Below are 53909 nucleotides of genomic sequence, written 5' to 3' on the forward strand. Positions count from 1 at the left end.
ATCCTTACCCCTGGCCGTGCCGGGGTGGCCGCGAAACAGTGGCGACGGGATTGCAAGAGCCTCGCGTGAGCGGGGCTTTTTCGTTTTTGCCCTCCCGGTCCGGCGGCTCCCGTCCTTGCGACTATAGGGCGCCCGACCGGCCGGCGAGCGCCCTCCCCCACAGTGCTTCTAACCGTCGGTAGCCGCGGGAGCGGGAGCAGCCGGGACGACCTGCGGGGCTGCCGGCGCGGGGACCGGGCTGGTGGCGAAGGGCGACGACGGGTCGACCGCCGATGGCGCGAGCTGGACCGGGGCTGCCGGATTGCCCTGCCCGTCAGGCTGCGCCTGCGGCCTGGCTGGCTCCGGCGCCGGGGCGGGCTTGGCCTCCTCCGCCGTCTTCGGCTTTTCCGCCGCCGGCTTGGCAGCCTCGGTCTTGGCGGGATCGGTCTTGGCGGGATCGGCCGCGGCCGGATCCACGGGGCTGGAATAGTCGGGGATGATGCGCGCCTGGGCGCCGCCGATCACCAGCACCTTCTGCCCGATGGGCAGCGGCTTCGGCTCGCGCTGAGTCACCGACACCATCTCGCCGTTCGGCTTGCGGACGATGTACTCCCAGCCGGTGGTGTCGCCGGTGATGTGCTCCAGCGTCGTGCCGACGATGCTGCCGAGCGCGGTGCCGCCGACCGTGCCGAGCGCGGAGTTCATCCCGCCCGTGCCGACCTGCGCGCCGAGGATGCCGCCGGCGGCCCCGCCGGAGACGGCGCCGACAGTGCCGCCGGCGCTGATGGAGACCTCGCGGAAACCGACGACCACGCCGGTCTCCACCTTGTTGGTCTGCTGGACCGCGCTGCCGGAATAGGTGTTCGGCGAGTAGTCCGATGTGCAACCTGCGAGGCCGACGATCACAGCGGCGCGCAGGCAGAGCGAAACTGTACGAAGCAAGAGGAGAACCATCCGCTTGGTGACCTGAAGGCTGTGATAGGCGATGGCGGGGGCAAAGTCACACGACATTTTATGGAGTCGGCCATGCCCGGGCGCAGGCGTGGCCGGACAGTTGGCCGGACGGACGAAAATTTTTGTGCAATAGGGCTTGGCAGAGGCCGAAGCTTTGTTTATAAGCCCGCCCACGCCAGCGACGACACAACGTCGACGGCGCCCGCCGCAAAGGCGGTCCTGATCCCGGTTAGCTCAGTCGGTAGAGCAGCGGACTGTTAATCCGCGTGTCGCTGGTTCGAGTCCAGCACCGGGAGCCAATCTGATGAAGGCCGGAAGCCAGCGCTTCCGGCCTTTTTCTTTTCCCGCCATTCCCTGCCGGCCGCCGGTCCGGTTCGCGCGCGGCCCCGCCTGCGGCGTCAATGCGCCGGCGGAGCCATTGTTCCGCGATCCGGTGCGGCTAAGCCGGCACGGCCGGCCCTGCGGCCAAAAGACACCTCACCCCTCTCCGAATCGGACGGTTATCCCGGCCGATAGCAGGCGTATACTGGCGGAAGGTTGGTGTCACACCGGTTTTCCCCCTCTCGTCACGGATGGAGGGTTGCCATGTTCCGGCCTTATGGATTGCGCTCTTTCGGGGCCGCCCATCCCGGCGGCCAGTTGAACGGCGGCCATCTCAACCGCGGGTTCGGCGGCGGTGCCGGCGATCATCGCGGCGACGGCTGGCTCGGGGCGGCGGTGCTGTTCCTGGTCGCCGTGGTCGCGGCGCTCGCCATCCTCAGCGTCGACTGGCGCGCCGCGTCGCACGATGACGGGCCGGTCTTCCGGGAAGGGTCCCGGCCGATGCTGATGACGCCGATGCCGCGCTGAGGCTGTCGGCCCAGGCTGTCGGCCCACGGCCCGTTCGGTGCGGGCTACTCGATGTATGCGTCGCCGGTGTCGGCTTCCCCCAGCTCGTCCGGCGAAGGGAGGATCACGCGCTTCCACTCGCCGCACCAGTCGGTCGACAGGGTGATGGGGAAGCTGCCCTCCGGGCTGCGCGGGGTCACCACGGGAGGAAAGCGGCGGCAAGTGCCTTTCGGCCCCCGCTGGCGCAGCCCCTGCCCCTCCCAGTAACGACAGGTGTAGCAGGTCTCGGTTCGCTTCATCTGGCATCCGTCTGCGGCGGCCGCGCGGCAGGGCGTATCCCGGAGGATCGCAGCCTCAGTCCCGCGGCGGTTTCGCCGGCCTCATCTCATCGGAGCACTTGGCGTAATACGCTTTGATGTCCGCGTCCAGATCCCGGCGGCGGCGCCCCTCCTCCGAATCGTCCGGCGCCGAGGACAGGCGCTGGAATTCGGCGACGGCGCGTTCGAGTTCGGTCTCGCTGTTGATCGTCATGGCTGCTTCTTCCCTTCTTGCATGTCCGGTTGGGCATATCCGGCCGGGCATGTCCGGCCGGCGGTGTCCCCTGCACAACAGCTCCGGCCCCGGCCAAGTTTCCTGCGCGGAGCCGAATCCCGGCACGCCGTCCTTGCCATGGGCTGCGGGCGGAGCAATGTCATGGAGTGGCACCGGTCCAGGTGCGCGCAGGCGGGAGGGCGGCATGGCAGGCGTCGTCGGCAATCGTGTCACCCCTGCGCGGGCGCTGCTGCTTCTCCTGGCGATGCTCGCCCTGCCGGCCGCGCCGGCCCTCGCCCAGGCGCCGCGCGATCCCGCGGCGCAGAGCCTCGATCCGCAGCGGCTGGTCCAGGCGGTGGTGAGCATAACGGCCGCCATCCTGCCCGATGCGCAGAGCGCCCGGACGCTGGGGACGGAGCGCGAGGGCACCGGCGTGGTGATCGACGGCTCCGGCCTGATCGTCACCGTCGGCTACACGGTCATGGAGGCCTTCCAGATCCAGGTGACGACCGCCGAGGGCAAATCCTACCCGGCGGAGTTCGTCGCCTACGACATCGTCAGCGGCCTCGGCCTCCTGCGGGCCGGACCGGGCTTCAGCGCGCCGGCGCTGCGGATCGGGGAGTCGCGGCCGGTCGGCGAGGGCGACTCCCTGCTGGTCATCAGCGGCGGCCAGCGCTGGACGGCGCGGCCGGTGCGGGTGGTGAGCCGCCGCGAGTTCGCCGGCTATTGGGAGTATCTGCTGGCCGACGCCATCTTCACCGTTCCGCCGCTGCCGGCCTTCAACGGGGCGGCGCTGATCGACGGCAAGGGGAGGCTGGTCGGCATCGGCTCGCTGATCGTGTCGAGCGCCGTCGAGGGGCGCGGGATGCCCGGCAACATGTTCATCCCGACATCCGCCCTGATGCCCGTGCTGTCCGATCTGCTGGCCTACGGCAAGCGGCAGGAGCCGCCGCGCCCCTGGCTGGGCGTCACGCTGCGGGAGGAGCGCGGGCTGCTGCTGGTCGAGCGGGTGACGCCGGACAGCCCGGCCGAGACCGCGGGCCTGCGCCCCGGCGATTTCATCGTCGGGGTCGGCGGCCAGCGTTTCAGCGGGCTGGCGGACTTCTACCGCAAGCTCTGGAGCCTCGGTCCGGCCGGCGTCGCGGTGCCGCTGGAGCTGATGCGCGGAGCGCGGCTGCAGCCCGTCACCGTGCCCTCGGCCGACCGGATGCGCTTCCTGAAGCTGAACCCGACCTTCTGACCCTGAGCCCCCCTGCCCCGGCCGTCCGGCCCCTCGCCCGTCCGGCCCCTCGCCCGTCCGGCCATGCCGGAAGGAGGATCGCGCCGAGCCCGTCCTTGCGCTAAACCCGCGGGGTCGATCATCGCGCGAGGAGCAGGACCATGGATCATTCCGACATCGAGATTCTGGAGAAGAAGACCGCCTACAAGGGCTTCCTCCGGATCGACGTCTACCGCCTGCGCCACAGGAAGTTCGACGGTACCTGGACCGACGTGCTGCCGCCGCGCGAGGTGTGCGACCGCGGCCCGGCGGTGGCCGTGCTGCTCTACGATCCCGATCGCGATGCGCTGGCGATGATCGAACAGTTCCGCATCGGCGCCGCCGCCGCCGGCGGACCGGCCTGGATGACCGAGATCGTCGCCGGCATGGTGGACGAGGGCGAGACGCCCGAGGCGGTGGCACGGCGCGAATCGCAGGAGGAAGCCGGCTGCACCGTCCGCGAGATCGAGAAGATCTGCGACTATTACGTCAGCCCCGGCGCCTTCACCGAACTGGTGACCGTCTTCTGCGGCCGGATCGATTCGACGCAGGTCGGCACCTCCGGCGGCCTTGCCGACGAGCATGAGGACATCCGCATCATGGTCATCCCGGCCGAGGAGGGAATCCGCATGCTGGACGAGAACCGGCTGGTCAACTCCGTCAGCATCATCGCCATGGGCTGGTTCGCCCGGCACCGCGACGCGCTGCGCCGGCGCTGGGCGGGGATTTAACCACCCAGCACTTTCGTGAAATACAGAGTTCCACAGCGATACCTTGAAAGGTGAAGCCCCGCCCCCGATAGTGGAGGGCGCAAATCGTGCCTATCCTACAGGAGAGATCGTCGTGGACATTCGCAACGGCTTTATCGGCGCCATCGGCAACACGCCGCTGATCCGGCTGGAGGGGCCGTCGAAAGCGACGGGCTGCGACATCCTGGGCAAGGCGGAGTTCCTCAATCCCGGCGGATCGGTGAAGGACCGCGCGGCGTTCGCCATCGTCCGCGACGCCGAGGCGCGCGGGCTGCTGCGCCCCGGCGGGACCATCGTCGAGGGCACCGCGGGCAACACCGGCATCGGGCTGGCGCTGGTCGGCAATGCGCTCGGCTACCGCACCGTGATCGTGATGCCGGAGACGCAGAGCCAGGAGAAGAAGGACATGCTGCGGCTGGTCGGCGCCGACCTGCGGCTGGTGCCGGCGGTTCCCTATTCCAACCCGGACAACTATGTCCGCTATTCCGGCCGCCTCGCCGAGGAGCTGGCGAAGACCGAGCCGAACGGGGCCGTCTGGGCCAACCAGTTCGACAACGTCGCCAACCGCGAGGGCCACCGCCTGACCACCGGCCCGGAAATCTGGGAGCAGACCGGCGGCCGGGTCGACGCCTTCACCTGTGCCGTCGGCAGCGGCGGCACGCTGGCCGGCGTCGGGCTGGCGCTGAAGGAGCGCAACCCGGACATCCGCATCGCGCTGGCCGACCCGATGGGCGCCGCCCTCTACAGCTACTACACGACGGGCGAGCTGAAGTCGGAGGGAAGCTCCATCACCGAGGGAATCGGGCAGGGCCGGATCACCGCGAATCTGGAGGGGGCGCCGGTCGACCTCGCCTACCGGATTGCGGACGAGGAGGCGCTGCCGATCATCTTCGACCTGATCAAGACCCAGGGGCTGGTGCTCGGCGGCTCCTCCGGAATCAACGTCGCGGCGGCGATCCGGCTGGCGCGCGAACTCGGCCCCGGCCACACCATCGTGACCATCCTGTGCGACGGGGGGCAGCGTTACCAATCGAAGCTCTTCAATCCGGCCTTCCTCCGTGAGAAGACTCTACCGGTGCCCGACTGGCTCTGAGTCCCACAACCTCACGAGGCAACATGACGCCGATCTTTCGCGAGGACGCTTACGCGACACGCTGTAGCGCCACCGTCACCGCCGTGGACGACCGCGGCATCCGGCTCGACCGCACGGTCTTCTATCCGGCCGGCGGCGGCCAGCCCGGCGATACCGGCGTCCTGCGCCTCGCCGGGGGCGAGATCCGCATCGTCGATACGGTCAAGGGCGATGGCGGCCCGGACGACGTCATCCATGTCCCGGAGGCCGGCGCCGCCCTGCCCGCCCCCGGCGATCCGGTCGAAGGGGAGATCGACTGGGAGCGCCGGCACCGCCACATGCGCATGCACACGGCGATGCACCTGCTTTGCGCCGTGGTGCCGGGCTCGGTCACCGGCGGCCAGATCGGCGCCGACAAGAGCCGCCTGGACTTCAACGTCCCGGCGGAAAGCCTGGACAAGGACGCCATCGCGGAGAAGCTGAACGCGCTGATCGCCGCCGACACGCCGGTCTCCACGCAGTGGATCACCGACGAGGAGATGGCGGCCAAGCCGGACCTCGTCCGCACCATGTCGGTGAAGCCGCCGACCGGCAGCGGCCGGGTGCGGCTGCTGAACGTCGAGGGGGTGGACCTGCAGCCCTGCGGCGGCACCCACGTCCGGCGCACCGGCGAGATCGGCCGGGTCGAGGTCGTGAAGATCGAGAACAAGGGTAAACAGAACCGGCGCGTCGTGATCGCGCTGGCCGAGTGAGGAGCCGACACGCCATGACCGCCGAACAGGCCGTGACAGACCCGCTGGTCACCACCGACTGGCTCGCCGCCAACCTGGGGCGGAGCGACCTGCGGGTGCTCGACGCCTCCTGGTATTTCGCCTCGCAGAACCGCGACACCCGGGCGGAGTTCGCCGACAGGCACATCTCCGGCGCCGCCTTCATCGACGTCGACGAGGTATCGCAGCCCGACACCGCCCCCCTGCCCCACATGGTCCCGTCCGAGGCCCTGTTCGCGGATAGGATCGGCGGGCTCGGCATCGGCAACGACGACACGGTGGTGGTCTACGACACCGCCGGCCTCGCCACCGCCGCCGCGCGGGTCTGGTGGATGTTCCGCCTGTTCGGCCACGACAAGGTCTTCGTCCTGGACGGCGGCCTGCCCAAATGGCTGGCCGAGGGGCGCCCGACCGAATCGGGCCCGGCGAGCCCGGCGGCCAAGCCCTTCGCCGCCCGCCTGCGGCCGGAACTGCTGCGCAAGGTGGAGGACGTCGTCGCCAACCTGGACCGCAAGGCGGAGCAGGTGGCCGACGCCCGTGCGCCGCAGCGGTTCGAGGGAGCCGCGGCGGAGCCCTGGCCGGGCCGGCGCAGCGGCCGCATTCCCGGCAGCGTCAACCTGCCCCACACCGAGCTGATGGCCACGGACGGCAGGACGATGCTGCCGCCGGACGCCATCGCGGACAAGGCGAAGGCGGCGGGGCTGGATCTCGGCAGGCCGGTCGTCGCCTCCTGCGGCAGCGGCATCACCGCCTGCGTCATCGCGCTGGGCCTCTATCGCGCGGGCAAGCCGGACGTGGCGGTCTATGACGGGTCCTGGGCCGAGTGGGGCATCCAGCAGGACCTGCCGATCGAAACCGGACCGGCCGCAAAGTGAGCGGCGGCTCGGTCGAGGGAGGCTCGGTCGAGAGAGGCTTGGCGGTCCGCGCGTTCCGGCCCGAGGACCGGGACGCGCTCATCGCGCTGTGGACCGCCGGCGGCCTCACCGTCCCCTGGAACGATCCGGTGAGCGACATCGCGCTGGCGATGTCCCGGCCGAACTCCACGATCCTGGTGGGGACCGAGGATGGCCGGCCGGTCGCCAGCGTCATGGTGGGCTATGACGGGCATCGCGGCTGGTTCTATTACCTTGCCGTCGATGCCGCCTGCCGCCGGCGCGGCCATGGCCGCCGGATGGTCGAGGCGGCCGAAGCCTGGCTGACGGAGGCCGGGATGCCGAAGGCGATGTTGATGGTGCGCGACAGCAACCATGCCGTGCTGGCCTTCTATGAACGGTTGGGCTATGCCCGTTCCGACACCATCGTGATGCAGAAATGGCTCAAGACTTCCTGAACCAGCCGGCGGCGAGCCCGGTCCCGCCCGGTCACCTTCCGGTCATCGTCACCTATCTGGAGATGGCGAGCCCGCCCGACCGCCCGGCAGTGCCGAAGCCGCCGGGGGACCTCGCGCTGGTGCGGGCCAATCCGCCGACCTGGTCCTTCTACCGCTATCTCTACGACACGGTGGGCGAGCCCTGGCTGTGGCACGAGCGCCGCCGCATGCCGCGCAAGGAGCTGGAGCGCAGCATCCACGACCCGCGCGTCGAGGTCTGGGTGCTCTACGTCGACGGCACGCCCGCCGGCTATTTCGAGCTGGACGGCCGGGCGCCGGAGATGGACCTCGCCTATTTCGGCCTGATCCCGGACTTCATCGGCCGCAAGCTCGGGCCCTGGTTCCTCGACAGCGCCATCCGCATGGCGTGGGAGCGCAAGCCGAAGACGCTGCTGGTGAACACCTGCAGCTTCGACCATCCGAAGGCGCTGGGCCTCTACCAGAAGATGGGCTTCGTCCCGATCCGCCACGTCGCCCGGCGCATCCGCGATCCGCGGGTGGACGGCTTCCTGCCGCGCAGTGCCGGGGCGCACATTCCCATCGTGGAATAGGCCCATCGTGGAGCAGGCTGGCCGCCGGGTGAGGCCGCGAGAGCATTAATCAGGTTTATGCACCGGTGCGCGGCACGGCGGGGCGTCAGCCCTCCGCCGTGCCGCGCTGCCGTGTCCCGCTGCCGGGCGTATAGGATAATGCACCCAATCCATCCAATCCAATCCGGATTATCGGGCGACCTGTGTCGAGCGCGAGCATCCACGCCGGCTGAAGCGCAGCGACAGACGGGGAGATGGCCGGATCAAGCCCGGCGGCGATTTTCGAGAGGATTGCGGGCAGGCTCCCCTGCCCCGTCAGCCCAGCACTTCGGCCAGCGCGGCGATGAGGGCACGGTTTTCCTCTTCCTGGCCGACGGTGATGCGCAGGCAGTTGGCGAGGCCGTAGTCGGCGACCGGCTTCACCAGGATGCTGCGCGCCGCCAGATGGTCGAGGATCGTCTGGACACCCAGCGACGGGTCGGCCGGCACCTGGGCCAGCACGAAGTTGCAGACGCTGGGATAGACGCGCAGGCCGACATGCTCCAGCTCGCGCGACAGCCAGGGCAGCCACTCGGCATTGTGGGCGTAGCTCGCCTCCTCATGGTCGGTGTCGGCGATGGCGGCGGATGCCGCGGCCTGGGCGGCGACGCTGACGTTGAAGGCGCCGCGGATGGCGTTCAGCGCATCGATGACCGAAGCCGGGCCATAGCCCCACCCCACCCGCAGGCCGGCCAGCCCGTGCATCTTGGAGAAGGTGCGGACCATCAGGACGTTGTCCGCGTTCTCGACGATCTCCGTGCCGTCGGAGTAGTTCGAGCGCCGGCAATACTCGGCATAGGCCGAATCGAGCACCAGCAGCGTGTGCGGCGGCAGGCCGGCGCGCAGGCGCAGCACGGCCTCGGCCGGGATATAGGTGCCGGTGGGGTTGTTCGGGTTGGCGAGGAAGCAGATGCGCGTCCGGTCGTTGGCGCGGTCGATCATCGCCTCGACGTCGACCACCATGTCGCGCTCGGCCGCGACCACCGCGGTGGCGCCGGCGGCGCGGATGGCGCGCAGGAAGCCGCGATAGCCGTGTTCGTGGCACAGCACCTCGTCCCCTGGGCCGGCGAAGGCCTGGGTCACCAGATGGATCAGCTCCTCCGAGCCGGCCGAACAGATGACGTGGTTGGGGTCGATGCCGTGCCGCGCCGCGATGGCGTGGCGGAGCTGGTCCTGGCTCCAGTCGGGATAGCGGTGGATCTGCCCGGCGGCATGGCGGTAGGCATTGAGCGCCGCCGGGCTCGGCCCCAGCGGATTCTCGGTCAGGGAGAGGTCGATCCAGCTTCGCCCGTCGCGCGGCGGCCGTGCCGACCGGTAGGGCTTGATCTGCCGGATCCCGGGGCGAGGGCTGAGCAGCTCCATGGCGGCGACTCCGTTGTGCAATGCGAAGGCGGCAGCAACGGAGCGCATTGAACCCGAAACCGAAGCGCGCCGCCAGAGGTCATTGCGACGCGCATCGGTGCCGGACGCTTTCCTAATGGCTGAGGATCTGGCTGAGGAACAGCCGCGTCCGCTCGGACTTCGGGTTGGTGAAGAAGGCGTCGGGCGTGTCCTGCTCGACGATCTCGCCGCGGTCCATGAAGATCACGCGGTCGGCGACGCTCTTGGCGAAGCCCATCTCATGGGTCACGCACAGCATGGTCATGCCGTCCTCGGCGAGGCCGATCATGACGTCCAGCACCTCCTTCACCATCTCGGGGTCGAGGGCGGAGGTCGGCTCGTCGAACAGCATGATCTTCGGGTTCATGCAGAGCGAGCGGGCGATGGCCACGCGCTGCTGCTGGCCGCCGGAGAGCTGGCCGGGGAACTTGTGCGCCTGCTCGGCGATGCGCACGCGCTTCAGATAGCGCATGGCGATCTCCTCCGCCTCGGCCTTCGGCGTCTTGCGGACCCAGATGGGGGCGAGCGTGCAGTTCTCCAGCACCGTCAGGTGGGGGAACAGGTTGAAGTGCTGGAACACCATGCCGACCTCGCGCCGGACCAGCTCGATGTTCTTCAGGTTGCCGGTCAGCTCGATGCCGTCGACGACGATGCTGCCCTGCTGATGCTCCTCCAGCCGGTTCAGGCAGCGGATCAGCGTCGACTTGCCCGATCCGGAGGGGCCGCAGAGGACGATCCTCTCGCCCTTGCGGACGCTGAGGTCGATGTTCTTCAGGACGTGGAACTCGCCGTACCACTTGTTGAGGCCGGAGCAGCGGATGATCGGTTCGCCGTCCGGAAAGCTGCGCGCGGAAGTCGCGGGCTGGGCCATTGGTCTCGTCTCCCTGAATTTACCGGCGGCGGTGACGGTTGAGGTCGCGTTCCAGCTTCTGGCTGTATTTCGACATGCTGTAGCAGAACACCCAGTAGATCACCCCGATGAACAGGTAGGCTTCCTTGTAGAACCCGCGCCAGGCCGGGTCGGACAGCGCCGCCTTGGCGGTGCCGAGCAGGTCGTAGAGCCCGATGATGATGACCAGCGAGGTGTCCTTGAAGAAGCTGATGAAGGTGTTCACCAGCGGCGGGATGGCGATGGCGAGCGCCTGGGGCAGGATGATCTTGCGCATCTTCTGCCAATAGCCGAGGCCAAGGGCGTCCGCCGCCTCGTACTGGCCCTTGGGGATCGCCTGCAGGCCGCCGCGGATCGCCTCGGCCATGTAGGCGGAGGCGAACATGATGAAGGCGATCTGGGCGCGCAGCAGCTTGTCCACCGAGACGCCGTTCGGCAGGAACAGCGGGAACATCACCGACGCCATGAACAGCAGGCTGATCAGCGGGACGCCGCGGATCAGCTCGATGTAGGTCACCGACAGCACCCGCATCGCCGGCAGGTCGGAGCGGCGGCCGAGCGCCAGCAGGATGGCCAGGGGAAAGGCCACGGCGAGGCCGATGACCGACAGGATCAGCGTCAGCGGCAGGCCGCCCCAGCGGCTGTTCTCGACATAGCTGAGGCCGAACACCCCGCCCCACATCAGGATGGCGACGACCGCGATGCCCGCCGCCCAGACCAGCGCCAGCCAAGGCTTCCAGAAGCGCCGGTCGCAGCTCGCCAGCAGCAGCGCGATGACGACCGCGATGGTCAGCAGCGGCCGCCACTGCTCGTCATAGGGGAAGGTGCCGAACAGGATGAAGCGCAGCTTCTCGCCGATGAAGCCCCAGCAGGCCCCGTCGGTGGCCGCGCGGCAGGCCGGCGAGCTGGCGTCGAAGCCATGCGCCCTGACCAGCAGCCAGTCGACGAAGGGCGGGATGGCGCTGCCCAGCAGCACCAGCACCAGAACCGTCAGGATGGCGTTGTACCAGGTGTTGAACAGGCTCTGCCGCAGCCAGGCGACGGCGCCGACGGTGTTGGCCGGCGGCTTCATGTCCGGCGTGGCGCCGGCGGTTTGCACATTGTCCGTCATGGCCGGTCACCGCTCCACCAGCGCGATGCGCTTGTTGTACCAGTTCATGAAGAGCGAGATGCTGAGGCTGATGGTCAGGTAGGTGCCCATGATCATCGTCACGCCCTCGATCGCCTGGCCGGTCTGGTTCAGCGTCGTGTTCAGGATCGACACCACGTCCGGATAGCCGATGGCGAGCGCCAGCGAGCTGTTCTTCGTCAGGTTCAGGTATTGGCTGGTCAGCGGCGGAACGATGACGCGCAGGGCCTGCGGCAGAACCACCAGCCGCAGCGTCTGCCCGCCGGTCAGGCCGAGTGCCCGCGCCGCCTCGGTCTGGCCCCAGTTGACCGCCAGGATGCCGCTGCGCACCACCTCCGCGATGAAGGCGGCGGTGTAGACGGTCAGGCCGATGAGGATGGCGAAGAATTCCGGCGAGATCACGAGGCCGCCGCGGAAGTTGAAGCCGGCCAGAACCGGCATGTCGAGCGCGGTCGGCGCCCCGCCGGCGATCCAGGTGGCGAGCGGCAGGCCGAGCAGCAGCAGGAACGCGATCCGCCCGGTCGGGAAGGGCTGGCCGGTGCGGGCCTGCCGGGCGGCGGCCCAGCGGCGCAGGAAGATGACGGCGATCACCGCCACGGCGAACGCGATGCCCATCGCCTGCCAGATCGGGTCGTGGCTCGGCACCGGGAACCACAGGCCGCGCTGCGACAGGTAGACGCCAGGCAGGGGGTTCAGCGCCTGCCGCACCGCCGGCAGCCCGTCCGACGCCAGCGCGTACCAGAAGAAGAGCTGCAGCAGCGGCGGGACGTTGCGCACGATCTCGACATAGGCGGACGCCAGCTTGGCGACCAGCCAGTTGCTCGACAGCCGCGCCACGCCGATCAGCGTGCCCAGCAGGGTCGCCAGCACGATGCCGATCACCGACACCTTCAGCGTGTTCAGCACGCCGACCAGGAAGGCGCGCCCGTAGGTATCCCTCGGCGAATAGTCGATCAGCGATTCGCCGATGCCGAAGGAGGCCTCCCGCTCCAGGAAGCCGAATCCGGTGGCGATCGACCGCCGCTCCAGATTGTCCAGCGTGTTTGAAATCAGGAACCAGCCGACCAGGACGACCGCGCCGACCACCACGATCTGGTAGAAGGCGGCACGGAACATCGGGTCGCTGAGGGAAAAACTCGCACCTCGCGGCGCAGCGGCGCCGCGAGCGTTCCGGGTCTCTGTGGCCACGGATCACTCCCTCGTCGTCGCGCCCGGCGCGGTACCGGAAGGCCTCCCCAGGCTTCCCGTCCGCAAGGCACGACCCTCACGTCTCCCAAGGATGGCGACCGGCGCGGGCGATTGGTCTGTTGCCCTGCGCCGCCATCCTCCCGACCGAAGGGGGCCGTCCGTCCCTGTCCCGGCGGCGGACGGCCCCGCCGCTCTCCTTTACCGGATCGGCATCGCGTACTGCAGGCCGCCCTTCGTCCACAGGGCGTTCAGGCCGCGCTCCAGCTTCAGCGGGGTGCCCGGGCCGACGTTGCGGTCGAAGATCTCGCCGTAGTTGCCGATGGTCTTGACGACGTTGTAGGCCCACTTGTCGTCCAGGCCGAGCGCCTTGCCCATGCCGGCCGAGGTGCCCAGCAGGCGCTGGATCTCGGGGTTGGTGCTCTTGGCCTGCTCGTCGACGTTCTTGGAGGTGATGCCCGACTCCTCCGCCTGGATGGTGGCGTAGACCACCCACTTCACGATGTCGAACCACTGGTCGTCGCCGTGGCGCACCGCCGGGGCCAGCGGCTCCTTCGAGATGACCTCCGGCAGGATGACGTGGTCGTCCGGAACCGGGGCCACCGCGGCGCGGGTGCCGGCGAGGCCGGACACGTCGGTGGTCAGCACGTCGCAGCGGCCGGCGAAGTAGGCGGCGTTCACCTCGTCGTTGTTCTCGATCACGACGGGGGTATAGGACATGCCGTTGGTGCGGAAATAGTCGGCGAGGTTCAGCTCGGTCGTCGTGCCGGACTGGACGCAGACGGTGGCGCCGTTCAACTCCTTGGCGCTCTTCACGCCGAGCTTCTTGTTCACCATGAAGCCCTGGCCGTCATAGTAGGTCGGCGAGGCGAAGTTCAGGCCCACCGAGCTGTCGCGGGTGAGCGTGACGGTGGTGTTGCGCGACAGCAGGTCGACCTCGCCCGACTGGAGCGCCGGGAAGCGCTGCTGGGCGGACAGAGGGGTGAACTTGACCTTGTTGGGGTCGTTGAAGATCGCCACCGCGACGGCGCGGCAGTAATCCACGTCGAGGCCGCGCCAGTTGCCGGCGCTGTCGGGGCTGCCGAAGCCCGGAAGGCCGACGTTGACGCCGCACTGGACGAAGCCGCGCTGCTTGACGGTGTCGAGCGTGCCGGCCTCGGCGCCGGCGACGGCGGTGACGGCCAGAGCAGCGGCGGTCGCGGCCAGGATTCGCAGTTTCATTATTAGCCTCACCCTGTTCATGTTTTGTGTGGTCTTTGAGGATGCCCGGCATGTCCCCGCGGCCCCCGGAACCGGTCCGGTAGCGTCCGCGATCGGGGATGCCTTATGACGAGAATGTATCAATCGCGGCAGCCTTGTCGAATCCTTCCGTGCAGTGGTCACACCACTTGGACGAGAGACGAACCCCATCCTTGTCAGGGGGTTACCCCGCTCACTCCGCGGTAGCCACTCGTCGCGGCAGGTGCCAAGATGCCAGCGCGACGGGGTATCCGGACCGGCAGTTCCGGTCGTTGCCGGACCCGAGTTACAAAATGGATGGACGATGAAGGACACGAGCAAGGAAACCACTCTGATCCATGCCGGTCGTAACCCGCATGCCAACCACGGGATCGTCAATCCGCCGGTCTATCATTGCTCGACCGTCCTGTTCCCGACTCTGGACGCGCTGGAGGAGAGCGACCGCAACCCGCTGGAGGGCATCCATTACGGCCGGATGGGCACCCCGACCTCCTTTGCGTTCGAGGAGGCGGTGGCGGCTCTCGAAGGCGGTTACCGCGCGGTGAACACCGCGTCGGGGCTGGCCGCCATCGCCACCGGGCTGATGGCCTTCACCAAGGCGGGCGACCATATCCTGGTGACCGACAGCGCCTATGGCCCGACCCGGCGATTCTGCAAGGAGACGCTGGCCCCCTACGGCGTGGAGGTGGAGTTCTTCGATCCGGCCGTCGGAGCGGGGATCGAAGCCCTGCTGCGCCCGAACACCAGCGTCGTCTTCCTCGAATCGCCGGGCTCGCTGACCTTCGAGGTGCAGGACGTGCCGGCCATCACGGCGGCGGCCAAGCGGGTCGGCGCCACGGTGATGATCGACAACACCTGGGCGACGCCGCTGTTCTTCCGCCCGCTGGAGCATGGGGTGGACGTCTCCATCCATTCCGCGACCAAGTACATCGTCGGCCATGCCGACGCGATGCTGGGCGTGCTGGTCTGCCGCGACGAGGCGAGCTGGACGGCGGTGAAGAAGGCCGCAACCCGGTCCGGCACCACCGGCGGGCCCGACGACCTGTTCCTCGGCCTGCGCGGCCTGCGCACCCTGGCGGTCCGGCTGAAGCAGCACCAGGAGAGCGCGCTGGCGCTGGCCGGCTGGCTGGCGGCCAGGCCGGAGGTGAGGCGGGTGCTGCACCCCGCCCGCCCCGACTTCCCCGGCCACGCCCTGTGGAAGCGCGACTTCGGCGGCTCCTCCGGCCTGTTCTCCATCGTCATCGACCCGGTGCCGCGGGCGGCGCTGGCGGCGATGCTCGACCATCTGGAGCTGTTCGGCATGGGCTATTCCTGGGGCGGCTTCGAGAGCCTGATCCTGCCGACCCGTCCGGCCGCCATGCGCAGCGCCACGCGCTGGACCGATCCCGGGATCGTGCTGCGGCTGCATGCCGGCCTGGAATCGCCCGACGACCTGATCCGCGACCTGGAGCACGGCTTCCGGCGCATGCGGGCCGCCCTCTGACCTCCGGTCCATTCGAGAAAGGAAATGCCGATGACGGACGCCACCGCGTTCGACGCCGTCCTCGCCGCCATCAGCTTCAACGCCGACGGGCTGGTCCCTGCCATCGCCCAGGCCGAGGGAACCGGCGAGGTGCTGATGATGGCCTGGATGAACCGCGAGGCCGTGGTCGAGACGCTGACCACCGGCCGCGTCTGCTACTGGTCGCGGTCGCGCCGCGGCCTTTGGCGCAAGGGCGAATCCTCCGGTCAGGTGCAGATGCTGAAGGATTTCCGCGTGGACTGCGACGGCGACACGCTCCTGCTGATCGTCGAGCAGCAGGGCGTGGCCTGCCACACCGGGCGGCGAAGCTGCTTCTATCGCGCCTGGCGGGACGGCACGCTGGAGACCATCCAGGAGGTGGAGACGGACCCGAGCGTGCTTTACGGGACTCCGCACACGCATGGCGCGTAGGGACGCCGGTGCAATGCAACAGCATTTGATCTAAATCAAGGTTGCCGGGGGCGGAGGGGCTACAACGGGGCTGTCTCTAACCCTCCCTGTATTCGACTGCACCGGAGTTTTCCTGACTGGAAAGCTCCGGTTTCTTTTTTGCGTGGTAAGACCAGTTTGGGAGAGGAGATTTCAAAAACCGGGTTCGGATTGATATGGATCAACGAACGGCATAGCCGCTTCGGCTAGGCTCCGTTCGTCTCTAACCCTCCCTGTATCGACTTGAACCGGAGCCTCCCTGGAGCCTCCGGTTCATTTTTTTGCGCCTGCAAAAATCGGCATGGCGGCCGCGCCCACGCTGACCTGGATCAAGGCGGCGGCGCGACTGCCGGCGCATCGTTGTGCTTGTCTCCCATCCATTCCGCAACACCTCCGGGGGCGCCGCACGCGGCGTCCCCGTTTTCTTGCCGTTTCCATGGCCTCACGGCCGCGGGCGGGAGCGGGTCCAACGCAGGATGCCGGCGATCACCATGATCGGAACGACGATCACCGCGCCGATCAGGACGTAGGGAAGCGCCCAGCGTCCGAGCGACAGGGCGAGATCGGCGACCTCCCCCACGGTGGCCCAGGTGTCGCGGAAGATGCTCGCCGGATCGATCTGGAAGACCGAAAGCAGGACACCCACGAGGAAGCAGAGAATCAGCGTTTGGACGACCCAGCGGAGCACGGGAACAGGATCCTGGACAGTGGACGTGCCGGCGGGCGACGGCGGCCGGAGCCGCGCACCCGTCCCGCGTTCAACGCCGTCGATCGGTCGAGGTTCCGCTGGATCGCATGAGACGCTGCCGCCCGGCCGTCCACCCGGACGATTGGCGCGGCGAACTGGTCACCGCTGCTGTGGATAACTCTGTGGAGGGACGAGGGCATGTCCGCCCGGCAGGACAACCGCTTCGTCCAAGCCAGATCTCGCGGTTGCACTACGACGAAAAAACAGGTGCGAAATCAGCCCTTTGCGCTTCGCCCAAAGAGTTAGACGCACAAACTATTCTGACAATGAACTGATAACCGGTGCGGGGGATAAATTTCCGCACAAATGACCGTTGCCGGCCCGGATGGCGACCCAGCAGGATTCGAACCTGCGACCTGCCGCTTAGAAGGCGGCTGCTCTATCCAACTGAGCTATGGGGCCCCGGCCCGAGGCCGCTTGGCCGGCCGCCGAGGATCAGAAGCGCGGGCGGTCGGTGCGGAAATTGTCGGCGTAGTTGCGCGGGCGGAAGCGGCGGACGGCCGGCTCCTGGACGGAGTAGGTCCAGCCCTTGCGCTCGGCGAAGGCGATCGCCTCCTCCTTGGTCTCGAAGGTCAGCTTCACCTGGTTCAGCGTGTCGCCGGAGCTGATCCACCCCATCAGCGGCTCCGGCCGCCGCGGGGTCTCGATCTCGTACTCGAGAAGCCAGTTGTGAGTCTTCGCCCGCCCGGACTGCATGGCCGTCTTGCTCGGCTGGTAAATCCGGACATTCATCGCTCAGCCTCTCCTCACTGGAATCCACTGCGGTCGTTCGACCCTGACGGTTTGGTCGGGGAGCCCGGATTCGAACCGGGGGCCTCCAGTACCCAAAACTGGCGCGCTACCAGACTGCGCTACACCCCGACGCAGCGATGTGAGATACACGAACGCCGCACCAGGGGCAAGCAGTCGGCGCACGCCTCTGCCAGGAGCCTTCGCCCGATGCTGTAGCACGCCGGGCGGCCGCATGGCCCTGCGGCGTTGCGCCGCCGTTCCGGAAGGACCAGACCGCTGCCCCCGCCCCGTCCAGCATCCCCCCGTCCAGCATCCCCCCGGCCCGTATCGACCCGCCCCGCATCGCGGTGTTCGTGCCCGACCTCGCCGACCTGCCCGACCGGGCCTTGGCGGTATCCCTGGCAAACCGGCTGCTGGGCGAAGGGTTCCCGGTCGACCTCGTCGCGCCGCGGGGCGGCGGGCCGTTGCGCGGTCGGCTGGCGCCGGGGATCGGGCAGATCGATCTCGCCAAGCGCCATGCCGCCACTTCCGCCCTGGCGCTCGCCCGCATCCTGGCGGAGCGGCGGCCGGCGGTCCTGGCGGCCGGCCGCGGAGTGGAGCGGGTGGCGCGCCTCGCCCGCCTGCTCGCCCGCTCCCGCGCCATCCTGGTGAGGGTGGAGGAGGAAGAGGCCGCACTGGCGGCTATTCGTGCCGCAGCGCGTCGATCGGGTTGAGCCGCGCCGCCTGACGGGCGGGATAGAGGCCGAAGACGATCCCGACCAGACCGCTGACCAGGACCGCCAGCAGGACGGAGTCGATGCCGATCAGCGTCGGCCAGCCGGCGAGCCCGGCGACGATGGCGGCGGTGGCGATCCCAGCGCCACGCCGACCGCGGCGCCGATCACCGACAGCGTCGTCGATTCGATGAGGAACTGGACGAGGATGTCGCGCCGCCGCGCCCCGATGGCGAGGCGCAGGCCGATCTCGCGCGTCCGCTCGGTCACCGAGACCAGCATGATGTTCATGATGCCGATGCCGCCGGACCAGCAGCGACACCGGCCCACAAGCCGCCAGCAGCACCGAGAGCGCGCGGGGGAGGCGTCGCGGGTGGCGGCGACCTCCGACAGGTTGCGCATCCAGAAATCGTCCTCCTGCCCCGGCACCAGACGGTGGCGCTGGCGCAGCAGGTCGCGGATCTGGGCCTGCGCCTCCTCCATGTCGGCCCCCGGCCATCTTGATGGTCATGGAGTGGATGAAGCGGCGGTTCGACTTCGCCATGCCCGGGATGTTGCGCTTGGCGGTGGAGAGCGGACGAGGATCACGTCGTCCTGGTCCTGTCCCTGGGTGTTCTGCCCCTTCTCGCCCAGCACCCGATCACCGTCAGCGGCACGGTGAAGACGCGCACCTGCTCGCCCACCGGATCGCCGCCGCCGAACAGAGTTGCGCACGCGGACCGTCCGGCCCAGCAGGACGACCTTTGGTCGACTGGCGCGACATCCTCGTCGGAGAAGCCGCGGCCATGCTCGACGGACCAGTGCGCGCCTCCATGTAGTCGGGTGATGCGAAGAGGTGGTGCCCCAGTTCTGGTTGCCGCGACGATCTGCAGACCCCAGCGCACCCGAGGGGGCGGTGACCTGCACGCCCGGAATCTCGCGCAGGACGGCGGTGGCGTCGTCCTCGGTCAGGTCGCGGCGGTGCCGGCGCCGAGCCTGACGCCGCCGCGCGCCACGCTGCCCTGCCCGACCGGATCAGGTTGGTGCCAGGCTGGCGATCTGGCGCAGCACCTGGTCGCGCGCACCGGCGCCGACCGCCACCATGGCGATGACCGCCGCCACGCCGATCACGATGCCGCAGCATGGTCAGCGCGCTGCGCAGCGGTCGTCGACCAGCCGGCCGTCATGGAAGGTCAGGACCCGCCCGGCATGGAGCGCGATGTCCGGCTCGTGCGTCACCAGAACGACGGTCAGCCCGTCGCGGTTCAGCCGTTGGAACAGCGCCATGATCCCGCGGCTGGTGGCACTGTCGAGGGCGCCGGTCGGCTCGTCGGCCAGCAGCAGGATCGGCCGGTTGACCAGCGCGCGGGCGATGGCGACACGCTGCTGCTGGCCGCCGGAAAGCTGGGTCGGGCGATGGTGCATCCGCTCCTCCAGGCCGACCGCGGCCAGCGCCTCCCGCGCCCGGTCCGCCCTGTGTCCCCGCGGGATGCCGGCATAGACCATGGGAAGCTCGACGTTCGCCCGGGCGGTCTGCCGCGGCAGCAGGTGGAAGGACTGGAAGACGAAGCCGATCTTGCGGTTGCGCACCGCCGCCAGCGCGTCGGCCGGCAGGCCGCTGACCTCATCGCCGTCCAGCCGGTAGCGCCCGGCGTCCGGCCGGTCGAGGCAGCCGAGCAGGTTCATGAAGGTGGATTTGCCGGACCCCGACGGCCCCATCACCGCGACGAACTCCCCCCGCCCGATCTCGACCGACACGCGGTCCAGCGCCCGCACCCGCTGCGGCCCGACGAGGTAGGACCGCTCCAGCGCCTCCACGGCGATCAGGGCCGGCGGGTCAGAAGCCAAGGCGTGGCCCCCGTCGTCCGTCGCGGTCGGGCGGCAGGATGCCGGTGATCACCTCCTGCCCCGGCTGCAGCGCGCCGCCCAGAATCTCGGTGTAGCTGCCGTCGCTGATGCCGAGGCGGACCGTCACCCCGACCGGCGCGCCGCCGCCCTGCCCTCCGGCCACGCCCCGGCCGCCGGGCACCCAGACTGTCCGGGTAGCGTCGGCGCGGCGCGGGTCGGTGATGCGGTCGAAACTCTCCCGCTGGGCCGGCGACAGCAGCGCGCCGATGCGGTCGAGGGCTGCGGCCCGTACCGCGGCGGCCTCCGCCCGCTTGCGTTCCGGATCGCCGGCCTCGGCGTCGAGGGCAGCGAAGCGGGTCCCGGCTTCGGCGACGATGGCGGCGACCGCCCGGCGGGCCTGCTCGCCCAGCCGCAGTTCGTCGGCCAGCCGCCTGCCGAGCGCCTCCAGCGCGCGGGCGCCGCGCCCGCCGTCCGGACCGCCCAGCGTCGGAGCGGGACCGTCCTCGGCGGCGAGCGCCACGCCGGGCGGGCGGAAGCGCAGGGCGGCGTTGGGCAGCTTCACGACCGACGGCCGTTCGTCCACGATGATGCGCAGGTTGGCCGTCATGCCGGGAAGCAGCCGCATCTCCGGGTTCTCCACCGTGATGACCACGATGTAGGTCACGACGTTCAGGTCTTCCTTCGGCGCGAGGCGCACCTGCGAGACGCGGCCGGTGAAGCGGTCGCCGGGGAAGGCGTTGACGGTGAAGCTGACCGGCATGCCCTCGCGCACCCGGCCGATGTCGGCCTCGTCGATGTTGGCCAGCACCTCCATCTGCCGCAGGTCCTGGGCGATGGTGAAGAGGGTCGGCGCCTGCAGGCTGGCGGCCACCGTCTGGCCGGTGTTGATCGAGCGGTTGACCACCACCCCGTCGATCGGCGAGCGGATGACCGAGCGGTTGACGTCCACCTGGACGAGCTGGAGCGCCGCCTCGCGCTGGGCGACGGTGGCGCGGGCGACCTGCACCTGGGCGGCCCCGACCTCCAGCGTCGCCTCGGCCGAGGCGAGCGCCGCCTCCGCCTGACGCTTCTGGGCGAGGGCCGCGGTGACCGCGGCGCCGGCGCTGCGGGCGGCCGTCTCCGTCTTTTCCAGGTCGGCCGGCGCCACCACGCCGCGGCCGCGCAGGTCCTGCCGGCGGGCAAGGTCGCGGTCGGCGTCGCGCCGGGCCAGCTCGGCGCGCAGGAGCTGGGCGTCGGCATTGGCGACGCTGGCCCTGGCGTTGGCGGCGTCGGCCCTCGCCTTGTCGAGTTGGGCGATCTGCTGGTTGAGGCCGGCCCCGGCGGCCTCCAGGTCGGCGCGCGCCTGGGCGAGCCGGGCGTCGAGCTGGTCGCCGTTCAGCCGGGCGAGGAGCTGGCCCCTGGTGACCCGGCTGTTGAAGTCGGCGTAGAGCTCGGCGATCTGGCCGGAGAGCTGGGAGCTGACCTCGACGGTGACCAGCGCGCTCATGGTGCCGGTCGCGCTGATGGCGCTGACCAGCGGCCCCTGCTCCACCCTGGCGAGGCGGTAGGCGGGGCCGGGTTCGGCGCGCGCCAGGAACAGGACGCCCGATGCCGCCCCGATCCCGAGGAGAACCGCCGCCACACCCGTCGCCACGCGCCTGTTCATCCTGCGTTCCGTACGCGAAAGCCGCCGATCAGGGCCTTAATGTGGCGGAGCGCCGGCCGCTTGTCACCGGGCGCCGAGGAGCCGGCGGACGGGGGTGCCCGTCACTTCGCCGTGCCGAAGGCCTGATGCACCACGAGGTCGCCCGGCTTGATGCCCAGCCGCGCCGCCATGCCGCCGTTGATTTCCAGGATGCCCTTCACCGGGCCGGCCGAGTTGACGGCGTCGAGCGACTGCGGCGTCGCCCGGTCGTGGATGTTCACGATGCGGCCGTCGGCGCCGATGAACAGCATGTCCAGCGGGATCAGCGTATTCTTCATCCAGAAGCTGGCCGGCTGCGGCCGGTCGTAGAGGAACAGCATGCCGGCGTCGGCCGCCATGGACTGGCGGAACATCAAGCCCTGCGCCTGCTGCGCCGGCGTCAGGGCGAGCTCGACGTCGAAGCGGTACTTGCCGCCGGATGCGGTCTGCACCGTCAGGGAGGAACGGTCGAACCGCTCCTGCGCCTTTGCCGGAAGAACCGCCGTGAAGAGGAGGCTGAAGGTAACCATCGCGCTCAGCAGAAGCCTTCCGAACATCGCGCCCGACCATCTCAGTTATGTGGAGTAGCTGCGGGGCGGGACGATGCATCCGGCGGCATGGCTTGTCCAGCCTGCGGGGATGCCGGGCGGCGGATCACGCGGCCGGACGCCCGCCGGCGGCGGGGCCGTAGAGATCCTCCTTCACCGGGGCCACCGACTTGATCTGGTAGCCGGGCCGGGCGCTGAACCGGCGGGCCGTGCGTTCGGCGGCGTCCCGCTCGCTCTCCGCCCAGACCAGATAGTCGCGCCCGCGCGTCCAGTCGAGCGCCAGCGGGTGCGCGGCGTCGATCTCCCCGATCTGCGGGTTGATCACGGTGACCAGCCATTCCTTGTCGCTGGGATTGCGGCGGTCGCTGAGGATGAGGAGCTGCGGACGGCGCTTCGCCTGCGCCTCCCCCAGCCGCCGCTGGGCGTCGGCCTGCTTCTGGCGCAGCGCGACGATGTCCTGCATCAGCTCCTCGATCTCGCCGTTCAGCCTGTCCTCGTCGCGGTGAAGGCGGCGGATGGTGCCGTCCAGCTTGTCGATGGCGTCGCGGGCCGAGCGGACCCGGCCGCGGCTCTGGGAGACGCGGGCCTCGACCGCCAGCAGGACGTTGCCGAGCCAGGCACCGATGGCGATGATCCCCAGCAGGATCAGGAAGTTGATCATCATGCCGCGTCCACCTTCTGCCGCTGGGGCATGGCGGGCGACCGCGGCGCCTTCTGGAAGGTCTTGTTGAAGCCCAGCTTGAAGGGGAAGGCGATGTCGAGCATCTGCTTCGCCTCCTCCAGGCTGGCCGCCCAGACCTCCGCCACGTTGGTGTGGCGCCAGATGGGATTGACCTGTGAGCGGTCGCCGGAGGCGCGGGCGGTGGCGGACGCCTTCTCCTGCGTCACGACGGCGGTGAATCTGGTGAGCGAGGACTGCGGGTCGCCAACCTCGTGGACGAACAGCGGGGGCTGGTTGCCCAGATCCGCGATCAGCTTCTCGGTCTTGCGGATCTCGCCCTCCAGGCGCGACCTGTCGCCGGTCTGCTGGTTGCGCCGCTGGGTCAGGCCGTTGACGCGGGTCTGCAGTTCCTGCGCTTCGGCATGGAGGACGTAGATCTTGTTTTCGAGCTGATCAAGGCCCGAGCTGCGCTCCAGAATGCCGGGCAGCATGTCCTTCAGCATCATGGCGACCGGGACCGCGGCCGTCAGGATGACGGCAATGGCGATCAGGAACAGGGTCGTGTTCGACATGGTCCGGCTGGCGCCCCCCGGCGAGCGAGCACCGCAGCCCCGGCAGATCCGGTACTGACGATAGGATAGAAATTCCCGCATTTGTCGCAAAAGGTCAACAAATCGAAGCGGCGCCGGATGATGTTCGGGACGAACTGTCGCGCTCCGCAGCGAGATGCCTTACGCGAGGACCAGATCGGCGACGCGCTTCACCGGGTCGCGCAGCGGTCCCGGCCGCGGGTCGTCGGCCATGGTGGTGAACCAGTGCTCCGGCGGGTTGCGGCCGGCGGCGCGCGCCCAGGTCAGGCCGCGCAGCACCCGCTCCGCCTCCGCGGTCGGCGCGACGGCGGGGTCGAGCCCGGCCAGAACCGCCCAGATGCCGGCCCAGCAGCGCCCGACCGACCAGGGGTTATAGCCGCCGCCGCCCAGCACCATCGCCTGCGGCGCCAGCGGCAGCAACGCCGCCACCGCATCCCACAGCGCGCGGTTGGACAGCTCCAGCCTGCTGAGCGGATCGTCGGCCAGCGCGTCGGCCCCGGTCTGCAGGACGAGCACCTGCGGCCGGAAGGCGCGGCCGAGCGGGAGGATCGCCGCTTCCACCAGGAAGGCGAGTTCGCTGTCGTTGAAGCCCGGCGGGACCGGCAGGTTGCGCGCCATGCCGCCGGCGCGGTCCTCCGCCTTGCCGGTGAAGGGCCAGCGACCGTCCTCATGGACCGAGACGGTGAGCACCCGCTCGTCCTCGGCGAAGGCGTCCTGCACCCCGTCGCCGTGGTGGGCGTCGAGATCGACATAGAGCACCCGCTCCACCCCGTGGTCGAGCAGTTCCAGGATGCCGAGCACCGGCGCGTTGACGTAGCAGAAGCCGCTGGCCCGCGCCGGGCGGCCGTGATGGGTGCCGCCGGCGGGGGAATAGACGGTATCGGCCTGCCCGCGCAGCAGCAGCCTCGCCGCCAGCAGGGCGGAGCCGGCCCCGGTGGCCGGCCGCCGGTACATCTCCGGGAAGACGGGATTCTCGAGCCGGCCGAGGTTGTAGCGCTCCCCCGTCGCGGCATCGACGTGCTGTGCCGCCTCGGCCCGCCGCAGCGCCTCGACATAGTCGGGGGCATGGAAGCGGGCCAGTTCCCGCGGGGTCGCCATCGGGGTATCGAGATAAACGGCCTCCTCCAGCCAGCCCATCGCCCGGCTGAGGTCGATGGCGGTCGAGACGCGCGGGATCGACAGCGGGTGCTTCGTCCCGTAGGACGAGCCGCGATAGATCTCGCTGCCGATGAAGACGGGGCGGTCGAGGGGCGTCGGGCGGGTCATGCGGGGGTGAAATGGCGCGGTCCCCCATCTCCGTCAATGGGCGAAGCTGTCCGCCCGGACCCTCGACCTGCGGGGAGGGCGCGTCTGTCCATCGGGGTCCGTCCGATGCGTCCCTTGTGCGGATCCGTGCGCATACCGCCAAATGCATCTTTGCCCCGGACAGCTCCCTGCCAGAGTGGAGGGTGCCAGAGTGGAGGGCCGACGATGCTGGGTTCCCACCATGCCCGACCCGTCCTGCCGGCGGCCGTCCTCCTGGTCCTGGCGGTCGGCGCCTCCCCCCTCCCGGTGCTGGCGGAGGTTCCGGTCGACCTGGAGCTGGTGCTGGCGGTCGATGTCTCGGGCAGCGTCGACCCGGACGAGGCGAAGCTGCAGCGCGACGGCTACATCGCCGCACTGATGAACCCCAAGGTGCAGCAGGCGATCGCCGGCGGCCCCTTCGGCCGGATCGCCGCCACCTATGTCGAGTGGGCCGGCGAGAGCCACCAGCAGGTGATCGTCGGCTGGACGGAGCTGGGCGACCGCGCCAGCCTCTCCACCTTCGCCTCGGCGATCGGCGAGGCGCCCTTCACCACCGCCCATTGGACCTCGATCAGCAGCGCCATCGACTTCAGCGCCCGGCTGTTCGACGGGAACGGCTTCGAGGGGACGCGGCGGGTGATCGACGTGTCGGGCGACGGCGAGAACAACCGGGGGCGCCCGGCCGAATGGGCGCGGGACGAGGCGGTGGCGCGCGGCATCACCATCAACGGGCTGCCGATCCTGAACGACCGGCCCAACCCGCTGGGCGGCCTCGCGCCCATCGACCTGGAACGCTACTACCGCGCCAACGTGATCGGCGGCCCCGGCGCCTTCCTGGTCCCCGCCGGCGACTTCGGCGCCTTCGCCGAGGCGATCCTGAACAAGCTGCTGCTGGAGATTTCCAACGCCCCGCCGGGCACCGACGTGGCGCAGCGATAGGGCAGCCGCGCTCTTGCCCATCGGCGCGCGACGCGCCATAGTCGCTGCCTTCACTGGGGGGAGCCGATGGTCGGCTGAGAGGTCCCACGTCCGGGACGACCCCTGGAACCTGATCCGGTTCACACCGGCGTAGGGATCAGTGAGCGCATGACCATCCTGACGCCGCCCGCGGCGGTCCTTCCTCCCCTGTCCGTCACCGTGTCCGCGGCCCGCCTGACCTATGGCGGGACGCTGCTGTTCGGCGATGTCGCGCTCCATCTGGAAGGCGGCGCCACCACCTGCCTGCTGGGGCCGAGCGGGGTGGGCAAGACCACGCTGCTGCGCCTGATCGCCGGACTGGCCGAGCCGGAGCCGCCGACCCTCGTCGAGGCGGGCGACGGGGCGCCGCTGGCCGGGCGGGTCGCCTACATGGCGCAGCAGGATCTGCTGCTGCCCTGGCTGTCGGTGCTGGACAACGTGCTGCTGGGCAGCCGGCTGCGCCGGGAACGGCCGCGGCCCGAGCGGGTCGAGCGGGCGCGCGCGCTCCTGGAGCGTGTCGGCCTCGGCGGCCGGGAGGGCGACCGGCCGGCCACCCTGTCGGGCGGTCAGCGGCAGCGGGTGGCGCTCGCCCGCACGCTGGTCGAGGACCGGCCCGTGGTGCTGATGGACGAACCCTTCTCCTCGCTCGACGCGCTGACCCGGCTCAAGCTTCAGGAGACGGCGGCGGAGACGCTGGCCGGGCGCACGGTGCTGATGGTGACCCACGACCCGCTGGAGGCGCTGCGGCTCGGCCACCGGATCCATGTGATGACCGGCCGGCCGGCCGGCATCGGCCCGGCGCTGGAGCCGCCCGGACCGCCGCCGCGCCCGGTGGACGACACCGCGCTCCTCGCCCTGCAGGCGGAACTGCTGCGGAGGCTTGCCGGATGACGGCGCTGCTGCGCGGCGCCGTGACGGCCGCGGTTCTGCTCGGGCTGTGGCAGGCGGTGGTGACGCTGACCGGCCTGCCCCGCTTCATCCTGCCGGGTCCCCTGCTGGTGGCGGACGCCCTGCAGCGGCAGGCGCCGCTGCTGCTGGGCCATGCGCTGACCACGCTGGCGGAAATGCTGCTGGGGCTGCTGTTCGGCGTGGCGCTGGGGATGGCGAGCGCGCTGGCGCTGGCGAGTTTCCGCACGGCGCGGCGCTGGCTGATGCCCGTGCTGGTGGTCAGCCAGGCGATCCCGGTCTTCGCGCTCGCCCCGCTGCTGGTGCTGTGGCTCGGCTACGGCATGGCCTCCAAGGTCGCGATGGCGACGCTGATCATCTATTTCCCGGTGACGACGGCCCTGTTCGACGGGCTGCGGCGCACCGATCCCGGCTGGCTGGATCTTGCCCGTACGATGGGGGCGAGCCCGCGGGCCACGCTGCTGACCATCCGGCTGCCGGCCGCCCTTCCCGCCTTCTGGTCCGGGCTGCGGGTCGCCGCCGCCGTGGCGCCCATCGGGGCGGTGATCGGCGAGTGGGTCGGCTCCTCCTCCGGCCTCGGCTATCTGATGCTGCACGCCAACGCGCGGATGCAGATCGACCTGCTGTTCGCGGCGCTGCTGATCCTCGGCCTCTGCGCGGTGGCGCTCTATGCCGCCGTCGATGCGCTGGGCCGCCGCGTCCTTCCCTGGCTTCCCGATACGCAACCTGCTGAAGACAAAGGACCGACCCGATGAAACGGACGTTCGCAGCCGCGGCGTTTGCCACCGGACTTCTCGCCAGCCTGCCGGCCCTGGCCCAGGACAAGCTGAGCGTGATGCTCGACTGGTTCGTGAACCCCGACCATGCCCCGCTGGTGGTGGCGCAGGAGTTGGGCTTCTTCAAGGAGGCCGGACTGGAGGTGGAGCTGACCGCCCCGGCGGACCCGAACGACCCGCCGAAGCTGGTCGCCGCCGGCAGGAGCGACCTCGCCATCTCGTACCAGCCGCAGCTCATCGTGCAGGTGGACGAGGGGCTGCCGCTGGTGCGCGTCGGCACGCTGGTCTCGACGCCGCTGAACTCGGTCGTCGTGCTGCGTGACGGGCCGATCAAGACGATGAAGGACCTGAAGGGCCGCAAGGTCGGCTTCTCGGTCGGCGGGTTCGAGGATGCGCTCCTCGGCGCCATGCTGGAGAAGCACGGGCTGAGCCTGAAGGACGTGCAGCTCGTGAACGTGAACTTCTCGCTGTCGCCCTCCATCCTCTCGGGACAGGTCGACGCGGTGGTCGGCGCCTTCCGGAACTTCGAGCTGAACCAGATGGAGATCGAGAAGCATCCCGGCCGCGCCTTCTACCCGGAGGAGGAGGGCGTGCCGCCCTATGACGAGCTGATCGTCGTCGCGCACCAGGACAAGACCGCCGATCCGCGCATCAAGCGCTTCCTGGACGCGGTGGAGCGGGCGACGCTCTACATCCTGAACCACCCGGAGGAGGCGCAGGCGGCCTTCGTGAAGGGCCGTCCGGAGTTGAACGACGAGCTGAACCGCCGCGCCTGGGCCGATACGCTGCCGCGCTTCTCCCACAGCCCGGCCGCGCTGGACGCCGCCCGCTACACCCGCTTCGCCGAGTTCCTCAAGGCGCGCGGCCTGATCAAGGCGGTCCAGCCGGTGGAACGCTACGCGGTGGTGGTGAAGTAGGAAGCTCCGGCGGCGGCCGTTGCCAAGCGGCCCCGCCAGACGTTACCTATGCGCAAGCGGAATCCCCCAAGCGAGCGATACCATGTCGATCAAGACCATCCTGCTGCACATGGCGAATGACGACCGGCACGCGGCCCGCCTGGAGGCGGCCGTGGCGCTCGCCAAGCGGTTCGACGCCTTCGTCGAGGTGCTGTATGTCGCGACGCCGGTAAGCATGCCGGCGGCGGCGACCGGGCGCGCCGCCTCCTACGGCTACATCGCCGAGGCGACCGCCATCGCCCACGAGAGGGCCGAGCAGATCGAACGGGAGGTGCGGCAGGCGCTCGCCGGCTGCTCCTTCTCCTGGACGGTCGAGGAGGGCGACCATGTCGCCCTGCTGGCCGAGCGGGCGACCTATGCCGACCTCGCCATCGTGGCGCAGTCCGGCGCCGAGGAGGGCGGCGAGCGCATCGCCCTGCATGTGCCGGACCGGCTGCCGCTGGAGACCGCCTGTCCCACCCTGGTGCTGCCGCCGGCCTTCAAGGCGGGGATGACGATGGGCGAGCACGTCTTGGTCGCCTGGAAGAACACGCGGGAATCGACCCACGCCGTGCGCAACGCCATGCCCTTCCTGCAGGCGGCGACCAAGGTGACGGTCCTGACCATCGACCCGCCGAACCATCGCGGCGACAGCGGCCGTGACCTGATGGTCTGGCTGGAGCGGCACGGGGTGCGCAGCCACCACCAGGCCAACATCGCCCATGGCGGCGACGTCGGCGACCTGATCCTGACCTGTGCCGCCGACCTCGGTGCCGACCTGCTGGTCATGGGGGCCTACGGCCACTCCCGCCTGCGCGAGATGGTGCTGGGCGGTGCGACCCGCACGGTGCTGGCGAAGCTGCACCTGCCGGCCCTGATGTCCCACTGAGAAGAGGCCGCGCGGGCGCGCGGCCTCACCCTCCCGTCCGTTATCCCAGAAGCTGCCGGCGCAGGGCCTGCCAGCTCGCCTCGTCCGGGGCGAGCAGCAGCGTGCCGCCGGTCAGCGTCGGGCTGTAGGGCGATCCGTCGGCGAGCGCGGAATAGCCGCCGGCCTCGGCATGCAGCAGGACGCCGGCCGCATGGTCCCACGGCATCAGCCGGTGATAGAGCGAATAGTGCGAGCGCCCTTCCAGAAGCCGCAGATACTCCTGCGCGGCGCTCGACAGGCAGACCTTCTCGCCGAGCCCCTTCACCCCCTCGTCGACCCTGGCCGCCACCTCGGGCGCGCAGAAGCGGGTGGAGGCCGCCCCCACCATTCCGGACAGCGGGGCGGCCGGGGCGACATGGACGCGCCGGCCGTCGAGCATGGCGCCCTGCCCGGCCACCGCGGTCGCCATGCGTCCGTCGAGCGGGTCATGAATCCAGCCGGCCAGCGTGCGGCCGCCCTGGACGAGGGCGACGATCACCGCGAAAAGCGGGCGGCCCTGGGCGAAGTTCAGCGTGCCGTCGACCGGGTCGATGATCCAGACCGGCGCGTCGCCATGGACGCGGTCGAGCACGCGCTCGTCCTGCGAGGCGGCCTCTTCGCCCAGCACGGTGCTGCCGGGCAGCAGGCCGGCCAGCAGCGGCGTCAGGGCGCGCTCGCCCGCCTCGTCGGCCAGCGTCACGAGATCCATCGGCCCGGTCTTCTCCCGCACCCCGGCATTGGCGAGGTCGTGGAAATACGGGAGGATCTCGGTCTTCGCCACCTCGCGGATCAGGGCGGAGACCTTGTCGATGTCGGGAAGGGCAATGCTCATTTCGGTTTTTGTCCGGGTTTGGCTGATTTGCTGTCGAGACGCAGCGTCGCGCTGCCGTCGGAGGGCGGGTCGCCGAGCAGCACCTTGCCGTCCAGCCCGCTCTCCTTGAGCGCGCGGGCAAGGGCGTCGTAGGTGGCGCGGTCGGCTTCCGGCTGGGGAGCCGGCGGCGGGGCGGGCGGCGGACCACCCTTGGCGGGCTCGCGCGGGGCGGTGGGATCGGGAGGACCGGGCGGAGGAGGCGGCGGTGCCGTCTTCGCCTCCTTGGTCTCCGGAGGCGCCTCCGGCTCGGGGGGCGGGGGCGGCGGGCGCCAGGTGCGGAAGCAGTCGGTGAAGGTCGGCAGCTTGCAGTCCTTCAGGATCTCCACCGCGTCGGGCGCCAGGACCACCGGCTCGGCCGGGGCGGGCGGAACATCCTGCGGGGCCGGGGGAAGCGGATCCTCCGGCGGGTTCTCCAACTCCTCGACATAGCCGGGCGGAAGGGCCTGCGGCGACGAGGAGACCTGCGGCGCCTGCGCAGCGGGCGCCGGTTGGGCAGCAGCCGGCAGGGCGGCCGGTACAGCGGCGGTCAGCGCGAGAAGGAGAGGCAGGCAAAGACGCACGAGGACGACCGGAGGAATGGCAGACGCCCTACTATCGCCCCTGACCGCCTCCGCTGTCACGCATCAGGCCGCGCCGGGTGCCCGGAGCCGTGCGGATGACGCTCGGCGGCAACACTCCAGGCCGCCAGTTCGCGACGGACCGCCGCGATCTTGCTGGCTTCCTGCGGGTTGGTCTCCCGCTCGCCGGCATCGCCGATGATGCGCAGCAGACGGGCCCGCCCCTCGGCGTCCCTGGACAACTCCTGAATGCGAAGAAGGGCGGCACCGGGAGACAGCTTCTCCTGCCGGGCGACCAGCGTGACCTGGTCGGCGAGGAAGGCCGTGATCGAAAAATTCGACGGATCGGTATGCAGCCGCATTGGCGGTTCTCCCCCTCTTGGGAACGCCATCGCTCCCTGACTTGATAATCGGGAACGTTCGGGGGAAAGACTACGCCGCTTTGGTCTTAAGTCCACAGACGGATGCGGCGCGGCATAGCGCCGCGCCCCTCCTCCATCCAACGGCTCATGACGTCCTAGCCGGTTGGAAGCGCTTTTCGAAGCGGGCCAGATCGGCCGGATCGATCGCAACGTGGAGATGCGCCGCCTCCTCGTCGTCGCGGCGCTCCAGCACCTCGCCGCGGGCGTAGAGCCAGGCGAGCGCCGCGCCGTCGCCGAGGCCGACCGTCAGGTCGACCACCTGCCGGTGGGCGTTCATCCGCAGGTCGAGCAGCCGGTCGAGCGTATCGAGCCCCTCCCCCGTCCGGGCGGACAGGGCGACCGCCCGCGGATTGCGGGCGACCTGGGCAAGGACCGCGCCGCGGCTGCCCTCGTCGAGCACGTCGATCTTGTTCAGCACCTCGATCATGCGGTCGTCGGTGTCGGGATCGATGCCCATGTCGCGCATCACCTCGTGCACGTCGGCGCGCTGCGCCTCCGTGTCCGGATGGGCGATGTCGCGGACATGCAGGATGATGTCGGCGGCGTCCACCTCCTCCAGCGTGGCGCGGAAGGCGGCGACGAGGCCGTGCGGCAGGTCGGAGATGAAACCCACCGTGTCCGACAGGATCACCTTGCGTCCCGACGGCAGCGTGACCTGCCGCATCGTCGGATCCAGCGTGGCGAACAGCAGGTCCTTGGCGAAGACGTCGGCGTTGGCCAGCCGGTTGAACAGCGTGGATTTGCCGGCGTTGGTGTAGCCGACCAGCGCCACCACCGGATAAGGCACCTTGGCACGCGCCTTGCGGTGCAGGCCGCGGGTGCGGCGGACCTCGTCCAGTTCCTTCCTGATCTTGATGATCCGGTCGCCGATCAGGCGCCGGTCGATCTCGAGCTGCGATTCGCCGGGGCCGCCGAGGAAGCCGAAGCCGCCGCGCTGCCGTTCCAGGTGGGTCCAGGAGCGCACGAGGCGGGACTTCTGGTAGGTCAGCGAGGCCAGCTCGACCTGCAGCATGCCTTCGCGCGTGCGGGCGCGGGCGCCGAAGATCTCCAGGATCAGGCCCGTCCGGTCGATGACCTTCGCCTTCAGCGCCCGTTCCAGGTTGCGCTGCTGCACCGGCGACAGGGCATGGTCGAGGATGACGAGGGAGGCCTCCGTCTCCTCGACCAGGGCGGCCAGATGCTCGACCGTGCCGGAGCCCAGCAGGGTGGACGGCTGGGGGCGGTTGACCCGGGCGCATTCGGCATGCACGACCTGCAGGTCGATGGCGAGCGCAAGGCCGACCGCCTCCTCCAGGCGGGATTCGGGAGGGCGGATGACCCCGTCCGCCTCTTGGCGGAGGACGGGGTGGACCACGATGGCCCGGCCGGTGGCAAGCTCGCTCCGGCCGTCGCCATTGGTCTGGGGATCAGACGCTTTCACCTTCCTTGGGCGGCTCGAAAAGTTGAATCGGATGTGCCGGCATCACGGTGGAAATCGCATGCTTGTAGACGAGCTGCGAATGCGCGTCCCGCCGCAGCAGGACGGAGAAGTTGTCGAACCAGGTGATGATCCCCTGCAGTTTCACGCCGTTCACGAGAAAGACGGTTACGGGAGTCTTGTTCTTGCGGACGTGGTTGAGGAACACGTCCTGCACGTTCTGGCTTTTTTCAGACATTAAGTCGCCCCCTTCTTCAATGTTCTTGGGACCGCCGGGAAGACGGTCCACTGCCCGTAGCGGTCATGATCTGGACTGCATAGCCACCGTCTCGACAACCGACTGAACGGATATGGTAATACCACCACGTCCCACCAAGCCGCACAAGGATTCGCAATCGGCATGGCGGTGCGCGGGCGGGAAGCGGCCGAAGCCGCTGCCCTCGCCGGAGCCTATTAACACCGGAACAAGTCCTGCGCCATGGGCGCATTCCATGTCGATGTCGGCGTCGCCGAGGAACCAGACCTCCGGCCCCGGCGCGATGCCCGCGGGCTCCAGCGCCATCCGGACGGGTGCGGCGTGCGGCTTGTCGAATTCGGCGTCCTGGGCGCCGACCAGCCGGCCGAAGTAACCGGTCCAGCCCAGCCGGTCGGCCTCGGCCCGCAGGAAGCGGCCGGTCTTGTTGGACACCACCGCCTGGTAGACCCCGAGCCCGGCGAAGGTCCGCAGCAGCGACTCGGCGCCGGGCAGCGGGCGGAGATGCTCCAGGTGGTGGTCCGCGAAGTAGCCGTAGAACAGGTCGCGCGCGTCGGTCCAGCGCTCGCCGAAGATGCGCGGGAAGCTGTCGCGCAGGGACTGCTTGATGCGCTCGCGCGCCTCCTCCTCGCTCCAGGGCGCCTTCCCGAAGGAGACGAGGGCGTGGTTCAGCGCCGCGCGGACGGTGCCCCAGTTGTCCACCAGGGTGTTGTCCCAGTCGTAGAGGACCGCCCGGGGCAGCGGCATGGTCTCGGTCAAAATGCACTCCGCAAGGGTCTAGGCGGCTGGCGGTTGGCGGCGGCGGGCCGGGCTCACTCGACGAAGAGCTTGCCCTTCTCGCTTCCGTGCACGCCCAGCGACTTCAGCTTGCGGTGAAGGGCCGAACGCTCCATTCCGACAAACGCCGCGGTGCGCGAGATGTTTCCGCCGAACCGCGTGACCTGCGCCAGAAGATACTCCCGTTCGAACACCTCGCGGGCCTCGCGCAGCGGCAGGCCCATGATCTCGCCGCCCTTGTCCCACTTGAGGACGGTGGGGGTGATGGCGCCGATCTCCGGCGGCAGCATGTCGGCGCGGATCGGCTCCTTCGGGTCGCCCTGCGCCATGATGAGCAGCCAGTCGATGACGTTGCGGAGCTGGCGGACGTTGCCCGGCCAGTCGTAGGCCTGCAGCGCCGCCATCGCGTCCTCGCCGAACTCGCGCACCGGCAGGCCGGACCCTTCGCTCGACCGCTGCATGAAGTGGCGGGCCAGCATCGGGATGTCCTCGCGCCGCTCGGCCAGCGACGGCACGCGGATCGGCACGACGGCGAGGCGGTAGAACAGGTCCTGGCGGAAGCGGCCCTGCTCGATCTCCGCCTGGAGGTCGCGGTTGGAAGTGGCGATGACGCGCACGTCGACCTCGACGCGCTGACCGCCGCCGACGCGCTCGAACACCTGCTCCTGCAGGGCGCGGACGATCTTGCCCTGGGTCTCCAGCGGCATGTCGGCGACCTCGTCCAGCAGCAGCGTGCCGCCGTGGGCCTGCTCGAAGGTGCCGATCTTGCGCCCGGCGCCATCCACGCCGGCCTCGGTGCCGAACAGCTCCATCTCCAGCCGGTCGGGCCGCATGGTGGCGCAGTTCAGCCCGACGAACGGCCCGGAGGCCCGGCGCGACCGGGCATGGATCATGCGCGCCACCACCTCCTTGCCGGAGCCGGCGGGGCCGGTGATGAGGACGCGGCTGCCGGTGGGGGCGACCTTGTCGACGCTCTGGCGCAGATGGTTGACGGCCGAGGAGCGGCCGATCAGCTCGACCTCGCCGCCGGCGCGCAGCCGCAGCTCCTCGTTCTCGCGCTTCAGCCGGGCGGCCTCGATCGCCCGCTCGACCATCAGCAGGAGCCGGTCGGCCTTGAACGGCTTCTCGATGAAGTCGTAGGCGCCGATCTTGATGGCGGAGACCGCGGTTTCGATGTTGCCGTGGCCGGAGATCATGATCACCGGCAGGTTGGCGTGGTCGCGCATGAGCTGTTCCAGGATCTGCAGCCCGTCGAGGCGGCTGCCCTGGAGCCAGATGTCGAGGACCACCAGGCTGGGGCGGCGCGCCGCGACCTGGGCGAAGGCCTGGTCGGCGTCCGCGGCCTCGCGCGTCTTCATGCCCTCGTCGTTCAGGATGCCGGCGATCAGCATCCGGATGTCGGCTTCGTCGTCGACGATCAGAATATCATGCGCCATGGGCTGCGTGCCTCTTCTCTCCGCCGGTCTCCGCCGGCCTGCCTTCGGTCACGGCCGGGGCCGCGGGTGCGGCTGCGTCTCCGGCGGTCAGGACATTGTTGGGGATGGTCAGCGTCACCCGCGCCCCGCCGCCGTCGCGGTCTTCCAGGGTCACGGAACCGCCGTGGTCCTCCATGATCTTCTTGACGATCGCCAGCCCCAGGCCGGTGCCCTTGGCCCGCGTCGTCACGTAAGGCTCCGTCAGCCGGTCCCGCTGGTCGGCGGGCAGGCCCTTGCCGTTGTCCTCCACGATGAAGGACACCCGCTCCTCGTCCGCCGCGATGCGGACCGCGACCTCGCCCATCGGCAGCGCCGAGCCGTCGGCCGGAGGCGTGCGCCCCTCGATGGCGTCGGCGGCATTCTGCAGCAGGTTGGTTAAAGCCTGCGAAATCTGGCGGCTGTCGCACGGCACGGTCAGCGGCCCGGGCGGAAGCTGCGTGTCGAACCTGATGTTGCCGGTGTGGGCGCTCGACTGCAGGAAGACGGCCTGCCGGACGAGGTCGTTCACGTTGCACGGCTTCATGACCGCCTGCGGCATGCGGGCGAAGGCGGAGAATTCGTCGACCATGCGCCGGATGTCGTCGACCTGCCGCACGATGGTGTCCGTGCACATGGTGAAGACCTCGGTGTCGCCGGTGATCTCCTTCAGGTACTTGCGGCGCAGCCGCTCGGCCGAGAGCTGGATGGGGGTCAGGGGGTTCTTGATCTCGTGCGCGATGCGGCGGGCGACGTCGGCCCAGGCCGCCTTGCGCTGGGCGGAGACCAGTTCGGTGATGTCGTCGAAGGTGACGACGTAGCCGCGCACCTCCCCCGCCCGTCCCTCGGTCGCGATGCGGACCAGCAGGGTCAGCGGCGTGGTTCCCGGACGGCGGAGCTGGACCTGGTCCTGCACGACGCGGCCGGGCCGCTTCGGCGCCTTTTCCAGCAGTTCGCCCATCTCCGGCGACAGGTCGGCGAGCGAGCGGCCGATCAGCGTCTCCGGATCCTCGACACCCAGCAGGCGGGCGGCCGAGAGGTTCGGCAGGTTGATGAGGCCGTCCTCGTCGAGGCCGAGCACGCCGGCCGACACACCGGACAGCACGGTCTCGGTGAAGCGGCGCCGCTCGTCGAGCAGGCGGTTGGCCGACAGCAGCTCCCGCCGCTGCCCCTCGATCTCCGTCGTCATGCGGTTGAAGGCGCGGGACAGCAGGCCCAGCTCGTCCTCGCCCGGCGGCTCGGTCACGCGCACGGTGAGATCGCCGGCCCGCACCCGTTCGGCCGCGGCGATCAGCGCGCTGATCGGCCGGGCCAGCCGGGTCGCGAAGTTCAGCCCGGCCCAGACGGCGGCGAGCAGAAGCAGCATCGCCACGACGACGAAGATCAGCGTGAAGGTGATCTGCAGGCTGCCGCGCTGGCTTTCCAGGGCGGCATACTCCTTCACCGCCCCCTCCGCCGAGGCCATGTGGGAGAGGACGCGCGGCTCCACCATGCGGCCGACGTAGAGGTAGATGTCGGTGACCCGGTCGAGGCTGACGAGGGCGCGGACGCGGTCGTCGTTCTCGCTGGTGATCAGCGCGACCTCGCCGCGGCGCGCAAGCTGCAGCTTGTCCTCCGGGATCGGGTCGAACTCCAGCGTGAAGGTGTAGCCGGAGCGCGCCAGGATGGCGCCCGTCGTCCCGTTGAAGACGATGGCCTCCGACAGGGTGCGCAGCATGGCCTGGGTCGCCACCACCTGCTCGAACCGCTGGCGGTCGCCCGACAGCCGCAGTTCCTGGCTGAGGTCGTTCGCCATGGCCAGCGCGTCGGCGCGGATGTTCTGCTGGTGTTCGTGCAGATAGGCGCTGGCCACCGCCAGCGACTCGTTGACCGCCGTGCGCACCCGGTCGCTGAACCAGGACTGGACGCCGACATAGAAGAAGATCGCCGAGAAGACCGCCATGATGATGGCCGGGGCCACCGCAAGCAGGCTGAAGACCAGCACGAGGCGTGTGTGCAGGCGCGACCCGGCGAGACCGCGGCGCCGCCCGATCCACAGCATCACGATGCGCCGCGCGATCAGCACGCCGAGCGTCAGCAGCAGGGCGAGGTCGAGCGTCAGCAGCAGCGTGACGGTGCGCGGGTTCGACTGGCCGAACGGCGCGCTCTCGGTCATCGCCGCATAGGTGGCGAAGCCGGCGACGAGGGCCGCGACGGACAGGGCGAAGGCCAGCCGCTTGGTCAGGCCGACGCGGGCCGACCAGCGGAGAATCTGTTGCCAAAGCGGCGCTGGGGTTTCAGAGGTCTGCGACATCGGACCGGCGACAGAAGATGTTGCCGGAAAGATACACCGCTGTGTCTGGCATGCCAAGCACCAAGCCGCCTGACCTTAGGACAAGGCCCAGCTATTGCGTTCGGCGTTGTCCGGCCGCGCGGCCTGGTGTCACAAATAAAGCACGCCGCGGTGGCGGAAGGCTCCGCCGCCGCCACTGCCGCCGCTACTTGATCCCGCGCATCACCTGAATGTCCAGGTCGCGGATCTTCTTGCGCAGCGTGTTCCGGTTGAGACCCAGAAGCTGCGCCGCCTTGATCTGGTTGCCGCGGGTGGCCGACAGGCTGAGCGAAATCAGCGGGCGTTCGATCTCGCGCAACACCCGGTCGTAGAGGCCGTTCGACGGCATCCCGTCCTTGTGGGCGGCGAAGTAATCCTTGAGGTGCCGTTCGACGGCGGAGGACAGTCCCTCGTTCTGCGGCTCCTCGGCCACCTGGGGGGCCGGGGTCGCGTCGGCCAGTTCGGCCTCGATCACGTCGAGGCTGATGACCTCCTGCGAGTAGAGCGCGGCGAGACGGCGGACGAGGTTCTCCAGCTCGCGCACGTTGCCCGGCCAGCGGTAGCGCTTCAGCCGGTCCATCGCCGCCTGATCGATGCTCTTGGCCGGCAGCCCCTGGGAGATGCCGAGATTGAGGAAATGGCGGACCAGCAGCGGAATGTCCTCCGTCCGCTCGCGCAGCGGCGGCAGACGGATGGGCACGACGCAGAGCCGGTAGAACAGATCCTCGCGGAACAGCCCCTGGCGGATCAGCGTACGCAGGTCGCGGTGGGTCGCGGCGATGATGCGTACGTCCGTCTTGATCGGCGTACGTCCGCCGACGGTGGTGTACTCGCCCTCCTGCAGGACGCGCAGCAGGCGCGTCTGGGCATCGAGGGGCATGTCGCCGATCTCGTCGAGGAACAGGGTGCCGCCCTGCGCCTGCTCGAACCGGCCGGTCGAGCGGTTGGTGGCGCCGGTGAAGGCACCCTTCTCGTGGCCGAACAGCTCGGACTCGATCAGTTCGCGCGGGATCGCCGCCATGTTGATGGCGACGAAGGCGCCGTTGCGCCGCTTGCCGTAGTCGTGCAGCGCGCGGGCGACCAGCTCCTTGCCGGTGCCGGACTCGCCGGTGATCATCACCGTCAGGTCGGTGCCCATCAAACGGGCAAGGACGCGGTAGATCTCCTGCATGGCCGGCGACCGGCCGATCAGGGGAAGCTGCTCGTCCGCCTCCTCGGGGTCGGCCGCCGCCGCGGCCGGCGCCGGGGTGCTGCTCAGCGCCCGCTCGACCACCGAGACGAGCTCCTTCAGATCGAAGGGCTTCGGCAGATACTCGAAGGCGCCGCGCTCCGCCGCCTTCAGGGCGGTGATCAGCGTATTCTGCGCACTCATGACGATGACGCGCAGATCCGGCCGCAGCTTCTTGATGCGGGGGAGAAGGTCGAGGCCGTTCTCGTCCGGCATCACCACGTCGGTGATGACCAGATCGCCCTGCCCGTCCGCCACCCAGCGCCAGAGCGTGGAGGCGTTGCCGGTCGTGCGCACCTCGTGGCCGAGACGGGCCAAGGCCTGCGTAAGCACGGTGCGGATGGCGCGGTCGTCATCCGCCACAAGGATCGTCGCCGCCCCCATCACCAGGCCCCCCGGCCGCCCCGGGCCTGGCTTCCGCCGGAGTGGATTCCGGCCGGGTCGGAGTAACCGGGGGAGTCATCTGTAGGACTGAGGGCTTCATCGAACATGGGCAGCGACACCTTGAATACGGTCCGGCGGGGCTGGCTGTCGAACTCGATGGTTCCGCCATGGTCGCCGATGAGCTTCGCCACCAATGCAAGCCCAAGGCCAGTCCCGTTCACCTTCGTGGTCACGAAGGGATCGAAGAGATTGGAGCGCAGGTCTTCGGGTATGCCGTCGCCGTTGTCCTGAACCGAGACCAGCAGCGGCAGGTGCAGGCGGGTATCGCCGCCCGGAACCGCCATGCGCACGCCGTGCTGGTAGGAGGTGCTGAGCGTGATCTCGCCCCCGACCTCCGGCACCGCTTCTGCCGCATTTTTAATCAGATTCAGGAAGATCTGCACAAGTTGGTCGCGATTTCCGTGGACCGGCGGCAGCGACGGGTCATAGCGCTCGATGAAGCGGATATGGCGGGCAAAGCCGTTCTGCGCAATCTTGCGGACATGCTCCAGCACGGTGTGGATGTTGACCGGGGCCCGTTCCAGCGGGCGCTTGTCCGAGAAGACCTCCATCCGGTTGACCAGCGCGACGATGCGGTCGGCCTCGTCGCAGATCAGGCGGGTGAGTTCCCGGTCCTGCTCGCTGGCGTTCTCCTCCAGGAGCTGGGCGGCGCCGCGGATGCCGGAGAGCGGATTCTTGACCTCGTGCGCCAGCATGGCGGCCATGGCGGTGACCGAGCGGGCGGCATGGCGATGGGTCAGCGAGTTGTCGATCTTGCGGGCCAGGGACCGCTCGTGGATCGTGATCAGCACATGGTCCTGCGGCTCGCCCATCATCGCCACCTGCACCGTGACGTGGTGGGGGCCGATGCGCGGGGTGTCGATCACCACCCCTTCCTGCGAGACGCGGCGCGACCCGCGGCGAACCTGCTCGATCAGGCCGAGGACCGGGCTGTCGGGCGGCAGCAGGTCCGCCACCGGCATGCCGGTCATCACGCTGTCCGACAGGTCGAAGAACTCCTGCGCCATCAGGTTGACGAAGCGGATGTCGCCGGCCCCGTCCACCACCACCACCGGCTCCGGCAGGCTGGCCAGCACGATGGTCGGGTCGATCCTTCCCCGGCGGCCGGCGGGCTTGGCCCGCGGACTGCGCCGCGGATAGGCAGCGGCGGAAAACGGTTCCATCAGGCAGCCATCCTTTCGATCGCCGGGGCGTAGAAGTCCCGGATCAGCCGGCGCACGGCTTCGGGGTCGGCCAGGCGGTTCACTTCAGACCGGAAATCAGCGGAATCCCGCAAGCCGCTGGAATACCAGGATATATGCTTGCGGGCGACGCGGATGCCGCCTTCGATGCCATAGTAGGTGAGCATCGCATCGTAATGTTCGAGAAGGATTGAGAGTTGTTCGCTGAGCGGCGGGTCGGGACGCCGTTCCCCGGTGCGCAGATAGTGGATGACCTGCGCGGGAAACCAGGGACGCCCGTAGCTGCCGCGGCCGATCATCACGCCGTCGGCGCCGGACCGGGCCAGCGCCTGTTCGGCCGCCTCCAGGCTGGTGATGTCGCCGTTGACCACCACGGGGATCGACACGGCCTCCTTCACCTGCCGGACGAAGGCCCAGTCGGCCGTCCCGGTGTAGAACTGGTCCCGCGTGCGTCCGTGGATCGTCACCATGCGGATGCCGCACTCCTCCGCGATGCGGGCGAGGCGCGGGGCGTTCCGGTTCGTCATGTCCCATCCGGTCCGCATCTTCAGCGTGACCGGGATGGACACCGCCTTCGCCGTTGCCTCCAGGATGCGCGCGGCATGGGCCTCGTCCCGCATCAGGGCCGACCCGGCATGGCCGTTGACCACCTTCTTCACCGGACAGCCGAAGTTGATGTCGATGAGGGCGGCGCCGCGATCCTGGTTCAGCCTCGCCGCCTCGGCCATCACCTCGGGCTCGCAGCCGGCAAGCTGGACCGCCATCGGGAATTCTTCCGGCCGGGTCTCCACCATGCGCAGGGTCTGGCGGTTCTCGCGGATCATCGCCTGGCTGGCGACCATCTCCGACACCACCATGCCGCAGCCCGACCGCTTGACGAGGCGGCGGAACGGCAGGTCGCTCACCCCGACATCGGGGCGAGGATGACCGGATCCGCGAGTGTGATCGGGCCGATCTGAATACTCATGTCGCTCGCACCCTCGATGGCACCGGATCGCCGCCGGAATGTGCCCGAATGTTGGGCAAAATTCGAAGTTGTTCAGATTTTGTGCAAGCTAGCACAGCGTTTCGCCAGTCTGCAAGTGCGAAGCCGCGCAGTCACAGGCAAGGCACCGCCCGGTCAAGTCCCTGCGGCCTGCCACAGGGCCTGCCCCAAGAGGACATTGGTGACGAACTTGACGCCGAGATAAGCGAGGGTGAGAAGAAGATAGGCGATCAAAACCATCCGTGCCGCTGTCCTTCCCCGGACACCGCTGCGGACATGGGCGAACAACAGCCCGCCGACGACGAGGAACGTGGCGATCGACAGCAAAGTCTTGTGATCGAAGCGCAGCGGCATGCCCTGTTCGAAATAGAGCACGGCCATGCCGGTGGCGAGGCCGGCGCCCAGCACCGTCTCCGAGGCCATCAGCAGGCCGACCTGCAGCCGTTCGCTGACCGCCACCGGCGGCAGGAACCGGGTGAGCGGGGTCGGCCGCTTGGTCTTCAGCGCACGTTCCTGCAGGAACGCGGCAAGCGACGAGACGGCGGACAGGGTCAGCAGGGCATAGGTGACGACCGACACCGCGATGTGCAGGTCGATCCAGATTCCCGGCGCCCCGCCGCGCAACAGCGGTGCCGGAGCATCCTCCACCAGGGTCGCCAGCGCCCCGACGCCCAGCAGGTAGGGCAGCAGCAGCGGCGACAGCCTCCAGGCCGACCGGTTGGCGAGACAGAGGCCGAGGAACAGCAGCATGCAGGCCGCGATGGTCACCCACAGGGCGGTGGACAGCCCGGTGTGCCAGCGGCCGGCGATCTGGGTCAGCGCCCATATGGCGGGACCGACGGCTGCCAGGACCAACGCCCCCCAGAAGGCCGTGGTCCGCCCGTCCGCCCCCTGCCCGCCGGTGCGCCGGTACGGGTAGACCGATGCCGGGACGAGCGCCATCAGCGCCGTCAGGCTGTAGAGAAGGTTCTGCGACATGCCGCCGCCCATGCTCCCGTCATTTGACCTGCCCGAGACCGATCTGGCTAGACCCCATCCCCCGCCGGCGCCTGGGCGGCCGGGAGGATGCGGGCTTGGCGGATCTCCGGCGACAGGCTAGGCTCCGCCGCCGATCCGTCAAGTCTCCATATTTTTCAGGACGCCGCCATGACCGACCGCAAGCCCCAGCCCTCCTGCGCCGCCCTGATCGTCGCCGGCGGCAGCGGCCGGCGCTTCGGAGGGGAGCGGCCCAAGCAGTATTGCGACCTGCTGGGCAAGCCGGTGCTGCGCCGGACGGTGGAGGCCTTCCTGGCCCATGCCGGGATCACCGCCGTCCATGTGGTGATCGACCCGGCCTGCCGCGACCTCTATGACGCGGCGGTGGAGGGGCTGGACCTGCCGGAGCCGGTGGCCGGCGGCGGCGCCCGTCAGGATTCGGTCCGCCATGGGCTGGAGGCGCTGGCCGCCGCGCCGCCCGATCTCGTGCTGATCCACGATGCGGCCCGGCCGCTGGTGGACGCGCAGACCATCGGCGCGGTGATCGACGCCCTCGCCCGTCATCCCGGCGCCATCGCCGCGGTTCCGGTCGCCGACACGCTGCAGCGGGGCGAGAACGGCCTCGTTGCCGGGCTCGTGGAACGGGCCGGGCTGTGGCGGGCCCAGACGCCGCAGGGCTTCCGCTTCGCCGACATCCTGGCCGCCCATCGCGCCGCGGCCGGACAGGAGCTGACCGACGACGCCGCGGTGGCGGAGCGCGCCGGGCTGCCGGTGGCGCTGGTGCCGTCCAAGGAGGAGAATTTCAAGGTGACCACCCCCGACGACCTGACCCGCGCCGCCCGGCTGATCGCCACCACGCTGGGCGATATCCGCACCGGCACCGGGTTCGACGTCCACCGCTTCGCCGAGGGCGACTTCGTGACGCTGTGCGGCGTCCGGGTGCCGCACGACCGCAAGCTGGACGGACATTCGGATGCCGACGTCGGACTGCATGCCCTGACCGACGCGATCCTCGGGGCGCTCGGCAGCGGTGACATCGGCAGCCACTTCCCGCCCTCCGACCCGCAGTGGCGTGGTGCCGACAGCGCCCGCTTCCTGCGCCACGCCGCCGACCTGGTGGCGCGGCGCGGCGGCGTCATCGCCCATGTCGACGTCACCGTGATCTGCGAGCGGCCGAAGGTCGGGCCGCACCGCGAGGCCATGGTCGCCCGGGTGGCGGAGATTCTGGGCATCGCCTCCGACCGGGTCAGCGTCAAGGCGACGACGACGGAACGGCTCGGCTTCACCGGGCGCGGCGAAGGGATCGCGGCGCAGGCGGTAGCGACGGTGCGCCTGCCAGGGTAATCTCATCCCCCGTCACAGGAAGCGGAGGCCGCCATGTTTCCCGATCACATCCGCGACCTCGCCGTCGCGCTGCTCGCCGAATATTCCGGGTCGGGCCACATGGTGGCGACCGCCGAGTCCTGCACCGGCGGCCTGATCTCCGGCGCGTTGACGGAGGTTGCCGGCTCCTCCCAGGTGGTCGAGCGGGGCTTCGTCACCTATTCCAACATGGCGAAGACGGAGTTGCTGAACGTGCCGGCGGCCCTGATCCATGCCCATGGCGCGGTCAGCCCGGAGGTGGCGGTGGCGATGGCGGTCGGGGCGCTCGCCCGGTCGCATGCCGACGTGGCGGTGGCGGTGACGGGCGTCGCCGGGCCGGACGGGGGGACGCCGGCGAAGCCGGTCGGGCGGGTCTATATCGCGACGGCGGTCCGCCATGGGCCGGCCAAGGCGAAGGAATACACCTTCCCCGGCGACCGCAGCGCGGTGCGTCTGGCGACCGTGCAGACGGCGCTGGAGCGGCTGCGCGCCGCCCGCCCGACGTTGGACAATCGCTGACTCCGAAAGACGCGCTCTGCTCAGGCGGGGCGCGCTGCGGCCGACCGGACGCTGCCGTTGCCGTAGAGCTGGTCGGCGCGGGTCTCGAAGGCCTGCACCATCCGGCGCACCGCCTCGTTGAACAGCAGCCCCATGATCTTCTGCAGCATCTTCGAGCGGAACTCGAAATCGACGTAGAAGTCGACGCAGCATCCCCGTTCGTGCTTGGTGAAGATCCAGTGGTTGTTCAGGTACTGGAACGGGCCGTCGGTATACTGCACGTCGATGCGGCAGGCGGGCTCGTTCAGCTCGACCCGCGAGGTGAAGCGTTCGCGGACCATCTTGAAGCCGATGACGAGGTCGGCGAACATCACGTTGCCTTCACGGCGGCGGATGCGGGCTGCCAGGCACCAGGGCAGGAATTCCGGGTACTTCTCCACATCGGCGACCAGGGCGTACATCTGCTCCGGCGTGTAGGGGAGTACCTTCTTTTCTGCGTGCGTCGGCATGCCCGTTCCGTTTCCTTCTTCCTCGTGCTCCGCCGCCCTTACTCGGCAGCCGTCGCCAGCTTGCGCAGCCGGGCGTCCCGGAGCTTCACGAAATCATCACCCGCATGGTACGACGACCGCGTCAGCGGCGACGACGCCACCAGCAGGAACCCCTTGCCGCGGCCGAGGGTCGCGTAGCCCGCGAACTCCTCCGGCGTCACGAAGCGGTCGACCGCCGCGTGCTTCGGCGTGGGCTGGAGATACTGGCCGATCGTCATGAAGTCCACATCGGCGGCGCGGAGGTCGTCCATCACCTGCCCGATCTCCTCACGGGTCTCGCCCAGCCCGACCATCACGCCGGATTTGGTGAAGATGGTCGGATCCAGCTCCTTCACACGGGCCAACAGCTGAAGCGACGCGAAGTAACGGGCACCCGGACGGATGGTCGGGTAGAGCCGCGGCACGGTCTCCAGATTGTGGTTGAAGACGTCCGGCTTGGCGGCGACCACCACCTCGACGGCGCCCTTCTTCTTCTGGAAATCGGGGGTCAGGATTTCGATGGTCGTCGTGGGCGAGGCCTCGCGGACGGCGCGGATGGTGCGGGCGAAATGCTCGGCCCCGCCGTCCTCCAGGTCGTCGCGGTCGACCGAGGTGATGACCACGTGGCTGAGCCTCAGGTTGCCGACCGCCTCCGCGACATTCTCCGGCTCATGCGGGTCGAGCTTGTCGGGGCGCCCGGTCTCGACGTTGCAGAAGGCGCAGCCGCGCGTGCAGATCGAGCCGAGGATCATGAAGGTGGCATGCTTGTGCTTCCAGCACTCCCCAATGTTCGGGCAGGCCGCCTCCTCGCACACCGTGTTCAGCTTCAGCCCGCGCATGAGCTGCCGGGTCTCGGCGTACTCCGGGCTGGTCGGCGCCTTGACCCGGATCCATTCCGGCTTGCGGCGGACGACGTTGTCGGGCTTGTGCGCCTTTTCGGGATGGCGAAGCTTCTCGGTCTGGTCGGCGACACTCATGGTCAAATGCTCCCTGCGGCCCGCGACACGAGCGGCGCCGAGATTGGACAGGACCGCAGCACGGCTCTACCGCCACTCCGGCGGAAACAGCTCCGCCGGATAGGCCGGATCGAGCGCCTGGTCAAGCGTGAAAGGCGGATCGAGGGGAAAGCACGTCAGCGGAACCTCCGCCTCGTCGGCGACTCCCAGCCGGGAACGGCCATGGACCTTCTCAAAAACAGAGAGGGCAAAAGGCTTCAGGCTGGGGCTGGCCTCAATGGCATCCAGCAGGCAATCCCGTTGCTCTCGGATGGTCCGCCGCCAGCCACGCTCGCACCGCTCCCGGAGATCCGGGCAGTACAACCATTTGAGCAAATGGACAACCAGCACGGTAAGCCGGCTGCTGATTTCCGATTTCTGGCTGCGGCCCATGCCGTCGATTTCCTCGGCGACATTCTCCCAGTCGACCGGGGCGTTGTTGCCGGCAGCGCCGGCACGGCGAAGCTCCGCCGCCTGGGCCTGGGTCCAGGCGTAGAAGTCCTCGTCGTATGCGGCGCTCGCGCGGTCCATCGTCCCACCCGTCCGGGAAAACGCCCCCGAAATAGCGTAAGCCGGGAAAGCTTAGCTAGAAGTGGATGGCCCGGCCATAGGCATCAAGGACCGACTCGTGCATCATCTCCGACAGGGTCGGGTGCGGGAAGACCGTGTGCATCAGCTCGGCCTCGGTCAGTTCGCCCGTCTTGGCGATGCCGTAGCCCTGGATCAGCTCCGTCACCTCGGCCCCGACCATGTGGGCGCCCAGCAGCTCGCCGGTCTTGGCGTCGAACACCGTCTTGACCATGCCTTCCGCCTCGCCCAGAGCGATGGCCTTGCCGTTCCCGATGAAGGGGAAGCGGCCGACCTTCACCGCGTAACCCAGCTCCTTGGCCTTCTTCTCCGTCAGGCCGACCGAGGCGACCTGGGGGTGCGAGTAGGTGCAGCCGGGGATGTTGCGGACGTCCAGCGGATGCGGATGCTTGCCGGCGATGTGCTCCGCCACGATCACGCCCTCGTGGCTGGCCTTGTGGGCAAGCCAGGGAGCGCCGGTGACGTCGCCGATGGCGTAGAGCCCGGGCTCGTCCGTCTCGCAGACCTGGTTGGTCTTGATATGACCGCGGTCGAGCTGGACCTTGGTGTTCTCCAGCCCGAGATTCTCCGTGTTCGGCGAGATGCCGACGGCGACGATGACGCGGTCGACCGTGATGTCCTCGGTCTTGCCGCCGGCCTCGACCGCCACCGTGACGCTGTCGGCGCCCTTGCGCAGGTTGCCGGCTTTGCCGCCGGTGATGATGCGCATGCCCTGCTTCTCGAACTGCTTGCGCGCGAAGGCCGAGATCTCCTCGTCCTCCACCGGCAGGATGCGGTCCATCACCTCGACGACCGTCACCTGGGCGCCCAGCGCGTTGTAGAAGCTGGCGAACTCGATGCCGATGGCGCCGGAGCCGATGACCAGCAGCGACTTCGGCATGGTGTTCGGCGTCATGGCGCGGCGGTAGGTCCAGACCAGCTTGCCGTCATCCTCCAGGCCGGGCAGCGTGCGGGCGCGGGCGCCGGTGGCGATGATGATGTGCTTGGCGCCGAAGGTGCCGACGGGCGCGCCGTCCTTCTCCACCTTCACCTGGCCCTTGCCGGCGAGCTTGCCGGTGCCTTCGATGACGGTGACCTTGTTCTTTTTCAGCAGGTGCTTGACGCCGCCGTTGAGCTGGGCCGCCACCTTGCGCGAGCGCTGCACCACCTTGTCCAGGTCGAAGCCCGGATTCTGGATGACGAGGCCGTAGTCGGCGGCGTGCCTGGCGTTGCGCAGCACCTCCGCCGAACGCAGCAGCGCCTTGGTGGGGATGCAGCCCCAGTTCAGGCAGATGCCGCCGAGGTTTTCCCGTTCGATGACCGCGGTGTGCAGCCCGAGCTGCGCGGCGCGGATCGCCGCCACGTAACCGCCCGGTCCGCTGCCGATGACGATGACGTCGTAGTTCATGTCGGCCAAGGGTGTTCTCCCTCCTGGGGAACGAGGCGGGCGTCAGGACTTGCCGTCGAGCAGGCCTTCTTCCACGCGGCACGCCTCGTCGATGATCATCTGGTAGAGGTTGGCCACGAAATCCGGATCGAGGCCGACGGCCCGCCCCCGGTCCGCCGCCCGCGCCTTCACCGCCGCGATGCGGTCGGGCAGGACGGCCGGCAGTCCGGCCTGCGCCTTGACCGCGGCGACGCGGTGGACGACGGCGAGGCGTTTGCCGAGCAGCGCCACGATCTCGTCGTCGAGGGCGTCGATCTCGGCGCGCAGCGGGGCCAGACAATCGGTCATGATCCGGTTCCTTCCGTGGTGGACGCACCCGTCATGGACGGGAAGCCGGCGCCGGAGCGCCGGCCGTGCGTCAGAGGAGCATCGACAGCGGATCCTCGATCAGCTTCTTGAAAGCCGCAAGGAACTCCGCGCCGACGGCCCCGTCCACCACGCGGTGGTCGACCGACAGGGTGCAGGTCATCATCGTGGCGACGGCGAGCGCGCCGTCCTTGACGACCGGACGCTGCTCCGCCGCGCCGACCGCCAGGATGCAGCCCTGCGGCGGATTGATGATCGCCGCGAACTCCCGGATGCCGAACATGCCGAGGTTCGAGACGGAGAAGGTGCCGCCCTGGAACTCCTCCGGCTTCAGCTTGCCGTCGCGGGCGCGCTTGGCCAGGTCCTTCATCTCGTTGGAGATCTGGGCGAGCCCCTTGCCCTCGGCCTTCTTGATGATCGGGGTGATCAGGCCGCTGGGGGTGGCGACGGCGACCGAGATGTCGGCGTGCTCGTACATCAGGATCGCCTCGTCGGTCCAGGCGGCGTTGGCGGCCGGGACCTTCTTCAGCGCCAGCGCCGAGGCGCGGATGACGAAGTCGTTGACCGACAGCTTGTAGCTGTCCGACCGGCCGTTCAGCTCGGCCCGCACCTTCATCAGCGTGTCGATCTGGCAGTCGATCGTCAGATAGAAGTGCGGAACGGTCTGCTTCGCCTCGCCCAGGCGGCGGGCGATGGTCTTGCGCATCCCCGTGTTCGGCACGGCGGTGTAGACCATGCCGAGCTTGTCGGACAGGTCCTTGGCGTCGACGCCGGCCGGCGCCGGACGGGCGGCGGGAGCCGGGGCGGCGGCAGGCTGCGCCGCCGGCTTGGCCGCGGGCGCGGCAGCCTGCGGAGCCGGAGCGGCCTTGGCGCCACCGCCGGCAATGGCGGCGTCCACGTCGGCCTTGACGATGCGGCCGTTGGGGCCGGAGCCCTTGACCGCCTTCAGGTCGATTCCGGCCTGCCCGGCGATGCGGCGGGCGAGCGGGCTGGCGAACACGCGGTCGCCGGACGCGGCCGGGGCCGGCGCCGCCGCGGAGACGGACGGTGCCGCGGCAGCCGCCGGCTGGGCCGCCGGAGCCGCCTGCGGGGCCGGAGCGGCGGCCGGGGCCGGGGCGGGAGCGCTGGCTCCGGCATTGGCCAGCGCGCTCTCGTCCTCGCCTTCCTCCAGCAGGATCGCGATCGGGGTGTTCACGGCAACACCCTGGCTGCCGGCGGCCACCAGGATCTTGCCGATGCGGCCCTCATCGACGGCCTCGACCTCCATCGTGGCCTTGTCGGTCTCGATCTCGGCCAGCACGTCGCCGGACTTGACCGTGTCGCCTTCCTTCTTCAGCCACTTGGCGAGGTTGCCCTCGGTCATCGTGGGAGAGAGGGCCGGCATCAGAATCTGGATCGTCATGCTGGTCCCCCTCTCAGCGATAGCAGGCGCGCTTGGCCGCCGCGACGATGTCGTCGATCTGCGGCAGGGCGAGCTTCTCCAGGTTGGCGGCATAGGGCATCGGCACGTCGGCGCCGTGGACACGGATCACCGGGGCGTCGAGATAGTCGAAGGCCTGCTCCATCATCAGCGCCGCCATTTCGGAGCCGATGCCGGCAAAGGGCCAGCCCTCCTCGACGGAGACGAGGCGGTTGGTCTTCTTCACGCTGCCGACAATGGTCGCGGTGTCCAGCGGCCGGATGGTGCGCAGGTTGATGACCTCCGCCTCGATCCCCTCCTTGGCCAGCAGCTCCGCCGCGGCCAGCGCGTGGCCGACCATGATCGAGAAGGCGGTGATGGTGACGTCCTTGCCCTGGCGCTCGATCTTGGCCTTGCCGATCGGCAGCACGAACTCCTCGTCCTCCGGCACCTCGAAGGAGTGGCCGTAGAGGATCTCGTTCTCCAGGAACACCACCGGGTTGGGGTCGCGGATCGCCGCCTTCAGCAGGCCCTTGGCGTCGGAAGCCGAATAGGGCGCGATCACCTTCAGGCCCGGGCAGTGCGCATACCAGGAGGCATAGCACTGGGAATGCTGGGCGGCCACGCGGGCGGCGGCGCCGTTCGGCCCGCGGAAGACGATCGGGCACCCCATCTGGCCGCCGGACATGTAGAGCGTCTTGGCGGCGGAGTTGATGATGTGGTCGATCGCCTGCATGGCGAAGTTGAAGGTCATGAACTCGACGACCGGCTTCAGGCCCTTGAAGGCCGCGCCGACGCCGAGGCCGGCGAAGCCGTATTCGGTGATCGGGGTGTCGATCACGCGGCCGTCGCCGAACTCCTGCAGCAGGCCCTGGGTCACCTTGTAGGCGCCCTGGTACTGCGCGACCTCCTCGCCCATCACGAAGACCTTGTCGTCGCGCCGCATCTCCTCGGCCATCGCGTCGCGCAGGGCCTCGCGGACCGTCTTCTTCACGGTCTTGGCGAAGAAGCGCGCCTCATCGACGTCCGGCACCGACGGGGCGGTCGGGGTGGGGCCGCCCGGCAGGGTGGAGGCCGGCTTCTCGCCCGTCTCCTTCACCACCGGCTGCGCGGCGGTCTTGGGAGTGGACTCCTCGATGTTCGAGAGGTTCTCGACCGCGGACTCACCCTCCTCCAGCAGGACGGCGATCGGCGTGTTCACGGCGACGCCCTCGGTCCCCTCGGCGACCAGGATCTTGCCGATGGTCCCCTCGTCGACGGCCTCGACCTCCATGGTCGCCTTGTCGGTCTCGATCTCGGCCAGCACGTCGCCGGATTTGACCGTGTCCCCTTCCTTCTTCAGCCACTTGGCCAGCTTGCCCTCGGTCATCGTGGGCGACAGGGCCGGCATCAGCACTTCGATCGGCATTCCTCAACCTCCGGCGGCGCAGGCGGACCGGTCGGGCCGGACCCTGGCGCCGCTCCCGCTTTTCGTTGTCGTCAGGCTTCGATCAGGATGTCGGTCCACAGCTCCGACGGATCGGGCTCGGGGCTCTGCTGCGCGAACTCGGCGGACTCGGTGACGATCGCCTTCACCTCGCGATCGATCTCCTTCAGCTTGTCCTCGTCCACATGGCCGCCGTCGAGCAGGATCTTCTTCAGCCGGTCGATCGGATCGGACTCGGTCCGCATCTTCTCGACCTCCTCCTTCGTGCGGTACTTGGCCGGGTCGGACATCGAGTGGCCGCGGTAGCGGTAGGTCTTCATCTCCAGGATGACCGGGCCGTTGCCGGCGCGGATGTACTCCACCCACTTGTCGGCGGCGGTCTTGACCTCCAGCACGTCCATGCCGTTGACCTGGTAGCCGGGGATGCCGTAGGCGGCGCCGCGCTGGTGCAGTTCGCCGGCCGAGGCGCGCTCCTGCGAGGTGCCCATGGCGTACTTGTTGTTCTCGATCACGAAGAGCACCGGCAGCTTCCACAGGGCCGCCATGTTGAAGCTCTCGTAGACCTGGCCCTGGTTGATGGCGCCGTCGCCGCAATAGACCGCGGAGAGGCCGCCGTCCTTCAGGTACTTGTGCGCGAAGGCGAGGCCGGCCCCGAGCGGGACCTGGGCGCCGACGATGCCGTGGCCGCCGTAGAAGTTCTTCTCGCGGCTGAACATGTGCATCGAGCCGCCCTTGCCCTTGGAGTAGCCTCCGCGGCGGCCGGTCAGCTCGGCCATCACGCCCTTGGCGTCCATGCCGCAGGCCAGCATGTGGCCGTGGTCGCGATAGCTGGTGATGACGGTGTCGGTGTCGTTCAGCGCGGCCTGCACGCCGACGACGACGGCCTCCTGGCCGATATAGAGATGGCAGAAGCCACCGATCAGCCCCATGCCGTAGAGCTGGCCCGCCTTCTCCTCGAAGCGGCGGATCAGGAGCATCTCGCGATAGTACTTGATCAGCTCCTCGGCCGAGGCGGCGGGAGCGGAAGCGGGTGCGGTTTCGGTCTGCGCTTTGGGACGGCGACGGGACGCGGCCATGGTTCCTCCCCAAGGATCAAGCGGCAACGAGCCCATCCAAACAGCCGTTGCCGCAACGCGTTGCGGGGCGTTGACCACCCCGCACCGTAAGCGAATGTGGCGCACACCCTACACGACCGTGAGCGTCAGCGCAAACGGCTGTTTTTCAAAGCGAATTACCGATTAACCGGATTTCGGTTAATTGACTGATCCGGGCCGCTTCTCCGTAGCTACCTCGTCCTGGTCATAGACTTTGGGCAGCGTCACGATGACGTCGCGCGGGTTGGAAAGGTTGAGCATCGAGCGCGCGCGCTCGTCCAGCATGTCGAGGTCGAGATGGTCGCCGCGCAGGAGCTGGGCGCGCCGCTCCATCAGTTCCCGCTCGGCCGAGACCTGCTTCAGGATGGATTCGGCCTGCGCGATCTCGTTCTGGATCTGCTGCATGGCGACCAGCCCGCGGTCCCCGTGGATGGCGTAATAGGCGAAGTAGGCGACGACGCAGGAGCCGATCGCCGGGCCGATGGCCTGCCGCAGGGCGCTCTTCGCCGCGCGCTTCAGGGAGAGGGAGATGTTCGCGATCATGGTCATGCCCGCGATGGAATCACAGGCTTTGCCGTCGGGCAAACGAAAAAGAAGCAACACCCAAGTCTTCGTGGCGACGTGGTCTTTGTGCAACGCAGTAATAGCCGGATGCGCCAGGACGATTCGCCGCAAGACCCCGGTCACGGGAATACGGGTCACAAAAAAGTCGCACCTGTGTCCGGGATGAAGGGCGTCGTCCGGGTGTTGGAGGTCACACAGTCGCGTACCGCCGGCCGGAAAGCGGCGGGTGGTGCCGGCCCATGCGACCCATGGTAAGGAGCCTCACTCCATGCGCAGCAAGTTCCTGTTGGCCGCCCTGCCCGCCCTGCTTCTGGGGCTCGCGGCCTGCGACGACCAGTCGACGCCGAACAGCGGTTCGAGCAACACCAACGAGCCGGCCGCCACCGGCACCTCGCCGAGCGGAGCCCCCGTCACCGGCGGGACTTCCGGCTCCTCGATGAACAACGCCCCGGCCCCGACGACGACCGCGCCGGGCGGTTCCACCGCCGGCGGCGCGGCCGGCGGCGGCGGCAACACCAGCGGCGGCGCCCCGACCGCGGGCGGCGGCGGTCAGTAAGTACCTTTTTCCGTTCGTGCCTGAGGGGCGGGCCGCAGCCCGCCCTTTTCAGCGCGGCCTTTCAGCGCCGCCCGGCCCCGGCCTCATTCCGGCGGCACTTCCCGCGGCTTGCGGTCGGCGTCGATCGCGACATAGGTGAAGACGCCCTCGGTCACCTTGATCGGTTCGGACTGCTTGCGCTCGCGCCGGACCCAGGTTTCGACCCGCACCCGTATGGAGGTGCGCCCCACCCGCTCGACGGTCGCGAAGCAGCTCACCTCGTCGCCCACGAACACCGGCTTGTGGAAGGTCATCGCCTCGATCCCGACCGTCGCGACGCGGCCCTGCGACCGGCGCACGGCGACCATGCCGCCCGCGAGGTCCATCTGCGACAGCAGCCAGCCGCCGAAGATGTCGCCGTTCGGATTGGTATCCGCCGGCATGGCGATCGCCCGCAGGGCCGGACCGCGGTTGAAGTCGTACTCGTCAGCCTCGCTCATAGCCGTCCCTCACAGTTTTTTACGCGCACAAAATCTTGTATCGGCGTTATAGAAGCCCCACAGCATGCGCTTGCGCACCCCTGACGAAATTCCTATGATTGGGGCCATGAGCGACCTTTTCGAGAACACGGCGCGCAAGGCCGACAGTTACTCCGCCCAGGATATCGAGGTTCTGGAGGGGCTTGAACCCGTTCGCCGGCGACCCGGCATGTATATCGGCGGCACCGACGACCGCGCGCTGCACCACCTCGTGGCCGAGGTGCTGGACAACGCGATGGACGAGGCGGTGGCCGGCCATGCCAGCCGCATCGATCTGGAACTGGCGGCCGACGGCACGGTGACCGTGCGCGACAACGGACGCGGCATCCCGATCGACGAGCATCCCAAATACCCCGGCAAGTCGGCGCTGGAGGTCATCCTGACCACGCTGCACTCCGGCGGCAAGTTCTCCAACAAGGTCTATGCGACCTCGGGCGGCCTGCACGGCGTCGGCCTGTCGGTGGTGAACGCCCTGTCGGACCGGCTGACGGTGGAGGTCGCGCGCGACCGGCAGCTCTTCATCCAGCAGTACAGCCGCGGCCTGCCCCAGGGGCCGCTGGTCCGGCAGGGCGCCATCAACCGGCGCGGCACCACGATCCGCTTCCATGCCGACCCGGAGATCTTCGGGGAGACCGCGCATTTCGAGCCGCACCGGCTCTACCGCCTCGCCCGCTCCAAG

The 53909-nt window shown here is 69.3% G+C and carries 59 protein-coding genes, 4 tRNA genes, 2 pseudogenes and 1 riboswitch (2 of these 66 running past the window's edge); of the genes and pseudogenes, 22 read left to right on the top strand and 43 right to left on the bottom strand.

Annotated features, from left to right (window positions below):
• Window position 1 (top strand) — tRNA-Cys (locus DEW08_RS12915); it begins 73 nt to the left of the window's first position.
• A 167-nt stretch (window positions 2-168) separates the two neighbouring features.
• Here the strand turns inward: DEW08_RS12915 and DEW08_RS12920 are convergent.
• Window positions 169-921, bottom strand: a complete 753-nt coding sequence (locus tag DEW08_RS12920) for an outer membrane lipoprotein (protein WP_245986202.1) — start codon at window positions 919-921, stop codon at window positions 169-171.
• A gap of 235 nt (window positions 922-1156) precedes the next feature.
• Here DEW08_RS12920 and DEW08_RS12925 point away from each other — a divergent pair.
• Window positions 1157-1232: transfer RNA gene (locus DEW08_RS12925), tRNA-Asn, on the top strand.
• Between the two features lie 286 nt (window positions 1233-1518).
• Window positions 1519-1782, top strand: coding sequence for a hypothetical protein (locus tag DEW08_RS12930; protein WP_109327704.1), 264 nt, complete (start codon window positions 1519-1521; stop codon window positions 1780-1782).
• A 44-nt stretch (window positions 1783-1826) separates the two neighbouring features.
• Here DEW08_RS12930 and DEW08_RS12935 read toward each other — a convergent pair whose 3' ends face one another.
• Together DEW08_RS12935 and DEW08_RS31185 are read right to left on the bottom strand one after the other, a co-directional pair.
• Window positions 1827-2060 carry a hypothetical protein gene (locus DEW08_RS12935; RefSeq protein ID WP_109327706.1) on the bottom strand — a complete coding sequence of 78 codons (234 nt, stop codon included), beginning with the start codon at window positions 2058-2060 and terminating at the stop codon, window positions 1827-1829.
• Window positions 2061-2115: 55 nt separating this feature from the next.
• Window positions 2116-2292, bottom strand: coding sequence for a hypothetical protein (locus DEW08_RS31185; RefSeq protein ID WP_168220357.1), 177 nt, complete (start codon window positions 2290-2292; stop codon window positions 2116-2118).
• 205 nt (window positions 2293-2497) lie between these two features.
• Between DEW08_RS31185 and DEW08_RS12940 the strand changes: the two genes are divergently transcribed.
• The 7 genes from DEW08_RS12940 to DEW08_RS12970 all read left to right on the top strand — a co-directional run bounded on the left by DEW08_RS12940 (window position 2498) and on the right by DEW08_RS12970 (window position 8061).
• Window positions 2498-3532: a S1C family serine protease gene (locus DEW08_RS12940; RefSeq protein WP_245986204.1), complete on the top strand. Its 1035-nt coding sequence runs from the start codon at window positions 2498-2500 to the stop codon at window positions 3530-3532.
• 140 nt (window positions 3533-3672) lie between these two features.
• Window positions 3673-4281: an NUDIX domain-containing protein gene (locus DEW08_RS12945; RefSeq protein WP_109327709.1), complete on the top strand. Its 609-nt coding sequence runs from the start codon at window positions 3673-3675 to the stop codon at window positions 4279-4281.
• Between the two features lie 112 nt (window positions 4282-4393).
• Window positions 4394-5392, top strand: coding sequence for a cysteine synthase A (locus DEW08_RS12950; protein ID WP_109327711.1), 999 nt, complete (start codon window positions 4394-4396; stop codon window positions 5390-5392).
• Between the two features lie 23 nt (window positions 5393-5415).
• Complete coding sequence (locus tag DEW08_RS12955) at window positions 5416-6123, top strand: alanyl-tRNA editing protein (protein ID WP_109327713.1); 708 nt, start codon at window positions 5416-5418, stop codon at window positions 6121-6123.
• Between the two features lie 14 nt (window positions 6124-6137).
• Window positions 6138-7016 carry a rhodanese-like domain-containing protein gene (locus tag DEW08_RS12960; protein WP_109327715.1) on the top strand — a complete coding sequence of 293 codons (879 nt, stop codon included), beginning with the start codon at window positions 6138-6140 and terminating at the stop codon, window positions 7014-7016.
• Between the two features lie 38 nt (window positions 7017-7054).
• Entirely contained in the window at window positions 7055-7471 is a 417-nt protein-coding gene (locus DEW08_RS12965; protein WP_168220358.1) for a GNAT family acetyltransferase, read from the top strand.
• Window positions 7453-8061, top strand: a complete 609-nt coding sequence (locus DEW08_RS12970) for a GNAT family N-acetyltransferase (protein ID WP_109327719.1) — start codon at window positions 7453-7455, stop codon at window positions 8059-8061. The genes DEW08_RS12965 and DEW08_RS12970 overlap by 19 nt, the downstream gene beginning before the upstream one ends.
• A gap of 294 nt (window positions 8062-8355) precedes the next feature.
• Here the strand turns inward: DEW08_RS12970 and hisC are convergent, their stop codons facing one another.
• From hisC to DEW08_RS12995, 5 genes are all read right to left on the bottom strand, one after another.
• Window positions 8356-9441: a histidinol-phosphate transaminase gene (gene hisC / locus DEW08_RS12975; RefSeq protein WP_109327722.1), complete on the bottom strand. Its 1086-nt coding sequence runs from the start codon at window positions 9439-9441 to the stop codon at window positions 8356-8358.
• Window positions 9442-9553: 112 nt separating this feature from the next.
• Window positions 9554-10330, bottom strand: coding sequence for an amino acid ABC transporter ATP-binding protein (locus DEW08_RS12980; RefSeq protein WP_109327724.1), 777 nt, complete (start codon window positions 10328-10330; stop codon window positions 9554-9556).
• Between the two features lie 19 nt (window positions 10331-10349).
• Window positions 10350-11459 (bottom strand): amino acid ABC transporter permease, encoded by a 1110-nt coding sequence (locus DEW08_RS12985; RefSeq protein ID WP_109327726.1) that lies wholly within the window; start codon window positions 11457-11459, stop codon window positions 10350-10352.
• A 6-nt stretch (window positions 11460-11465) separates the two neighbouring features.
• Window positions 11466-12665, bottom strand: coding sequence for an amino acid ABC transporter permease (locus tag DEW08_RS12990; protein ID WP_109327728.1), 1200 nt, complete (start codon window positions 12663-12665; stop codon window positions 11466-11468).
• Window positions 12666-12863: 198 nt separating this feature from the next.
• Window positions 12864-13883 carry an amino acid ABC transporter substrate-binding protein gene (locus DEW08_RS12995; RefSeq protein ID WP_109327730.1) on the bottom strand — a complete coding sequence of 340 codons (1020 nt, stop codon included), beginning with the start codon at window positions 13881-13883 and terminating at the stop codon, window positions 12864-12866.
• A gap of 322 nt (window positions 13884-14205) precedes the next feature.
• Between DEW08_RS12995 and metC the strand changes: the two genes are divergently transcribed.
• The gene (gene metC, locus DEW08_RS13000; RefSeq protein ID WP_109327732.1) at window positions 14206-15384 is read left to right on the top strand and encodes a cystathionine beta-lyase; all 1179 of its coding nucleotides are present in this window, start codon (window positions 14206-14208) and stop codon (window positions 15382-15384) included.
• 30 nt (window positions 15385-15414) lie between these two features.
• Entirely contained in the window at window positions 15415-15834 is a 420-nt protein-coding gene (hisI, locus tag DEW08_RS13005; RefSeq protein ID WP_109327733.1) for a phosphoribosyl-AMP cyclohydrolase, read from the top strand.
• 460 nt (window positions 15835-16294) lie between these two features.
• Here the strand turns inward: hisI and DEW08_RS13010 are convergent, their stop codons facing one another.
• The 4 genes from DEW08_RS13010 to DEW08_RS13025 form a co-directional block, all read right to left on the bottom strand.
• Window positions 16295-16540, bottom strand: a complete 246-nt coding sequence (locus tag DEW08_RS13010; RefSeq protein WP_109327735.1) for a hypothetical protein — start codon at window positions 16538-16540, stop codon at window positions 16295-16297.
• Window positions 16541-16926: 386 nt separating this feature from the next.
• Window positions 16927-17002: transfer RNA gene (locus DEW08_RS13015), tRNA-Arg, on the bottom strand.
• A gap of 33 nt (window positions 17003-17035) precedes the next feature.
• Entirely contained in the window at window positions 17036-17332 is a 297-nt protein-coding gene (locus DEW08_RS13020; protein ID WP_109327737.1) for an ETC complex I subunit, read from the bottom strand.
• A 52-nt stretch (window positions 17333-17384) separates the two neighbouring features.
• Window positions 17385-17461: transfer RNA gene (locus tag DEW08_RS13025), tRNA-Pro, on the bottom strand.
• A 224-nt stretch (window positions 17462-17685) separates the two neighbouring features.
• Between DEW08_RS13025 and DEW08_RS13030 the strand changes: the two genes are divergently transcribed.
• Window positions 17686-18045, top strand: coding sequence for a hypothetical protein (locus tag DEW08_RS13030; RefSeq protein WP_245986206.1), 360 nt, complete (start codon window positions 17686-17688; stop codon window positions 18043-18045).
• Between the two features lie 90 nt (window positions 18046-18135).
• On the opposite strand, the gene DEW08_RS32320 is transcribed toward DEW08_RS13030, so the two are convergent.
• The 9 genes from DEW08_RS32320 to DEW08_RS13065 form a co-directional block, all read right to left on the bottom strand.
• A complete protein-coding gene (locus DEW08_RS32320) occupies window positions 18136-18528 on the bottom strand; it encodes an ABC transporter permease (protein WP_245986208.1) in 393 nt (130 codons plus the stop codon).
• A gap of 101 nt (window positions 18529-18629) precedes the next feature.
• Window positions 18630-18929: an ABC transporter permease gene (locus DEW08_RS33460; RefSeq protein WP_342760732.1), complete on the bottom strand. Its 300-nt coding sequence runs from the start codon at window positions 18927-18929 to the stop codon at window positions 18630-18632.
• Window positions 18930-19059: 130 nt separating this feature from the next.
• Window positions 19060-19155, bottom strand: coding sequence for a hypothetical protein (locus DEW08_RS33795; RefSeq protein WP_425429096.1), 96 nt, complete (start codon window positions 19153-19155; stop codon window positions 19060-19062).
• Between the two features lie 15 nt (window positions 19156-19170).
• Window positions 19171-19872 (bottom strand): ABC transporter ATP-binding protein, encoded by a 702-nt coding sequence (locus DEW08_RS13040; RefSeq protein ID WP_109327741.1) that lies wholly within the window; start codon window positions 19870-19872, stop codon window positions 19171-19173.
• Complete coding sequence (locus DEW08_RS13045; protein WP_109327743.1) at window positions 19862-21517, bottom strand: efflux RND transporter periplasmic adaptor subunit; 1656 nt, start codon at window positions 21515-21517, stop codon at window positions 19862-19864. The genes DEW08_RS13040 and DEW08_RS13045 overlap by 11 nt, the downstream gene beginning before the upstream one ends.
• A gap of 101 nt (window positions 21518-21618) precedes the next feature.
• Entirely contained in the window at window positions 21619-22092 is a 474-nt protein-coding gene (locus DEW08_RS13050; protein ID WP_109327745.1) for a DUF192 domain-containing protein, read from the bottom strand.
• Between the two features lie 97 nt (window positions 22093-22189).
• On the bottom strand, window positions 22190-22747 hold the full coding sequence (locus tag DEW08_RS13055) for a hypothetical protein (RefSeq protein ID WP_109327747.1): 558 nt from the start codon (window positions 22745-22747) through the stop codon (window positions 22190-22192).
• Complete coding sequence (locus tag DEW08_RS13060) at window positions 22744-23316, bottom strand: hypothetical protein (RefSeq protein WP_109327749.1); 573 nt, start codon at window positions 23314-23316, stop codon at window positions 22744-22746. The genes DEW08_RS13055 and DEW08_RS13060 overlap by 4 nt, the downstream gene beginning before the upstream one ends.
• A 159-nt stretch (window positions 23317-23475) precedes the next feature.
• A complete protein-coding gene (locus tag DEW08_RS13065; protein ID WP_109327751.1) occupies window positions 23476-24600 on the bottom strand; it encodes an acetoin utilization protein AcuC in 1125 nt (374 codons plus the stop codon).
• Window positions 24601-24804: 204 nt separating this feature from the next.
• Between DEW08_RS13065 and DEW08_RS13070 the strand changes: the two genes are divergently transcribed.
• The 5 genes from DEW08_RS13070 to DEW08_RS13090 all read left to right on the top strand — a co-directional run bounded on the left by DEW08_RS13070 (window position 24805) and on the right by DEW08_RS13090 (window position 29081).
• The gene (locus tag DEW08_RS13070) at window positions 24805-25557 is read left to right on the top strand and encodes a DUF1194 domain-containing protein (protein WP_109327753.1); all 753 of its coding nucleotides are present in this window, start codon (window positions 24805-24807) and stop codon (window positions 25555-25557) included.
• A 46-nt stretch (window positions 25558-25603) separates the two neighbouring features.
• Window positions 25604-25711: riboswitch (TPP riboswitch) on the top strand.
• A complete protein-coding gene (locus tag DEW08_RS13075) occupies window positions 25705-26466 on the top strand; it encodes an ABC transporter ATP-binding protein (RefSeq protein ID WP_109327755.1) in 762 nt (253 codons plus the stop codon). (Overlaps the previous riboswitch by 7 nt.)
• Window positions 26463-27236: an ABC transporter permease gene (locus DEW08_RS13080; RefSeq protein WP_109327757.1), complete on the top strand. Its 774-nt coding sequence runs from the start codon at window positions 26463-26465 to the stop codon at window positions 27234-27236. Before DEW08_RS13075 ends, DEW08_RS13080 begins: the two co-directional genes overlap by 4 nt.
• Entirely contained in the window at window positions 27233-28174 is a 942-nt protein-coding gene (locus DEW08_RS13085) for an ABC transporter substrate-binding protein (RefSeq protein WP_109327759.1), read from the top strand. Before DEW08_RS13080 ends, DEW08_RS13085 begins: the two co-directional genes overlap by 4 nt.
• An 82-nt stretch (window positions 28175-28256) precedes the next feature.
• Window positions 28257-29081, top strand: a complete 825-nt coding sequence (locus tag DEW08_RS13090) for a universal stress protein (RefSeq protein WP_109327761.1) — start codon at window positions 28257-28259, stop codon at window positions 29079-29081.
• A gap of 40 nt (window positions 29082-29121) precedes the next feature.
• Here DEW08_RS13090 and DEW08_RS13095 read toward each other — a convergent pair whose 3' ends face one another.
• The 12 genes and pseudogenes from DEW08_RS13095 to DEW08_RS13150 form a co-directional block, all read right to left on the bottom strand.
• Complete coding sequence (locus DEW08_RS13095; RefSeq protein ID WP_109327763.1) at window positions 29122-29931, bottom strand: inositol monophosphatase family protein; 810 nt, start codon at window positions 29929-29931, stop codon at window positions 29122-29124.
• Window positions 29928-30530, bottom strand: coding sequence for a hypothetical protein (locus DEW08_RS31190; RefSeq protein WP_168220359.1), 603 nt, complete (start codon window positions 30528-30530; stop codon window positions 29928-29930). Before DEW08_RS31190 ends, DEW08_RS13095 begins: the two co-directional genes overlap by 4 nt.
• 56 nt (window positions 30531-30586) lie before the next feature.
• The gene (locus tag DEW08_RS13105; RefSeq protein WP_109327765.1) at window positions 30587-30889 is read right to left on the bottom strand and encodes a hypothetical protein; all 303 of its coding nucleotides are present in this window, start codon (window positions 30887-30889) and stop codon (window positions 30587-30589) included.
• A 145-nt stretch (window positions 30890-31034) separates the two neighbouring features.
• Window positions 31035-32303 (bottom strand): GTPase HflX, encoded by a 1269-nt coding sequence (gene hflX / locus DEW08_RS13110; protein WP_109329822.1) that lies wholly within the window; start codon window positions 32301-32303, stop codon window positions 31035-31037.
• A gap of 52 nt (window positions 32304-32355) precedes the next feature.
• Entirely contained in the window at window positions 32356-32604 is a 249-nt protein-coding gene (hfq, locus tag DEW08_RS13115) for an RNA chaperone Hfq (protein ID WP_012974114.1), read from the bottom strand.
• Window positions 32605-32667: 63 nt separating this feature from the next.
• Window positions 32668-33366, bottom strand: coding sequence for an HAD family hydrolase (locus DEW08_RS13120; protein ID WP_109329824.1), 699 nt, complete (start codon window positions 33364-33366; stop codon window positions 32668-32670).
• Between the two features lie 65 nt (window positions 33367-33431).
• A complete protein-coding gene (gene ntrX / locus DEW08_RS13125; protein ID WP_109327767.1) occupies window positions 33432-34832 on the bottom strand; it encodes a nitrogen assimilation response regulator NtrX in 1401 nt (466 codons plus the stop codon).
• The gene (locus DEW08_RS13130) at window positions 34822-37140 is read right to left on the bottom strand and encodes a sensor histidine kinase NtrY-like (protein ID WP_109327769.1); all 2319 of its coding nucleotides are present in this window, start codon (window positions 37138-37140) and stop codon (window positions 34822-34824) included. Before DEW08_RS13130 ends, ntrX begins: the two co-directional genes overlap by 11 nt.
• Window positions 37141-37324: 184 nt before the next feature.
• A complete protein-coding gene (gene ntrC / locus DEW08_RS13135) occupies window positions 37325-38770 on the bottom strand; it encodes a nitrogen regulation protein NR(I) (RefSeq protein ID WP_109327771.1) in 1446 nt (481 codons plus the stop codon).
• Window positions 38770-39993: a two-component system sensor histidine kinase NtrB gene (locus DEW08_RS13140; RefSeq protein ID WP_109327773.1), complete on the bottom strand. Its 1224-nt coding sequence runs from the start codon at window positions 39991-39993 to the stop codon at window positions 38770-38772. The genes ntrC and DEW08_RS13140 overlap by 1 nt, the downstream gene beginning before the upstream one ends.
• Window positions 39993-40978 (bottom strand): annotated as a pseudogene (gene dusB, locus DEW08_RS13145) (tRNA dihydrouridine synthase DusB). The gene DEW08_RS13140 and the pseudogene dusB overlap by 1 nt, the downstream one beginning before the upstream one ends.
• Before the next feature lie 153 nt (window positions 40979-41131).
• The gene (locus DEW08_RS13150) at window positions 41132-41974 is read right to left on the bottom strand and encodes a cytochrome C assembly family protein (RefSeq protein WP_109329826.1); all 843 of its coding nucleotides are present in this window, start codon (window positions 41972-41974) and stop codon (window positions 41132-41134) included.
• A gap of 168 nt (window positions 41975-42142) precedes the next feature.
• Here DEW08_RS13150 and DEW08_RS13155 point away from each other — a divergent pair, with 168 nt between their 5' ends.
• The gene (locus tag DEW08_RS13155) at window positions 42143-43315 is read left to right on the top strand and encodes a bifunctional 2-C-methyl-D-erythritol 4-phosphate cytidylyltransferase/2-C-methyl-D-erythritol 2,4-cyclodiphosphate synthase (RefSeq protein WP_109327777.1); all 1173 of its coding nucleotides are present in this window, start codon (window positions 42143-42145) and stop codon (window positions 43313-43315) included.
• 33 nt (window positions 43316-43348) lie between these two features.
• Window positions 43349-43852, top strand: coding sequence for a CinA family protein (locus DEW08_RS13160; RefSeq protein ID WP_109327780.1), 504 nt, complete (start codon window positions 43349-43351; stop codon window positions 43850-43852).
• Between the two features lie 20 nt (window positions 43853-43872).
• Here the strand turns inward: DEW08_RS13160 and DEW08_RS13165 are convergent, their stop codons facing one another.
• From DEW08_RS13165 to DEW08_RS13205, 9 genes are all read right to left on the bottom strand, one after another.
• Window positions 43873-44340 carry a type II toxin-antitoxin system RatA family toxin gene (locus DEW08_RS13165; RefSeq protein WP_109327782.1) on the bottom strand — a complete coding sequence of 156 codons (468 nt, stop codon included), beginning with the start codon at window positions 44338-44340 and terminating at the stop codon, window positions 43873-43875.
• Window positions 44341-44378: 38 nt separating this feature from the next.
• Window positions 44379-45335, bottom strand: coding sequence for a lipoyl synthase (gene lipA, locus DEW08_RS13170; RefSeq protein WP_109327784.1), 957 nt, complete (start codon window positions 45333-45335; stop codon window positions 44379-44381).
• Between the two features lie 66 nt (window positions 45336-45401).
• A complete protein-coding gene (locus tag DEW08_RS13175; RefSeq protein ID WP_109327786.1) occupies window positions 45402-45884 on the bottom strand; it encodes a DUF29 domain-containing protein in 483 nt (160 codons plus the stop codon).
• 55 nt (window positions 45885-45939) lie between these two features.
• Window positions 45940-47337: a dihydrolipoyl dehydrogenase gene (gene lpdA / locus DEW08_RS13180; protein WP_109327788.1), complete on the bottom strand. Its 1398-nt coding sequence runs from the start codon at window positions 47335-47337 to the stop codon at window positions 45940-45942.
• A gap of 33 nt (window positions 47338-47370) precedes the next feature.
• Complete coding sequence (locus DEW08_RS13185) at window positions 47371-47655, bottom strand: chorismate mutase (protein ID WP_109327790.1); 285 nt, start codon at window positions 47653-47655, stop codon at window positions 47371-47373.
• A 70-nt stretch (window positions 47656-47725) separates the two neighbouring features.
• Window positions 47726-49075, bottom strand: a complete 1350-nt coding sequence (locus DEW08_RS13190) for a pyruvate dehydrogenase complex dihydrolipoamide acetyltransferase (RefSeq protein ID WP_109327792.1) — start codon at window positions 49073-49075, stop codon at window positions 47726-47728.
• A gap of 13 nt (window positions 49076-49088) precedes the next feature.
• Window positions 49089-50480, bottom strand: a complete 1392-nt coding sequence (locus DEW08_RS13195; protein WP_109327794.1) for a pyruvate dehydrogenase complex E1 component subunit beta — start codon at window positions 50478-50480, stop codon at window positions 49089-49091.
• A 71-nt stretch (window positions 50481-50551) separates the two neighbouring features.
• Complete coding sequence (gene pdhA, locus DEW08_RS13200) at window positions 50552-51574, bottom strand: pyruvate dehydrogenase (acetyl-transferring) E1 component subunit alpha (protein ID WP_181449422.1); 1023 nt, start codon at window positions 51572-51574, stop codon at window positions 50552-50554.
• 177 nt (window positions 51575-51751) lie between these two features.
• On the bottom strand, window positions 51752-52141 hold the full coding sequence (locus DEW08_RS13205; protein ID WP_109327796.1) for an FtsB family cell division protein: 390 nt from the start codon (window positions 52139-52141) through the stop codon (window positions 51752-51754).
• A gap of 283 nt (window positions 52142-52424) precedes the next feature.
• On the opposite strand from DEW08_RS13205, the gene DEW08_RS13210 reads away from it, so the two are divergent.
• Complete coding sequence (locus DEW08_RS13210; RefSeq protein WP_109327798.1) at window positions 52425-52712, top strand: hypothetical protein; 288 nt, start codon at window positions 52425-52427, stop codon at window positions 52710-52712.
• Between the two features lie 83 nt (window positions 52713-52795).
• On the opposite strand, the gene DEW08_RS13215 is transcribed toward DEW08_RS13210, so the two are convergent.
• Window positions 52796-53191 carry an acyl-CoA thioesterase gene (locus DEW08_RS13215; RefSeq protein WP_109327800.1) on the bottom strand — a complete coding sequence of 132 codons (396 nt, stop codon included), beginning with the start codon at window positions 53189-53191 and terminating at the stop codon, window positions 52796-52798.
• A 106-nt stretch (window positions 53192-53297) separates the two neighbouring features.
• Between DEW08_RS13215 and parE the strand changes: the two are divergent.
• A pseudogene (parE, locus tag DEW08_RS13220) lies at window positions 53298-53909 on the top strand (DNA topoisomerase IV subunit B) (it continues 1376 nt past the right edge of the window).

This window comes from Azospirillum thermophilum (genome assembly GCF_003130795.1).
GTDB lineage: Bacteria > Pseudomonadota > Alphaproteobacteria > Azospirillales > Azospirillaceae > Azospirillum > Azospirillum thermophilum.

Excerpts from the sequence above, each read along its gene's own strand:
- DEW08_RS13130 (WP_109327769.1), bottom strand. The coding sequence starts at position 37,140 with ATGTCGCAGACCTCTGAAACCCCAGCGCCGCTTTGGCAACAGATTCTC.
- DEW08_RS12995 (WP_109327730.1), bottom strand. The coding sequence starts at position 13,883 with ATGAAACTGCGAATCCTGGCCGCGACCGCCGCTGCTCTGGCCGTCACC.
- DEW08_RS12940 (WP_245986204.1), top strand. The coding sequence starts at position 2,498 with ATGGCAGGCGTCGTCGGCAATCGTGTCACCCCTGCGCGGGCGCTGCTG.
- DEW08_RS13045 (WP_109327743.1), bottom strand. The coding sequence starts at position 21,517 with ATGAACAGGCGCGTGGCGACGGGTGTGGCGGCGGTTCTCCTCGGGATC.
- DEW08_RS13195 (WP_109327794.1), bottom strand. The coding sequence starts at position 50,480 with ATGCCGATCGAAGTGCTGATGCCGGCCCTGTCGCCCACGATGACCGAG.
- hisC (WP_109327722.1), bottom strand. The coding sequence starts at position 9,441 with ATGGAGCTGCTCAGCCCTCGCCCCGGGATCCGGCAGATCAAGCCCTAC.
- DEW08_RS13120 (WP_109329824.1), bottom strand. The coding sequence starts at position 33,366 with ATGCCGCTGCCCCGGGCGGTCCTCTACGACTGGGACAACACCCTGGTG.
- DEW08_RS13095 (WP_109327763.1), bottom strand. The coding sequence starts at position 29,931 with ATGAGCATTGCCCTTCCCGACATCGACAAGGTCTCCGCCCTGATCCGC.
- DEW08_RS13080 (WP_109327757.1), top strand. The coding sequence starts at position 26,463 with ATGACGGCGCTGCTGCGCGGCGCCGTGACGGCCGCGGTTCTGCTCGGG.
- DEW08_RS13055 (WP_109327747.1), bottom strand. The coding sequence starts at position 22,747 with ATGATGATCAACTTCCTGATCCTGCTGGGGATCATCGCCATCGGTGCC.
- DEW08_RS13150 (WP_109329826.1), bottom strand. The coding sequence starts at position 41,974 with ATGTCGCAGAACCTTCTCTACAGCCTGACGGCGCTGATGGCGCTCGTC.
- DEW08_RS13175 (WP_109327786.1), bottom strand. The coding sequence starts at position 45,884 with ATGGACCGCGCGAGCGCCGCATACGACGAGGACTTCTACGCCTGGACC.
- lipA (WP_109327784.1), bottom strand. The coding sequence starts at position 45,335 with ATGAGTGTCGCCGACCAGACCGAGAAGCTTCGCCATCCCGAAAAGGCG.
- DEW08_RS13065 (WP_109327751.1), bottom strand. The coding sequence starts at position 24,600 with ATGACCCGCCCGACGCCCCTCGACCGCCCCGTCTTCATCGGCAGCGAG.
- DEW08_RS13090 (WP_109327761.1), top strand. The coding sequence starts at position 28,257 with ATGTCGATCAAGACCATCCTGCTGCACATGGCGAATGACGACCGGCAC.
- hfq (WP_012974114.1), bottom strand. The coding sequence starts at position 32,604 with ATGTCTGAAAAAAGCCAGAACGTGCAGGACGTGTTCCTCAACCACGTC.
- pdhA (WP_181449422.1), bottom strand. The coding sequence starts at position 51,574 with ATGGCCGCGTCCCGTCGCCGTCCCAAAGCGCAGACCGAAACCGCACCC.
- DEW08_RS12955 (WP_109327713.1), top strand. The coding sequence starts at position 5,416 with ATGACGCCGATCTTTCGCGAGGACGCTTACGCGACACGCTGTAGCGCC.
- DEW08_RS13020 (WP_109327737.1), bottom strand. The coding sequence starts at position 17,332 with ATGAATGTCCGGATTTACCAGCCGAGCAAGACGGCCATGCAGTCCGGG.
- ntrX (WP_109327767.1), bottom strand. The coding sequence starts at position 34,832 with ATGGCGCATGATATTCTGATCGTCGACGACGAAGCCGACATCCGGATG.
- DEW08_RS12985 (WP_109327726.1), bottom strand. The coding sequence starts at position 11,459 with ATGACGGACAATGTGCAAACCGCCGGCGCCACGCCGGACATGAAGCCG.
- DEW08_RS13070 (WP_109327753.1), top strand. The coding sequence starts at position 24,805 with ATGCTGGGTTCCCACCATGCCCGACCCGTCCTGCCGGCGGCCGTCCTC.
- DEW08_RS13190 (WP_109327792.1), bottom strand. The coding sequence starts at position 49,075 with ATGACGATCCAGATTCTGATGCCGGCCCTCTCTCCCACGATGACCGAG.
- DEW08_RS12970 (WP_109327719.1), top strand. The coding sequence starts at position 7,453 with ATGGCTCAAGACTTCCTGAACCAGCCGGCGGCGAGCCCGGTCCCGCCC.
- DEW08_RS13075 (WP_109327755.1), top strand. The coding sequence starts at position 25,705 with ATGACCATCCTGACGCCGCCCGCGGCGGTCCTTCCTCCCCTGTCCGTC.
- DEW08_RS13165 (WP_109327782.1), bottom strand. The coding sequence starts at position 44,340 with ATGCCGACGCACGCAGAAAAGAAGGTACTCCCCTACACGCCGGAGCAG.
- DEW08_RS31185 (WP_168220357.1), bottom strand. The coding sequence starts at position 2,292 with ATGACGATCAACAGCGAGACCGAACTCGAACGCGCCGTCGCCGAATTC.
- metC (WP_109327732.1), top strand. The coding sequence starts at position 14,206 with ATGAAGGACACGAGCAAGGAAACCACTCTGATCCATGCCGGTCGTAAC.
- DEW08_RS13155 (WP_109327777.1), top strand. The coding sequence starts at position 42,143 with ATGACCGACCGCAAGCCCCAGCCCTCCTGCGCCGCCCTGATCGTCGCC.
- DEW08_RS13215 (WP_109327800.1), bottom strand. The coding sequence starts at position 53,191 with ATGAGCGAGGCTGACGAGTACGACTTCAACCGCGGTCCGGCCCTGCGG.
- DEW08_RS12960 (WP_109327715.1), top strand. The coding sequence starts at position 6,138 with ATGACCGCCGAACAGGCCGTGACAGACCCGCTGGTCACCACCGACTGG.
- DEW08_RS12945 (WP_109327709.1), top strand. The coding sequence starts at position 3,673 with ATGGATCATTCCGACATCGAGATTCTGGAGAAGAAGACCGCCTACAAG.
- DEW08_RS13160 (WP_109327780.1), top strand. The coding sequence starts at position 43,349 with ATGTTTCCCGATCACATCCGCGACCTCGCCGTCGCGCTGCTCGCCGAA.
- DEW08_RS13185 (WP_109327790.1), bottom strand. The coding sequence starts at position 47,655 with ATGACCGATTGTCTGGCCCCGCTGCGCGCCGAGATCGACGCCCTCGAC.
- DEW08_RS12980 (WP_109327724.1), bottom strand. The coding sequence starts at position 10,330 with ATGGCCCAGCCCGCGACTTCCGCGCGCAGCTTTCCGGACGGCGAACCG.
- DEW08_RS12930 (WP_109327704.1), top strand. The coding sequence starts at position 1,519 with ATGTTCCGGCCTTATGGATTGCGCTCTTTCGGGGCCGCCCATCCCGGC.
- DEW08_RS13140 (WP_109327773.1), bottom strand. The coding sequence starts at position 39,993 with ATGGAACCGTTTTCCGCCGCTGCCTATCCGCGGCGCAGTCCGCGGGCC.
- hisI (WP_109327733.1), top strand. The coding sequence starts at position 15,415 with ATGACGGACGCCACCGCGTTCGACGCCGTCCTCGCCGCCATCAGCTTC.
- DEW08_RS13105 (WP_109327765.1), bottom strand. The coding sequence starts at position 30,889 with ATGCGGCTGCATACCGATCCGTCGAATTTTTCGATCACGGCCTTCCTC.
- DEW08_RS13205 (WP_109327796.1), bottom strand. The coding sequence starts at position 52,141 with ATGACCATGATCGCGAACATCTCCCTCTCCCTGAAGCGCGCGGCGAAG.
- ntrC (WP_109327771.1), bottom strand. The coding sequence starts at position 38,770 with ATGGGGGCGGCGACGATCCTTGTGGCGGATGACGACCGCGCCATCCGC.
- DEW08_RS12935 (WP_109327706.1), bottom strand. The coding sequence starts at position 2,060 with ATGAAGCGAACCGAGACCTGCTACACCTGTCGTTACTGGGAGGGGCAG.
- DEW08_RS13060 (WP_109327749.1), bottom strand. The coding sequence starts at position 23,316 with ATGTCGAACACGACCCTGTTCCTGATCGCCATTGCCGTCATCCTGACG.
- DEW08_RS32320 (WP_245986208.1), bottom strand. The coding sequence starts at position 18,528 with ATGGAGGAGGCGCAGGCCCAGATCCGCGACCTGCTGCGCCAGCGCCAC.
- DEW08_RS13050 (WP_109327745.1), bottom strand. The coding sequence starts at position 22,092 with ATGTTCGGAAGGCTTCTGCTGAGCGCGATGGTTACCTTCAGCCTCCTC.
- DEW08_RS13210 (WP_109327798.1), top strand. The coding sequence starts at position 52,425 with ATGCGCAGCAAGTTCCTGTTGGCCGCCCTGCCCGCCCTGCTTCTGGGG.
- DEW08_RS13085 (WP_109327759.1), top strand. The coding sequence starts at position 27,233 with ATGAAACGGACGTTCGCAGCCGCGGCGTTTGCCACCGGACTTCTCGCC.